The following is a 57671-nucleotide window of genomic DNA, read 5'->3' as shown; positions in this document are numbered from 1 at the left end:
GGTCGGCGGTGAACGGCGCGGGGATGACCGCGACCCGCTCCAGCAGCGCCCGGTCGTCGGGCGCGAGCAGTTCCCGGCTCCAGTCGACCATCGCCCACAGGCTCGCGTGGCGTTCCGGCAGACCCCGCAGCGCGTCGTCGAGCAGCGCGAACCGGTCGGTCAGCCCGGCGAGCACGTCGTCGATCGGCATGTGCCGCAGCCGCGCGGCGGCCAGTTCGAGGGCCAACGGCAGATTGTCGAGCCGGTTGCACAGCGCGAGAACCCGCGCGGTGTCCCAGGTCGGCACCGCGCCACCGGCCCGTGCCCGGGATTCGACCAACCCGAGCGCGTCGGCGTCCGGCAGGGCGGTCAGTCGGTGGACCCGCTCGCCGGCCAGGCCCAGCGGGGCGCGACTGGTCGCGAGCACCGCCACCTCCGGGGAGACCACCGCGAGCAGATCGGCGACGACGGCGGCGACCGCGTCGAGGACGTGCTCGCAGTTGTCGAGCACGACCAGGCCGTCGAGGTCCGGCGCCACGGCCCGCATCCGCTCCTCGGGGCTGAGCACCCGGCGTTCGAGGCCCAGACTGCCGCCGGTGGACGAGGTGTCCGCGCCGCCGAGCGCCGCGAGCACGGTGGGCAGCACCTCGTCGGGCGAGCGCAGACCGGCCAGCTCGACCACCCGCACCCCCTGCCCGGCCGCCGCCGCGCGCCGGGTCACCTCGGCGGCGAGGCGGGTCTTGCCCGCGCCGCCGGTCGCCACGATCGTCACCAGGGCCGACTCGTCGAGCGCCGCGTCCAGGGCCTCCACGTCCCGCTCGCGGCCCAGCAGGGCGGTCATCGGCCGGCGCCACGCGGCGGGCAGGACGACGCGTGCCGGCGGACGGGGTGACGCCACGACTGCCGGCTGGTTGAGTTCGCCGCGCAGGAGGGCCAGGTGGACCTGTGTGATCACCGGGGACGGGTCGGTCCCGTAGCGGTCCGCCAGCTCGTCGCGGAGACGCTCGACCACCTCCAGCGCCTCCGCCTCCCGCCCCTGCGCGGCGAGCACCCGCACGAGCAGGGCGGCCGACGGCTCGTCCGGGGGCGTCCGCGCGGCCAGCCGGCGCAGGTCGGCCTCGTCGTACGGGCCCGCGCCGGCGAGCGCGGCCTCGGCGCGCAGCGCGGCGACGGTGGCGAACAGGCGCGCGTCGTCCGCGCTGGCGATCTCCGGCACCTCGGGAAACAGGGCGCGGGCCCGGTCGGCCGCGTCGCGGGCCGCGCGCGCGTCACCGGCCCGCAGCGCGACCCGACCGCCCTCGACCAGCGCCCGTGCCTCGACCGCGTCGACCGTCACCTCCTCGGCCGGCAGGCGGTAACCCCCCGGCACGGCCACCACGGGCAGCCCGAGACGACGTACGCGGGACACGAGCGCCTGCACGGCGCCGGTCGCGTCGTCCGGCGGGGCGCCATCCCAGACCGCGTCCACGAGCAGGCTGGTGGAGACCGCCCGCCCGCGCGCCTCGACGAGCGCGCGGAGCACCGCGGCCAACCGCTCGCCCCGGACCGGCCGGCCGTCGACGGCGAGGGGACCGAGGATGGTGATCTGCACGGGACCAGCATCCCTCACGCGCACCACAGAGCTGTGCAGGGTGCCCGACGGCGCGGGGTGCGGCCGGGACGCCGCGGTGCGTACAGTTTCGGGTCGGACTTGGGGTGGGCCGGCGAAATCCGGCACAGGAAACGGGACGAGACAACGACGCATGACGGTGGACAACATTCCCGACAACGCTCAGGGCGGCATCGACCGGAACCGGCTGGAGACCTGCCTGAGCGTCTTCGAGGCGTTGGAGGCCCTTCCTCCCGACCACCCCGACGTGGTGCGGGTGCAGCGGGCCACCGCGCGGCTCTACAAGGTGATCAAGCAGCGGCGACGTGAGGAGCGGCGCGACGCCATCCTGGCGGCCGACCGGGCGGTGACGGAGGCCACGGCCACCGGCGCCCCGGGTCGGATCGACGACGAGACCCAGGGCATCCCCCTCGCCTCCCCCACCAGCGGCACGACGGCGGGGCTCCTGCACAACCCGCGCGGCTGCTACATCTGCAAGCAGCGCTACCGCGAGGTGGACGCCTTCTACCACCAGCTCTGCCCGTCCTGCGCCGCGCTGAACCGGGAGCGCCGGGACGCCCGTACCGACCTGACCGGCCGGCGCGCCCTGCTCACCGGCGGGCGCGCGAAGATCGGCATGTACATCGCGCTGCGGCTGCTGCGCGACGGCGCGCACACGACGGTGACGACCCGGTTCCCGCACGACGCGGTCCGCCGGTTCGCCGCGATGCCCGACAGCGCGGACTGGCTGCACCGCCTGCGGATCGTCGGCATCGACCTGCGCGACCCGGCGCAGGTGATCGCCCTCGCCGACTCGGTCAGCAGCCAGGGCCCTCTCGACATCCTGATCAACAACGCGGCGCAGACGGTCCGCCGCTCGCCCGGGGCGTACGCCCAGCTCGTCGCCGCGGAGGCCGCGGCCCTGCCGGACGGTCCCCTGCCGGAGCTGATCACGTTCACCAAGCCGGCCGGCGCGGGTGACGCGCTCACCGCCGGCTCGGAGTCGCCGGCCCTCACCCCGCACGCGCTCACCGCACTGGCGTTGACCAGTCGTTCCGCCTCGCCGGAGCGGATCGCGGCGTCCACCGCCATCGACGCCGGCGGTCTCGTGCCGGACCTCGATCCGGTCAACAGCTGGGTGCAGCGGGTGCAGGAGGTCGACCCGGTCGAGCTGCTGGAAGTGCAGTTGTGCAACGTGACCGCGCCGTTCGTGCTGGTCAGCCGACTACGTCCGGCGATGGCCGCCGCGCCGGCCCGCCGGAAGTACGTGGTGAACGTCTCGGCGATGGAGGGTCAGTTCGGTCGCGGCTACAAAGGGCCGGGGCACCCGCACACCAACATGGCCAAGGCCGCGCTGAACATGCTGACCCGCACCAGCGCCCAGGAGATGCTGACCGACGGCATCCTGATGACCAGCGTCGACACGGGTTGGATCACCGACGAGCGGCCGCACCCGACGAAGATGCGCCTGGCCGACGAGGGGTTCCACGCCCCGCTGGACCTGGTCGACGGCGCGGCCCGGGTGTACGACCCGATCGTCCGCGGCGAGCAGGGCGACGACCTGTACGGCTGTTTCCTGAAGGACTACGCGCCGTGCGCCTGGTGAACGACGAGGAGAAACCCATGCCATCCGACCACGATTCCTGGCCGACCCTGGACGAGCTGCTCCGCGAGGAGGCGGAGCTGGAACGTACCGGCCTGTCCGAGACGGACGCGTACGAGCTGGGCATGCGCGCCGTGGCCGCCGCGAGCGAGCGGGCGCTGCCGGTCGCGGTGGGCGTGTGGCGGGCCGGGCGTCAGCTGTTCCACTGTGGCCTGCCCGGCTCCACCCAGGACAACGACGCCTGGCTGCGCCGCAAGGGCCGGGTGGTGATGCGGTTCGAGCACTCGTCGCTCTACGTGGCCCGGCTCTGCCAGGACAAGAACGTGACGCTGACCGAACGTTACGGGCTGCCGGCCTCCAAGTACGCCGCCGCCGGGGGCGCGGTGCCGCTGCGGGTGCGCGGCACCGGCGTGGTGGGCTGGATGGGCGTCTCGGGGCTTCCGCAGTTGGACGACCACCGCTTCGTCGTCGACATCCTGCGGTCGGCCGCGCAGTAGTTGGCGAACCCGCCGCCCGTCCGGCGTCGGACGGGCGGCGGGGTCTCTCCGTCAGCCCGCCCGACGGTTGGCGCGCACGGCGCCCAGGATCACGCCGAGTTTGGCCAGCGACAGCGGGTGCTCGCGCATCGAGACGACCTCGTTGAACCGGCGTGCGATCGCCACGTCCGTCACGGTCGCCGTGAGGATCTGCCGGCTCGCCCAGCTGGAGATCCGGTAGCCGCGTGGGTAGGGGCCGTCGACGTGCGGCAGCGCCAGGTCGGCGGAGGTCGACGTCGACCACGCGGCGTCGACCACGACCTTCTGCAGGCCGAGGAAGTGGCGGGCCGGCACGCTCAGGTCCGGGCCGGGGCGTAGGTACGCCGACAGGCAGGCCGCGTGCAGGGCCGCGGCCGTCATCCCCTGCCCGTACACCGGGTTGAACGACGCGACGGCGTCGCCCACGCTGACGAGCCGGGCCGGGAAGCGCCGCAGCGCGTGGAAGTCCCGACGCCGGCTGTCGGCGTGGTGGTAGGTCTGCACGTCACCGAGCATCTCCTGGTCGGCGACCTCGCCGAACTCGGGCGGGAACTGCTCGCGCAGCCGTCGGACGAAGTCCTGCGCGGTGCGTCCCGGCCGGTCGTCGCCGTAGCCGGCCATCATGGCCATCCACCGGCCGTCCTCGATGGCGAAGAAGGCGGCGCCGGCGACGTCCGTCATGGTCCGTGGGGTGTGCAGGGCCATGACGACGCGCGTCTGAGGGGTCTGCTCCGGGCGTCGGAACAGCGCGGTGGCGTAGTTGAGGTGCACCGGCATCCGGCGGGTGGCGGGCCGCTCCCAGCCGGCCTGTTCCAGCCAGTCGGAGAGCCGGCTGGACCGGCCCATGGCGTCCACCACCAGGTCGCCGCCCTCGACGCCGGCCACCCCGTCGACCTCGCAGCGCACACCGGTGACCGCGTCGCCCTCGATCACGAGCCCGGTGGCGCGGGCGGTGACGGTCTTGACGTTGGGGAGTCGGAGCACCTGCTGGCGGATCAGCCCCTCCAGCAGCGGCCGACTGCCGGCGAGGCTGTCGTCGTCGTCGGGTACGACCACCTTGCGTCGACCGTCGAGGTAGCTGCGTCGGGTGGCGGGTGGCGCCTCGACCGCGCCGTGGGCCAGCGCCTGCTGGCGGAACCCGGGGAACAACTGCTCCAGTTGCAGAAGACCGCCGGGCAGCAGCGCGTGCAGTTGGGTGCCCTGGGGCACGCCGGGCCGTGCGCCGCTGACCTGCGGGTCGTCCCGGTCGATGAGGATCACGCTCTCGGCGTGGTCGGACAGGACCCGGGCGGCCAGCAGGCCGGCAACGCTGCCGCCGACCACCACCGCCTTACCCAGGACCGGAGTTGGCTGTTCGGGAGGTCGCACGGCGTTCAACGCGGCGAAGACCCGAACCGGGGAGAGGGACATGGTGCTCTCCAAAGGAGTACGAGGCAGGGCACCCTCCCCCGAGTCTGCCGCACGGACAGACCGGCGGCGCCGGCCGTTCGACAGGATGCCTGACGATCGTTGCACAGGCAGTGTCGGTAGTCCGTACGGCCCACACGGGTGTCGGAAACCGGCCACACCGCTGGACGAGGTGAGCGTACGGCTGATTGGGCTTGGCGCGCGCGAGTCGGATCTGTCAGCATCACCGGCATGCCCGTCGCCCGTCGTACCCTGCTCGGGGTTGGCCTGGCCGCTGCGACCTCCGCTCTCACCGGCTGTGGCGACAGCGGCGGTGAGTCGGCGGGTGGGGCCGACCCGGGCGGCACGGTGACGGCCACCGACGCGGCGGGGAACAGGGTGGGATTCGGCGCGGCCGGGAAGCCCACGGCCCCTTCGTCGGGCACGCCGAGCGCCTCCCCCACGGCCGGCGCGGGCGTGCCGGGCAACCAGGCCCGGTACGCCGCGGACGTGACCGCGTTGCTGCGGCGACACCTGCCCGCCTCGGCGCAGACCGTCACGCACCACGGCTTTCCCGGTGCGGTCGCTCTCGTGCTGGTCAACGGGAAGACGACCGTGCACACGGCTGTCGGGGAGGCCCTGCGCTACGCGGCCGGCCCGAAACTGCTCCCGGCGAAGAGCCGGGTCGCGATGCGCCCGGACTCCATCTTCGACCTCGCCTCGGTCACCAAGGTCTACACCGCCATCCTGCTGCTGCAGCAGGTCGACAGGGGCCGTGTCGACCTGGGCGCACCGGTACGCGACTACCTGCCGGGGTTCACCGGCACGGGCAAGGACCGCGTCACCGTCGAGATGCTGCTCACCCACACCAGCGGCCTCCCGGTCGGCGCCAAGGTCACCGGTCTGCCGGACAACGCGGCCCGGTGGAACGCGGTCCTCGCCACACCGCTGGTATCGGGCGCCGTGCCCGGGGACACGTTCCGCTACTCCAGCGTCGGCCTCATGGTCGCCGGCAAGATCGTCGAGAAGATCACCGGCAAACGCCTCGACCAGGCGCTCAAGGCGAACCTCACCGGCCCGCTCGGCCTGCGCGACACCGGCTTCGCCCCCACGACCTGGCTGTCGGCCAGCGAGAGGGCGGCCCGGATGGTCGCCACCGACGCCCGCTCGTCCCGCGGCCTGCTCCGCGGCACCGTGCACGACGACGTCGCCAACCACCTCGGGGGCGTCGCCGGTCACGCGGGGGTGTTCGCCAGCGCCAGCGATCTCGCGGCGGTCGGCCAGCTGCTCCTCGACGGTGGCACCTACCAGGGCCGCCGGGTCCTCGCCGCCGACACCGTGCGCCGGATGCTGACCAACCACAACGCGGGCAAGCCGGCAGTCGACCCGGAGCGTCCGCACCGCACGGCCGCCCACGGTCTCGGCGTCGTGCTCAACCAGCAGTGGTTCATGGGCCGGCTCGCGTCGGGTCGCACCTTCGGCCACACCGGGTTCGCCGGTCCCTCACTGCTGGTCGACCCGGGCCGCAAGCTGGTCCTCGCCCTGCTCACGAACCGGGCCCACCCGAACTGGTCCTGGGCGAATCCCGATCCGGTCCGCGCGGCCGTCGGCGACCTCCTCGCCTCGTCGGTCACCTGACCGACGCCATCGGCGGTCAACCCGCCACGGCGGCCGGCTCCCGGTCCCGACGACGCCCCGCGTAGCTGACGATTCCCAGGCCCAGCCCGATGACCGCCAGGACCAGGCCCACCCGGGCCGGCGCGAGGTAGCCGAGCCCGGCGGCGATGCCGACGCTGCCCAGCGCCGCGCCCAGGCTGTTCGCGATGTTCATGGCGGACTGGTTGAGCGCCGCGCCCATCAACTGGGCGCCGGGGGCGACCGTGATGAGGCGTGCCTGCAGGACCGGACCGAGGTAGAGACTCGTCGCGCCGACCAGGAACGCGCCGACGAAGAGGCCCACGGGGTGCGACGCGACGAGACTGAACACGCCGATGCTGACGATCATCGCCACGAAGCCGATCATCTGGCTGCGACGCAGGTCCCGGTCGGCGAGCCAGCCGCCCAGGGCGTTGCCGACGGTCATGCCGAGGCCCACCGCGACCAGCACCCAGGGCACGGTCGCGGCGGAGAGTCCGGCGACGTCGGTGGTGACCGGCGCGATGTACGAGTCGACCGCGAAGAACCCGGCGAAGCCGATCGCGCCGGTGGCCGCGACCAGCCAGACCTGCGAGGTGCGCAGGGCCCGCAGCTCGGCGGCCGGCGAGCCGTCCGCCGCCGCGGCGACCTCCGGCACGACCGCCAGCACGGCCAGCAGCGTGAGCAGGAAGACACCGGCGATGACCAGGTACGCCGTACGCCAGCCGGCCGCCTGACCGAGCCGGGTGATCAGCGGTACGCCCACCACGTTGCTCACGGTCAGGCCACCGAGCACGGTGGCGAAGCCCCGCGCCTCGTTGCCGGGACCCATCAGGGTCGCGGCGAGCAGGCCGGCCGCGCCGAAGTACGCGCCGTGCGGCAGCGCGGCGACGAACCGCGCGACCAGCACCAGCTCGAAGTTCGGGGCGGTCGCCGAGGCGATCGTGCCCGCGACGAAGAGGACGAGGAGCCCGAGCACGAGCCGGCGGCGGGGCAGGCGCGCGCTGAGCGCGGCGATCAGTGGGGCGCCCACGACGACGCCCAGCGCGTACGCGGTGATCATCCAACCGGCCCGCGCGACGGCGTCCGACGAGGATCGAGCGTAATCCTGGGCGAGCAGGTCGCGTGCCATCTCGGGGAGCAGGCCCATCGCCACGAACTCCGTCAGGCCGACCGCCACGCCGCCCAGTGCCAGGGCGGCAAGCGCCGCGAGGCGTTGACCTCTGCTCAGTGCGTTCACCGAGCGAATTTAGCAACAGCGTTGCGTAATAGAGTGGCGAGATGACGCGGACCACAGCGGACGTGACGTTCCTGCGCGGCTACAACCAGGCGCAGGTGTTGGCCGTGGGGCGTACGGCACGGACGTTCGAACGGTCGACCGTCGTCGCCGCCACCGGCCTGACCCCGCAGGCCGTCTCCAAGGTCATCGCGCGCCTGGGCGCCGACGGCCTGATCCGCCCCGCCGGTGTCCGCCGCCCGGGCGTCGGCAAACCCGCGCTCGTCTACGAGCTGGTCCCGGACAGCCGGTACGCGATCGGCGCGCACGTCGCCCGGCGCACGCTGCGACTGGTCCTGGTCGACCTGGCCGGCGCCGTGCGCCACTCGACGGTCCGACCGCTGCCCGCGGACTTCACCCCGGAACAGCTCCTCGACGCCCTGTGCGTCGGCATCGGGGCGATCACCGCGGACCCCGCGCTACGGGACCGGCTGACCGGCGTGGGCCTCGGCATGATCGGCCCCCTGGACCACGCCAACGGGCTGGTCCGGGACGCGCACGGCCTACGGCACTGGCACGACGTACCGCTGCGCGAACTGGCCGAGGCGCGCCTCCGCCTGCCGGTGCACCTGGACAAGGACGTGACCGCCGGTGTCACCGCCGAGGCGTGGCGGTACGGCGCGACGTTCGGCGACGCGGCCCTCATCATGGTCGAATCCGGCATCGGGGGCGGTTTCTGGCTGGGCGGCGCGGCCCATCGGGGGGCGCATACCAACGCCGGCGAGTTCGGCCACACGGTCGTCGACCTGGACGGGCCCGTCTGCGTCTGTGGACGCCACGGCTGCCTGGAGGTCGTCCACCTCCGTGCCGTCGAGACGGGGGACGTCCCGCGTGCCGCCCGGGTCCTGGCGATCGGCGTCGTCAACCTGCTCCAGACCCTCGACCTCGCCCGCGTGGTCCTCGCCGGCGCGGATCTGCTGCGCCACGCCGAGGTCTACCGCGCCGCCGTGGAGCAGGCCGTCCGTACCGACGTGCGGCGTACGGACTGGCTCGCCCCGACCGTGACCCTCTCCAGCCTCGGCGCGGACGTGATCGCCGCCGGGGCCGCGATCCAGGTCCTCGGCCAGCAGTACGGCGTCCCGGCGCTGGCCCCGGTCAGCTAGACGAGTAGTGCCTAACCTCGCTGGGGCGGTGGGCGCGGCCGGTGGCCGGGGTGACCCTCAGTCACCCGCGTGGGGGCGGATGCGGCGAGCCGCCGAGCCAACCTGTACACCTTTCGTGACCACCGAGGTATCGGAGGGTGATGCCGCGTCGGGATGCTGACGGCATGCGCAGAAGACGAGCCCCATGGGTCCTGTTGTCATTGCCGCTGCTCAGCCTTCTTACCGCCTGCAGTCCACCCGACGAGCCTGTTGTCGCGCTAGCCGTCCACGACGGTCGGCCGGTAGGTGTCCTGGTGACCTGCGGCGGGATGTCAGCCCGGGTCCGTGTCTACGAGGACCCCCCGGACGACGGGACCGAGCGTCCGCTGGTCTTGTGGGCCGCCAGCGGTCGACCCACAAGCGGGACCGTGGAGGTTGTCCTGCTCGGTCAGCCGCCGGATGGCTGGGAGGTCGAGGAGGCTACCGACTTCTTCGCCGAAGGACTTGGCACAGTGGTGGACGTCGAGCCGCTCACCGAACTCAGGCCCGAGGTCACCTACAGCGTCGGGGGGTCTGGTGGGCGTGATGCCATCTCGGTAGATTTCACCCTCGCGGATCTCCCGCGAATCGGGCCGGACCAGGTGCTGGCGCCGCGCGGCCGGGATTCGACGAAGATCGTTTCGCGGAAGACCTTCCTGCGCAAGGCCCGCGCCAGTTGCTGACGACATGGGCGTCGCCGTGCAGTCGTTACCGACCCCTGCGTGTCGTTCGTGACCTCGTACCCGCTGAGCGACCCCGGGACCGAGCGGTCGCCTACCGCGGGACGGCGTCCGTGTAGACGCAGCCGTTGCCCGGGTCCTCGCTGGCGCTGATCACCGCGTCGAGGCGATCCCGGACCTGGACGAGTTGGTCGATCTGGTGGGTGATGCGGTCCCGTTCGGCGTTCAGCAGGGCACGGGACTGCGGGGTGTTGACCTGAGCGTCGACGCAGGGCAGCAGATCCAGGATCGTCCGGCTGGACAGACCCGCGCCGTACAGCGTCTGGATGAGCTGGACGCGGTCGATCGCTCCCTCGCCGTAGTGGCGCTGGCCGCCGCCGCTGCGCTCGGGGATCAGCAGCGACTGTTCCTCGTAGTAGCGCAGGGCGCGCACCGACACTCCCGTGTTGGTGGCGAGTTCTCCGATCCGCACGGCCCCTCCCCCCTCACGTGGTGACGCCGACAACACTTACCTCTGACGTCAGCGTCAGATTCTAGCGTCGTCCACGCGACGGCTGCCAGTGCGACGGCTCCCGTCGACGTACGCCGGCGGACCGGGAGGGTTGGCGCACCCCTCCCGGTCCGGACCACGGCGACGTCCGTCGCAGTCGGTCAGCGGGTGTACGGGCCGTTGACGACGTCCATGATCGGATGCTGGGTCGTCCTGTCCTGCGCCCGGCCGCCGGTCGAGCCGACCGGGTCGGCCCGCCCCTCGCTGACATCGAAGTCGTAGGCGCTCTCCGCGTGCAGGACCTGGTCGATGCCGGCGACCTCGTCCGATCGCGGCACCCGGAAGCCGACCGTCACATCAATGATCTTGACGAGCAGCCAGGTCAGCGCCACCGAATACGCGGCGACGGCGAAGGCGCCGACCGCCTGCTTCCCCAGTTGCCCGGCACCCGCGCCGGCGACGAGGCCGTCGGCGGTGTCGAACACTCCGATGAGCAGCGTGCCGACGAAACCACCGACCGCGTGAACCGCCACGACGTCCAGTGAGTCGTCGTAGCCGAAGCGGTCCTTGAGGCCGACGGCCCCGGCGCAGACGACACCGGCGATGACACCGATGGCGATCGCACCCCAGGTGTTCACGACCGCGCACGCGGGGGTGATCGCCACCAGGCCGGCGACCGCGCCCGACGCGGCGCCCAGGGAGGTGAAGCCACCCTTGCGTACGCGCTCCCAGACGAGCCATCCGATCATGCCGGCACCGGCCGCCACCTGGGTGTTCATGAAGGCGACACTGGCGGTGCCATTGGCGGCGAGGGCCGATCCGGCGTTGAACCCGAACCACCCGAACCACAGCAGGCCGGAGCCGAGCATCACGAGCGGCAAGCTGTGCGCCCGCATCGACTCACGCCTGAAGCCGACCCGGTTGCCGAGGACGAGGAGCGCGCCGAGGGCGGCCATGCCGGCGTTGATGTGGACCGCCGTGCCTCCGGCGAAGTCCTTCACGCCGAGCTTGAAGATCCAACCGTCGGCCTGCCACACCCAGTGGGCCACCGGGAAATACACCACGGTCACCCAGAGCGCGACGAACAGCATCCACGCGCCGAACTTGGCACGGTCGGCGATCGCCCCGCTGATCAGGGCCGGCGTGATGACGGCGAACATCATCTGAAAGACCGCGAACGCGAGCACCGGAATGCTGCCCGTCAACGTGGTGTCCGAGATGCCGCCCAGGCCCACGTTGCTCAGGTCGCCGACGAGTCCGCGTCCACCGACGTCGTCGCCGAAGGCGAGCGAGTATCCGTAGGTCACCCAGAGCACGCTGACGATGCCCAGGCTGATGAAACTCATCAGCAGCATGTTGAGAACGCTCTTCACGCGAACCATGCCGCCGTAGAAGAACGCCAGGCCGGGGGTCATCAGCATGACCAACGCGGCGCTGATCAGAACGAATGCGGTATCCCCCGCGTCGAAGCCGTCTGGCATCGAGATGCACTCCATGTCGTGGTAGCTGCCGCAGCAGTGCGGCGTGGTGAATGTCGGTCCGACCGCCTCAGACGAGGTCGGCGGCCTTCAGGGCGCTGCAGCAGGTGTCGACGATGAGGCGGGTGACGGTGTACGGGTCGACATTGGCGTTGGGCCGGCGGTCCTCGATGTAGCCCTTCTTGTCGATCTCCACCTGCCACGGGATGCGGACGGAAGCACCGCGATCCGAGACGCCGTAGCTGTACTCGTTCCAGGGCGCCGTCTCGTGCGCGCCGGTCAGACGGGCCTCGACGCCGGCGCCGTAGCTGCGGATGTGCTCGGCGGGCTTGTCGCCCCGGCCGAGGGCCTCGCAGGCCTCGATGATCGCCGAATAGTTCTCGCGCATGGCGCGCGTCGAGAAGTTGGTGTGCGCGCCGGCGCCGTTCCAGTCGCCCCGCGCGGGCTTCGGCTCCAGGGTCGCGGAGATGCCGAAGTCCTCGGCCGTGCGGTGCAGGAGCCAGCGGGCGATCCACAGCTGGTCGGCGACCTCCAGTGGGGACAGCGGACCGACCTGGAACTCCCACTGGCCGGGCATGACCTCGGCGTTGATGCCGGAGAGGGACAGTCCCGCGGCGAGGCAGTTGTCCAGGTGCTTCTCGACCACGGCGCGGCCGTAGATCTCGTCCGCGCCGACGCCGCAGTAGTAGCCACCCTGCGGAGCCGGGTAGCCGCCGTCCGGGAAGCCCAGCGGGCGGGAGCCCTTGAAGAACGTGTACTCCTGCTCGATGCCGAACAGCGACTCCTGGCCGGCGAACTGCTCGGCCACCGGGCGCAGCAGCGCCCGCGTGTTGGACTCGTGCGGGGTGCCGTCGGTGTTGAACACCTCGCAGAGCACCAGCAGGTGCGCCCCGCCGCGGATGGGGTCGGCGTAGGTGGCGACCGGTTCGAGGACCCGGTCGGAGCTGCTGCCCTCGGCCTGGTTGGTGCTGGAGCCGTCGAAGCCCCACGTGCCCGGCGTGACGCCGTCCTCGATGATCTTCGTCTTCGACCGGAGCTTCGCGGTCGGCGCGGTGCCGTCGATCCAGATGTATTCAGCCTTGTACGCCATGGGTCTCTTCTCCTGTGATCGGGCCGGATGGCCCACGAAATCGTGATCGGTGGAACAGACGGTTCAGACCGCCGCGAGCGGCGCGTCGGTTCGCACGAGGGTGGCTGACGCCGGGCCCTCGCCCACCGTCGACGTGAGCAGTGCGACAACGTTGTCATGCGCTCCGCGTTCGGCATCGGAGAGCGCCGTGCCTCCCCAACGGTCCCGCAGAGTTGGATCGGCCCCCCGGTCCAGGAGGTACTGGACCACGTCGAGGTTTCCGTCGGAGGCGGCCAGGTGCAGCGCCGTCCGCCGGTCGTAGTCGGCGGAGTTCGGATCCTTCCCCGCGGCCAGCGCGAGCCGGACGTACTCCAGATCGCCGTGACTGGCGGCCCACAGCAACCGCGTGGTCGACGCCACCTCGTCCTCGTTCCTGCCACGTCGCGGATCGCGTTTGCCGGAGTCCTCCCCGGCGGCCAACGAGTCGTAGACGTGGAAGTTGAACCGGTTGATGAGTTCCTTGCAGAACGCGACTCCCCGGACGGAGTTGCCGAGCGCGTCGAGGCGGGGCGACCAGACGCAGACGCCCATCACGCCGGGAACCACGATCATGAGTCCGCCGGAGACACCGCTCTTCGCCGGCAGACCGATCGTGAAGGCGAACTCCCCCGAATAGTCGTACATCCCGCACGACGACATCAGCGACAGGCACTTGCGTGCGGTGTCAGCCGAGAAGATCCGCTCCCGGGTGAGCGGGTTGACGCCGCCGTTGGCGAGTGAGGCGGCAACGACCGACAGCGACCGCGCGTCGACCTCGATGGAACAGCACTGGAAGTAGAACTCCAATGTCTCGGTGAGGTCGGTGCCGTCCGGAAAGGCCTGATGCTCGCGCATGAAGTACCCGAGCGCGAAGTTCCGATCCGCCGTACGCCGTTCCGAGAGATAGACGGCATTGTTGAAGCCGACCGTCCCGCCGCCGGCCAAGCTGCGCCACGTTTCGGCGACGTGGTCGAAACGGTCGGCCATCTCCCATCTCGGGCGCAGCAGCGAGCAGCACATGATCGCCCCAGAATTGATCATCGGGTTGTGCGGAAGGCCCTCGTTGTTCAATGTCAGCTCGTTGAACCCGCGACCGCTGGGTTCCCGCCCCACGTGCCGATGGACCTGTTCGGCGCCGTGCTGCTCCAGCGCCAGACAATAGTTGATCGGCTTGCAGACCGACTGGACGCAGAACGGGGTCTCCGCGTCCCCCACGGCGAAACGCTGGCCGTCGGTCGTGCACAACGCGATCCCGAAATTCTCCGGATCGACGCGGCCGAGCTGCGGGATGTAATCGGCTACCCGCCCCCCGTCCACACCCCTGAGGCCCTCGTAGATCGAGAAGATCTCCGTCTGTAAGGCGGCGAAGTCCGGAATGACGAGGTCTCCGCGAAGGGACCTCTCGATGACACCGCCACCCGTCCTGCACCACGCGATGAAACGGGATATGTCGATGCGGGCCGGACCGTCGCCGCTGGTGGCAGACCGCACCTCGACCAGGCGCGGGTCCGTCTCCGAGATGCCTGCGGCGCGCAGCCGGCCGACGAGTTCCGCCACCGCGACCGTTCCGTCGGTGTCGACCGTGAAGGATCCGAACAACTTCCCGTACTCCGCCGCTGCAAAATCGTCGAAGCCGGACGGCTCGATACGGCGGGACCACGCCTGATCGGGGCGACGTGGCACGGCTCTGGTTTTCCTGGTCGCGGGCATAGCGGGTTTCAACTACTCCGTAATCAATGGTGACAACGTGGTGGCGACGCCATCTCCGGGAGTCGCGCTCCGGTGACGGTTGACCCACCGACCTTTCGAAGACTAGGAGGGACCGGTGTACGACCGCTTGATTTCCTCTTACCTGCGACTGCCGCCCCCAGCCGCTCCATCGGGGGTGCCGGGACACGTGAGTGAATAGGGGCAGCACTACCGCTACGGTGATTTCTCACACACCTTTAGAACAGGTTGTGTGAATCCGTTGGGCGCACGCCTCCGATGTCATGGTCGCGCGCACGCGGTCACCCAGCCGTCCGTACGCGCCCGGCTAGCCGCCGGTCCCCCCGTCGTCGACGAACGCGACCACGGCTGCCCAGGCCGGCCCGGCACCTGTCGCGACGCCTCGTGCGGCCGAGGGGCGCCGGGGCGGACGACCCCGTGGGAGGCTGGCGACACCGCCGACACCCGCGCGGCGGCGGGGATGGACTGCCGACGGACCCGCCGATTACGTCTTTTCGAAAATCGATATCCAATCGACAGGAGAGACCGTCGCGCAGAGCTGGCAGGACAATCCCGGAGCGATATTTAAGGCATATTTAATCGGCGCGGCCGGATAGGCGCAGGGGGTCGACTCGTACTCTTTCTTCTCGGAAGAAAGGTGCACCCTCGTTGACACATCTGCGATCCACCCCTCGACACCGTCGCGCCCTGACCGCCCTGCTGGTGGTGGGCCTGGCATTCACCGGCGGATGCAAGGAGTCCCCTGGCACGCCCGGCGCTTCCGGCCCGTCCAGCGACACCGGCATCGGCTCGTCCGGACCCGCGACACCGACGACCGCCCCGGCGACCACCCCGAGCGCCCCGGGCACCTCGACCAGCCCGTCCGCCCCGGCCAAGCCGGGCACCTCGTCCACGACCGCCGCCGCGCCCACCACGTCGGGTGGTTGGATCACCGTCGACGCCGCCGCGCAGGCCGCCGCGACGAGGGCGTTCTTCGCGCGCAAGCCGAAGCCGGTGACCGGCAACCCGGTGAAGGTCGCGGAGTTCAACGTCGGCTGCACGGTCAGCCACCACAACAGTGACGACCCGATCGTCCTGCCCAAGCTGGCCGGCGCCTCGCACAACCACACCTTCTGGGGCAACAGGTCGACCGACGCCACCTCGACGGCGGAGTCGCTGCGGGCGTCGAAGGCGACCACCTGCAACTCGCCGGACGACCAGTCGGCCTACTGGGTGCCGACCATGTACCAGAACGGCAAGGTCGTCGACCCGACCGAGGTGACCGTCTACTACGGTTCCCGCCTGAAGGACCCGAGCAAGACCCAGCCCTTCCCGTTCGGCCTGCGGATGATCACCGGCAATGCCAAGAACCAGGTGGACACCCCGGACAAGCAGGGCAACCACTTCTGGTGCGCCGGCATCGGTGGCGAGATCGGCCGCAGCGCCGACAAGACCTTCCCCGTCTGCGCCAAGACCGCGCACGTCGTCCGGCAGATCACCTTCCCGGACTGCTGGGACGGCAAGCACCTGGACAGCCCCGACCACAAGGCGCACATGGCCAACGGCGACCACACCGGAGCCTGCCCGAAGAGTCACCCGGTGCCCGTCCCGTCGGTGTCCTTCGTGATCTCGTACCCGTTGAGCGCGAACACGAACGGCATCACCCTCGCGTCCGGCACCTCGTTCTCGATGCACGCGGACTTCTTCAACGCCTGGAAGGACGAGGCGCTGGCCGCAAGGGTCCGCAACTGCCTCGACCAGAAGGTGAAGTGCAACTCCGCCGGCAACTTCTAGAGCGGTCGTCGATCTGAGTTGGCCCGCGGATCGTCGTGGGCCGGTGATCGACACAGCGAGGTCTCCGGTGGACGGCTCAGCCACCGCAGGGAATCGAAGACCGGAGACCTCGCGTAGTCGGAGGTCTGGCATCAGACGAGACGCTGGACCCGCACCTTCGGGTGCACGTTCCTCAAATGGCCTTGCTTGTGTTGGCGGACCTGTTCGTCCCAGATCTCTTGGTCATAGTCCGGATCTGGCGGTACCCACTTGTGGGAGCCGTCGCTGTAGTGGGACTTCTCGTCGCCGGACCGCAGAATGCTCACCGAAGCCAACCAAGGAAGCGTCTGTGCAGCGTCCCCGCCGGCACCCAGGTCAGGTCTTCGGAGGCCCGCACCAGGTGGGCACCCAGGTAGAAAGCCAGGGAGAGCGGAGCGTCGTCGAACTCCGCACGTAGCTCGCGCTGCCGCGTGCGGCAGGGCCAGGGCGCGCCGCAGCCGCCGCAACTCCAGATCGGCAGCACCGGATCGTGCGTCGTTATGCGCGGTCTCCGAGCAGCGCCGCCGTCATCGACCGCGCCCGGCGACTGGTCGCCCAGTCCACCTGCCAGCACGGGTACGGCGTGAGCCGCGACCACCACGCCCGGCAGCCGGCGCACATCCCCTCCAGCCCTCGGACGTGCACCGCGATGATCGCCTTCCGCTGCCCGTTGCTCACCGCTCACCTTCCTGCGGCCAGTGGCCACGACTGATTGGGATCCGGTGCCGGGAACGGCAGGGCAGCTCGGCTCCGCAGCGGCAGACGCGTCGCCAGCTCAGCCATGACCACACCGGCCGATGCCTGCGGGCGAGAGTCAGTGCGGTGGCCGAGAGGTATTCGTCATACGAGACTCGCCGCACGGAGCTCTCCCTCGTTCGAGCACGAGGACGGGCCTGCCCTCGAAGCTGAGAGAGACGCGGCGACCAGGCGATACCCGCACCGCCCACCGCATCCCGTGAGCGAGAAGGTACGGTGGGTCGCAGAGCGGAATGGGTAAGGTTCCTACCCCTGGATCACGAGAGCAGCCCGACTTTGGTCGCAAGGTCACGGGCGTCGTCCCGAGTGGAACGCGGACCGTCGAGCAGGTCCAAGGTGATCTGCCGGGCGTACCCGTTGAAGCGGATCGTCTCCGGGGCCGACTCGTACGCCTGCCGGAGGCTCAGCACGGCCGTTTCCTTGTCGTCCTTGCCGTAGTGCGCCCGCGCGACCTCGATGAGATGACGTGCCCGGCGCGGCCTAGACGGAATCGCCGCTGAATCATGACGGCGCGCCTGGCGCACCGCTTCACCGGACTTCTGCAACTCCACCGCCACCGTCACCGCGTGGGCACCCATGATGACCTGTGAGAACGACGTCTGCGGCTGATAGAAGCCCTGCGGCAGGCGCTGCGCCACCCGATCCGCGCGATCCCAGTACCGCCACGCCCGGCCTTCCTCACCAGCACGGGCGGCGGTGTAGGCAGCCTCGAAATTCAGTGCCCCCCACAGCGCCAACAGGTTCGTGGTCCCGTCGGCCGCGCGCGGCTCCAGCGCTGCCAGGAGGTCCAGGGTCACCGCCATCGCGGTGTCCCAGTCACCGGCATCCCGGTGCACCTGGCACAAGAACCATCCCGCGCAGGCCACCGCCTCCGGGTCGCCGGACTCCTGCGCCGCCACCATCGCGCGGTCCGCAACCCGCCACAACAACTCGGCAGCGGGCTGATAGGCAAGGAACATCTGCGTCAGCCCGAACGTCTCCGCCAACAGGGCCTGAGCCCGCCGACGCTCGGCACCCTCGTACGCCAACGCGGCGCGCTGCGCGTCGCGCAGCAGCCCCGGCAACAACCCGCCCAGCACAGTGCGGTGATCCGACGCCTGATGGCGCGCCCGCCATGCCATCGCGAGCCGCTCTCGCAGGCTCGTCAACGACCCCAGGGATGCCTCGTCGGAAATTGCGAAGCGGTTCACCGCGTCCCGGACTGACGCCAGCGCCGGATGTTCCGGTCCGTTGACCACAGCAGAGCGCGTGCTCAGCTCCCCGGCCAAGGCAGACACCTCGACCTTGAGAGCACGCGCGATGCGATCCAGCATGTGAATACGCGGCGGCAGGATGCGATCGGTCTCCACTGCCTTGACCCACTCGGCGCTGCGCCCGACCAATCCCCCGAGCACCGCACGGGTCTTCCCGGCCCTCTCCCGGTAGACCTTCAACCGCTGCCCGAAAGTCAACTCCGGCAAGGAATCCATCCCGGACCTCCTCGTGGCGCGGACGTACCGTCGACGCCCAGGCCGCCGTGCCCACCCAACGCTACCGGCTTACCCACCGCCTCATAACCCTCACACGCCGCGCACCGCCTCCCGCGCCGACATCAGGACCCTGGCCCCTCGCGTGTGGGGCCCTCGGAGCATGCGCTGCGGCATCCATGCATGTCTGCGATCTCGGCGGACGATTCACCGCCGGGCCAGCCTGATGCACCGAAAGTTCGGCCCGGTTGCTATCACCGTTGCTGTCGGCGGTGGTGTGCGCGCCCTGACAGTAAGCCGCCGTGCGCATACTTTGCGTTCGATGCCAGCGCAAGACGGCTCCGTTCACTGGTCCTCACCTTGCGCTTAGGCGTTGGCCCGCCCGCCCCAGCGGAACCTGGCCGTCCGGGACGTGCCGGACAGTGAGGCGCTCCGGCCGCTGGCGCACCGACCTCGCATTTGTTACCCCAGGTGGGGTGGCCGCACGACGCAATCTCGCTCTCGACAACCCCGCCGTAACTCGGGCACTTCTCGACCGCAGCGTCCCGCTCCTGGACAGTGACCGGATCTCCACGCAGTCGCGGCAGGAACTAACCTCTATCGCCTACCGCCTGCGGGCGGACGGACTCACCGGCACAGGGACGGGCAGATGACCGACGACCACGACGCCGCCGCAGCGATGAGCTTCATCTTCGAAGCCGGCGTCCTCAAACGCGCCGCCCGCACCGGCTGGTGGTTCGCTGGCGTCAAGCAACCCGAGTCCATCGCCGAACACTCCTTCCGGACCGCGCTCATCGGAATGTTGCTCGCCGCCATGGAGGGTGCCGACCCAGCCCGCGTGTCGATGCTCTGCACCCTGCACGACACCCAGGAAACCCGGATCACCGACATCCCCCACATCGCCAGGCGCTACCTCACCGCCGTACCCAACACCGCCGTAACCGCCGATCAGGTCGCCGCCTGCCCACCGGCCGTCGCCGACGTCATCACCGCCGCAGTCGCCGAATACGAAGCCGGCGAGACACGTGAAGCCGTCGTCGCCCGTGACGCAGACAAGTTGGAATGCCTCGTCCAGGCCGTCGAGTACCGCCATCAGGGCATCGACAACGTTCAGCGCTGGATCGACAGCTCACGAGCGGCGCTCAAGACCGCCAGCGCCCTCCGCCTCGCCGACGCCGCCCTCACCGGACAACCACTCGCCTGGCTCACACCCCCGCCACAGTCGGCGGACCAGCCGACACCGGCCCGTCCGCACCTGCCTCTGGCTGGCGACCTCTAATCCGGGATCTTCCGACGCCGCATCAACCACGCAGACGCCGCCGCGACGGTCCGGGCCGATATGACGGCGGTGGCCGGTCACCCCGAGGGGTGACCGGCCACCGTCACGTCGATCGGCTAGAGCTTCGCCGCGCCCGCCTCGGTGGCGTCCTGCACCGCCGAGGTACGACGGACCTCAGCCCGCTCGTCGCCCGCGTCCTCCCGGTCGGCGGCGGACATTCGGGCCGCCCGGTTGGCGGTCGGCGCGGCCTGGTCGCCCGTCACGCCGCCCCGGATGCGGTTGTTCGCCGCCACCTGCGCGGCCGGGTCGTTGCCCGTCACCGTCAATTGGCCGTTGATGATGTTGTCGTCGACGGTGACACCACCGGTGGTGTTGGTGACGCTGACGTCCGCGCCCCAGTAGCCGCCCGAGGCGCAACTGTCCAGGGTGCCGTTCGGGCCGAGCTGGACGCCGCCGAGGTTGCCGGCGAAGGTTGCCCTGCCCCGGACGGCGCTGCCGCACACGACACTGCCGGTGGCGCTGTTGAGCACCGAGAGGGTGCCGTCGACGAACGAGTCGTGCACGTCGGTGTAGTACGTGCCGGTGCTGCTGACGTTGCGCGTCACCTGGGTGCCCTGGTCGAGGCGTACCTCACCGGCGCCGACGGTGACGTTTCCGCCGATCGTCGACGCCTCGGCGAACAGGAAGCTGTCGATGGTCGCCGAGCCCTTCGGCCGGACGGTCAACGCGCCGGTCCGGGCGTCGGACAGGAAGACGCCGTAGCCCCCGGCGGCCAGCACGACCTGGCCGTCGACGGTCGTCTCGGTGGCGTCGAGGTAGCCGTCGGCGGCGATCCGTACCTCACCGCTGACCCGGCCGCCGGTGACCACCAGGTTGGCGCCGGCGGCGACGGTGACGTTGCCGGTGATCGTGGTGCCGGTCAGCGCGCAGGACTCACCGGCCGGGACGAGCAGGTCGTTGGGCACGGTCACCGCGCCGCCGGTGCCGATGCAGTGGGTGACCAGGTCGGCGTGGGCGGTGGGCGCCACGGCCAGCACCGAGGCGGCGATGACGGCGCTCACGGTGGCCAGCTTGGCGACGGTACGTCCGGGCATCGTGGTTCTCCCTCTGAATGAGATGCGGGGGCTCATGCGCCGACGTCCGATCGGGCCGCGGCCCGGACGATGGCGCCCTGCTGGCGCTTGCTGAGCGTTCCGGCGGTCACCAGCGCGGTGGTGACCGCCTCGACGTGCCGGACGAAGTCGGCGTGGCCGGGGTAGTCGGCGTGTTCGTCGATGAGATCGTTGATGGTGCAGCCGTCACCGGTGTCGATGTTCGCCACGCCGGTGTCGACACCGTCGATGACCACCGTTTCCCGCGTGTCGGAGGCGGGGCAGGCGTCGGTGCCGTCGGCCACGACGGTGAACGTCACCGACTGCTCGGCGGCGGTGTTACCGGCGGTGTCCGTCGCCCGGTAGCGCAGGGTGTGCGCCCCGACGGTACGGACGACGACCGGCGCGGTGTACGCGGTCCACGCGCCGCTGTCGAGGGCGTACTCGGTTCGCGCCACGCCCGAGTCGGCGTCGGTGGCCGTGACGGTCACGGTCGCGCCGCCGACGTACGCGCCATCGTCGTTCCGGTCGCCGGCCACCGTGGCCGTCACGGTGGGTGCGGTGGTGTCCTCGGCCGGCGGCGCGACGACGGTGAAGTGGGCCATCTGCTCGGCCGAGGTGTTACCGGCCACGTCGGTGGCCCGGTAGTGCAGCATGTGCATCCCGGTGGCGGTCACCACGACCGGGCTCGTGTACGCCGTGAAGGCGGCCCCGTCGAGGGCGTACTCGATGGTGGCGACCCCCGACCCGGCGTCGGTGGCGGTCAGCGTGGCGGTGGCCGTACCGACGTAGTTGCCGTCGCCGTCGCGGTCGCCGGTCAGCGCGGCCGTGACCGTCGGCGCGGTGGTGTCCTCCTCGGTCGGCTCGACGACCCGGAACGACACCGAGCCGACCGCGCTGGTGTTGCCATCCCGGTCGGTGGCGCGGAACTGGACCGAGTGGTCGCCGACCGCGTTTACCTGCACCGGCGCGGTGTACGGCTGAAAGCTGGTGTCGTCGACCTGGTATTCGACCGTGTCCACACCGGAACCGGCGTCGGTGGCCGTGACGGTGACCGTCGCCGCGCCCACGTAGTTGCCGTCGCCGTCGCGGTCACCGGACACGGCGGCGGTGACGGTCGGTGGCGTGGTATCGCCGCCTCCCCCGCCGTCGGTGACCACCAACTCGCCGACCATCTGGCTGTGGCCGGGAATCGAGCAGAAGTAGCGGTAGCGGCCCGGCGTCAGCGTGACGGTCGCCTCGTGCCGGCCGTTGTTGGCGTCGAACGGACTCGCCAGGATGTTGAGGGTGACGTCGTGGTTGTAGCCCTCGGTGGACGTGTCGAAGGTCAACGTGTGCGGCATTCCGGTGGTGTTGCCGGTGGCCGCGCTGTTCTCCCAGACGATTGTCGTCGCGCCGGCCACCGCGGTGGTGGGGACGGACTTGTAGCGGGTGGTGTTGTCGTCGGCGGTCCAGGTGAGCACCTGGTCCGCGGCGGCGCGCGGGGCGGCGGAGGCCGGTGGCGCGGCCAACGGCGCGACCGTGAGCAGGACCGCCGCCAGCGCGGCCGTGAGTCGTCGGATCATCGTCTCTCCTAGAGCTCGCGCACGCGGATGTTGCGGAACTCGGTCAGGTCGTTGTCACCGTGGTTCTGCAGGCCGATGAAGCCGCGCAGGAACTGCCGCAGGTCGGTCGGCGGGTCGCCGGCCCGGGAGGACTGCTTGCCCGGCGTGTTGTCGAACTCGTTGATCACCACGCCGTTGCGGATCATCGTGTAGTGCTGCCCGACCACCCGGATCTCGTAGTCGTTCCACACGTTCTTCGGGGTGATGCCGGCCTGGGCGAGCGGCACCGGGTCGAAGTTGTAGACCGAGCCGGTCTTCTGCGGCTCGCCGCTCTCGCCGTCGTAGATCTGGATCTCGTGTCCGCAGTAGATCGCCATCCAGGCGGTCGAGGTCCGGGCCGACCCGATGGTGCCGCAGCTGCCTTCTGGCCGCTGCTCCAGCGGCACCCGCAGGTCCGGGAAGCGGATGAAGACACCGGTGTTGGCCCGGTTGGTGCCCGGCGCGATGTCCTTGAACTGCACCTTCAGCGAGAAGTCGCCCAGCTCCCTGGTGTGCCAGAGCATGCCGAGGCCGCCGCTGGAGCGCAGCGCCCCGTCGGGCTGGATGCTGAACGAGCCCGTCGGGGCCTGCTCCCAACCGCGTAGCGACTCGGCGGTGCCGTCGTAGAGCGGCTCGTACCCGGTGCGACCGTCCCGGCCGATGTCGGAGGCGGCGGCCAGCCGGGTGAGCGTGCCCGCCTCACGGGTGTTGAGCAGGCCGTCGTCCTGCAACGCGCGGGTCACCGCGCTGACGTGCCGGACGAAGGCGTTGTGGTCGGGCCAGGTGCTCTCGTCGTCGACGAGGTCGTTGATCGTGCAGCCCTGCCCGACCGTCCGGCTGGGCACGCCGGTGTCGGTGTCGCCGAGCCAGACCGTGGCCCGGGCGTCGGGCACCGCGCAGCCGACCGTGACGGTGGTCCGCACGGTCGCCGTCTCGCCGTCGGCGTACGTGACGGTGAGCTTCGCGGTGTAGGTGCCCACCTTGGCGTACGTGTGTCGGGGGTCCGCCTCGGTCGAGGTGCCGCCGTCGCCGAACTCCCACCGGTGGCTCACGCCGCCGGACTTCGAGCCGGTGAAGGCGATCGTCAGCGGCTTGTTCTGCACGGCCACCGAGGTCGCTGCGGGCGCCGGGGTGGGCGCGCCACCGGTGTAGGTGACCCGGATCAGCTTCTGGTTGGGGCTCAGGCTGAAGAAGCCGCCTCCGTAGTCGAGCAGGTAGAGCGCGCCGTCCGGGCCGAACTTGGCGTCCATCCAGCTCTGCAACCGGTTGTCGCCGTTGCCGCTGGGGATGATGGCCCGCAGCGACTCGGCGTACACCGGCGGGGCGGCCTGCGGCACGCCGGCCTCGTCGACGGTGACCGCGACCCGGTTGACCGGGTTCGACTGGTCGCCGATCAACCACTTGCCGTCCCAGTGTTCCGGCCAGGCGACGCCGCTGTCGGTGTCGACGAGGCTGCGGTGGTAGGTGGGGCCGGACATGATGGCCTGCCCGCCGCCGCGCAGGTACGGCTGCGTGTAGGTGGCGTCGGCCGCGACGTAGGTCGGAAGGCCGCTGCCGTCGGTCCGCTTCGGGAAGACCGGGCCGCCGCCGTCCGGCGAGTACCAGATCATGTTGTCCCGGGCCGCCGGGATGTCCTCCAGTCCGGTGTTGCGCGGCGAGGTGTTCTTCAGGTTGTCGCAGTCGTACCAGCCGGTCAGCACGCTGGCGTCGGTGTTGCTGCGGTCCCGGTACGGCTGCCGGTTACCCATGCAGTACGGCCAGCCCTGGTTACCGGCCGAGGTGATGATGGTGGCCGTCTCGTACTTCGCCGGACCGAGGGTGGGGCTGGGCGACGAGGCGTCCGGGCCGACCCAGCCGGCGGTCAGCCACTGGTGCACCGGGTCGATCTGGAGGCGGGCGATGTTGCGCACGCCCATGACGTAGATCTCCGGGCGGGTCTTCTCCGTGCCCGGGGGGAAGAGGTTGCCCTGCGGGATGGTGTACGTGCCGTCCGCCTCCGGGTGGATCCGGATGATCTTTCCGGCGAGGTCGTTGGTGTTACCCGACGTGCGGCGGGCGTCCTGGAACGAGGTCCCCTGGTACTCCTCGGTCCAGTTGTTGCCGGAGTAGCCCTGCGACCCCTCGGAGGAGTTGTTGTCGCCGGAGCCGACGTAGAGGTTGCCCTTGGCGTCGAACGCCATGCCGCCACCCGCGTGGCAGCAGCTGTGGATCTGCACCGGGAACTGCAACAGGTCCTTGCGGGTGCCCTGGTCGATCGTCTGGGTCGTCCGGTCGTAGGTGAAGCGGGAGATGGTGCGCTGCCCGACCCGTTTGACCCGGTCGATCGACTCGTGTGGCATCCAGTAGACGTAGAGCCAGCCGTTCTCGGCGAACGTCGGGTCGGGCACGATGCCGAGCAGGCCCTCCTCGTTCTTGACCAACTCCGAGCCGCTGCCCCGGTTGCCCATCACCTCCAGGGTGGTGAGCAGCTTGACCTGCTTGCTGCGCGGGTCGTAGGAGTGGATGGTGCCGCAGCCCAGGCCAACCTTCGGGTCGTTCCAGTCCGCGATCGGGCCGCTCGGGCAGGCCGCCTTGCCGACGTAGAAGACGGTGCCGTCCGGGGCGATGGTGAGCCCGTGCGGCTCGCCGATCTGGTCGAGCTGCCCGGTCTGGTTCGCGGCGGTCAGCCGTTCGACCTTGTAGTTCGCGGCGATCGTCGCCTGGCAGTCACCGCGTACGCGGCCGGTGGTCCAGTTCAGCGCCCCGGTCAGGTGCGCCCGGAACGCCTCCTCGCCGTAGCTGCCCTCGGTGTGGCCCATGCCGGTGTAGAACGACCGCCCGCCGTCGTAGTCCCGGCACCAGGACACCGGGTGGAACGGACCGTTCGCGCCCGGACCCGGGTCGTAGTGCCGCTCCTCGACCTGGGCGAGGGTGTGCACCGCCCCGATCGGGTTCGTCTCCCAGTTGTCCCAGCGGTCCGACCGGGTGAGGGTCAGCGGCAGCGACGCGGTGGCCGGGTGTTTGCGGTCCAGGATGTCGACCACCGCCCGGTTCACCGGGGTCGGCGGCGGCGCGGTGGCCGTGCCGGTGAACAGCCGCAGGTCGGCGAGCTGGATCAGCGGCTCACCGCTGTTGGCGGTGATGTTCAGCCGGTAGCGGCTGAACTCCTGCGGCGAAGCGATGTCGAACCGCCGGGTCTGGAACCGTTCGGCGAACGCCTGGTTGGTGCGCTGGTCCAGATCGGTCCAGCTCTGGCCGTCCGTTGAGCCCTGCAGGGTCCAGTCCTTCGGATCCCGCCCGACGAAGTCGTTGGCCGACGTCAGCGCGTACCCGGTGATCCTCTTCGGTGCGGCCAGCTCGTAGGTCACCCAGGCCGTGGGCGTGCGGACCAGCCACTTCGTGTTGGCGTCGCCGTCGGTCAGCTTCTCCTTGGTCTCGGTGGGCGGGTTCTCGCCGCTGGCGGTCACCCGGGCCACCGGCTCGGCCACCGGGATCGCGCCGGCCGGGCGGGCGCCGATCAGGCCGGTGAACCAGGTCGAGTCGACCTGCGCGCGGGCGGCGTCGGCGATGCCGACGAAGCCGCCGCCGGCCTTCAGGTAGGCCTGAAGCGCCGACTCCTGGTCGCGGTTGAGCGCGGCGCCCGTCGCGGAGAGGAACACCACGCTCCGGTACGCGGACAGCTTGGTCGGAGTGAACACACCCGGGTCCGTGGTGGCCATGACATCGATGTCATGACTGGCCGCAAGTTGTCGGATGGTGTCCACCGCGCGCGCCACCGGGTCCTGCTGTTCGGCCACCGGCCCGTGGAACACGAGCACGGCCGTGTCGCTCTGCTGCGTCGGCGCTGGCGCCGCGCTCGCCGCTCGCGGCGCGGCTACCGCCGCCGATGCCGTGGTCGTGGCCGGGATCAGCGTGGCGAAGGCCGCTATCGCGGCGAGGGTACGTCGTAGGTCTCTTGTCATCCCCGTCCCCACCTTTCGGTCAGCTTCCGTGCGTGTGGGTGTGGCCCTGGAACCGGTGGATCGCCTCCTCGGCGCCGGGGGGCATGCTGCCGTCGGCGTTGCGCACCAGGAAGATCCCGGCCATGCCGCCGTCGGAGTGGTTCTGCACGTGGCAGTGGTACATCCACGCGCCGGGCCCGACGCCCTCCCCGGCCAGCACCTGGAACCCGAACGAGCTGCCCGGGTTGAGGTCCTTGTTGTCGACGACCAGGCTCGGGTCGGCCGGCCCTTCGAGCATCCCGGTGCGGTTGTCCGCCCAGCGGTGGGCATGCAGGTGGAAGGTGTGGAACAGGTTGCCGTGCCCGATGGCGAGCCACTCCACCCGCTGGCCCAGGTTCGCCTCGAACATGGGCGTGTTCGGGGCCATCCGGTTGTTGATCGTCATGTCGTGGAACACGACCGTGAACTGCTTCTCCGGCAGGATGTCGCCCCGACGCCGGACGATCAGCGCGCCGTACAGTCCCTTCGCGACGCCGGCCGTGCCGTGGTCGGTGCCCATGGCGTGGTCGTGGTAGTGCCAGTAGCCGGCGCTGCCGGGCATGTACCGGCGACCCGACGCGGCGACCATCTCGTGCGAGCGCCACACGTACGTCCGTGTCTCGCCGGGGTCGTTGAAGGAGTCGTTGAACGGACTACCGTCCGAGTCGGTGCTGTAGTCCACGCCGTGCGGGTGGATGGACAGCCGCTGGTCGGTGGTGTTGACCAGGGTGATCTCCAGGGTGTCACCCTCGTAGATCTCCAGCACCGGTCCGGGCACGGTGGCCTGGCCGGGTGCGAGGCCGTAGCCGTACAGCCCGCCGGGCAACTGCTCGGCGTAGATGGTGACCTTCCTGGTCACTCCGGCGGCGGCCTGCGCGGGGCTGCCTCCGAAGGCGCTCCCGAGCGTGGGGGCGGACGCGCCCAACGCTCCGGCGGCGAGCGCCCCGGTGGCGATCAGTGATCGGCGGGACAGGTGGCGATGGGAGCCAACGGCCTGATCGTCCATGGGTCTCCGTTCCCGACCGGGCGAAGACGCGACGAGCGCAGGGTGCATCGACCGCCGAGCACAAGGCGGCAGCACGACTGGGGTGAGGATCGTCGCGGACTTCGCTCGGAAGACTCAGAACTTTCGATGGATGAACCCAACTTATGTAATCCATCGACGAAAGTACAGGTCTGATTGCAGGAAGATTACCGCGACATCACAATGGCCATCGATCGGCCGGCGCTGGTGGTGTCAGAGACCGTGCCGGTCGTCGGCCGGCAGGCTGGGGGTTTCCGGTGGCGCCGGCGGCTGCTCGGGCTGACCGACCCGCGCGTGCGTCGGGTCCAGGACGCGGGAGAGGAACGCCCGGGTCCGTTCGTGCTTCGGCGCGCCCAGCACCTCCTGCGGCGGCCCCTGCTCGACGACGACGCCACCGTCCATGAACACGACCCGGTCGGCGACGTCCCGGGCGAACGCCATCTCGTGGGTGACCACCATCATCGTCATGCCCTCCTCGGCGAGCCCACGCATGACGGTGAGCACGTCACCGACCAACTCCGGGTCGAGCGCCGAGGTCGGCTCGTCGAAGAGCATCAGCTTCGGGTCCATCGAGAGCGACCGGGCGATCGCGACCCGCTGCTGCTGCCCGCCGGAGAGCTGCGCGGGGAACGCGTCGGCCTTGTCGGTGAGGCCGACCCGCTCCAGGTTGGCCCGCGCGATCCGCTCGGCCTCGGCGCGCGAGCGGCGCAGCACCTTGCGCTGCGCGACGGTGAGGTTGCGGAGCACGGTCAGGTGCGGGAACAGGTTGAACGACTGGAACACCATGCCGATGCCCCGGCGGACCGCGTCGATCTCGACGTCCGGGTCGGTCATCTCCACGCCGTTCACCCAGATCGTGCCGGCGGTGGGTTCCTCCAACAGGTCGACACAGCGCAGCAGGGTCGACTTGCCGGACCCGGACGGCCCGATCACGCAGACGACCTCGCCCTGGCCGACCTCGAAGTCGATGCCCTTGAGCACCTCGATCGGCCCGAACGACTTGTGCAGGTCACGGATCTGTACGGCGGGACGGGACGGGCTGGTCGTCATGCGGGTCACCGGGCCTTGGCGTAGCGGAGTTCGAGGCGGCGTACCACCTGGGACAGCGGCAGGGTGATGACCAGGTAGGCGAGGCCGGCCACCAGCAGCGGGGTGGCGTTCACCCGGTCGTTGAGCATGTCCCGGCCGAACTTGGTGACCTCGATGGTCTGTGCCGTCACGCCCAGCACGTACGCCAGCGACGAGTCCTTGGTGAGCAGGATGAGCTCGTTCGTCAGCGGCGGGATGACGATCCGGAACGCCTGCGGGATGACGATCGTGCGCATGGCGGTGAAATGCGACATGCCGAGGGTACGGGCCGCCTCCATCTGCCCCTTCGGCACCGCCTGGATGCCGGCGCGGATGGTCTCGGCCATGTACGCCGCGGCGGTCAACCCGAGACCGATCGCGATCGAGCCGAACACGCCGCCGGGGATCTGCCGCTCCGGGAAGGCGATGGGGATGCCGTACCCGACGAGGAAGAGCACCAGCAGCGCCGGCAGCCCCCGGAACAGCTCGATGTACGCGGTCGCCAGCCAGCGGTACGGCGCCACCCGGGACAGCCGCATGAGCGCGAGCACGGTCCCGAACACGAGGCCGAAGGCGAACGCGCCCAACGTGTAGAGGATCGTGTTGCGCAGCGCCACGGTGATGATCGTCGGGAACATCGACTCGATGATGTCGACGCGGAAGAACGCGTCGGCCAGTCGGCCCCAGTCCGCGGCGAGGAGCACCGCGGCGATGATCGCGACGAAGACCAGGTACTGGATACCGAGGGACAGTCGTTCCCGCTGGCGGCGGCGCAGCTTCACGTTGGCTCGTTGCCTTCCCGGATTGTGCCGACGGGGCAGGGCACGCGGTCCGCGCGCCCTACCCCTTTGGAGCGTCGATCAGGCGTTCGGCCGCTTGCCGATCCACTTGGAGTAGATCGTGTCGTACGAGCCGTCCTGCTTGGCCTTGGCCAGCGTCTCGTTGATCTTCTTGAGCAGTTCCGGGTTCGCGTCCTTCTTCACCGAGAACCCGTACTGCTCGCCCGTGTCGAACTCGGCGGTCACCGCGAACCCACCCGGGTTCTTGCGCAGGTACTCGGTCCACACCGGCAGGTCGTTGACGGCGGCCTCGACCTGACCGTTCGCGACGGCCTGCTGCAGGGCGGCGAGATCCTCGAACTCGACGAGCTGCAGGCCCTTCTCCTTCTCGAACTTGCGGGCGTAGTCACGGCCGGTGGTGGCCGCCTGCACGCCGAGCTTCTTGCCCCGCAGGTCGTCGAGCGACTTGTACGGCTTCCCGGTCTTGACCAGCATCGCCTGCGTCGCGTCGAAGTACGGGTCGGAGAAGTTCATCACCTTCTGCCGCTCGGCGGTGATGGTCATGCCGGCGGCGGCCGCGTCGCACTTGCCGGTGTTCAGGTCCTGGCCGGACTTGATGCCCTCGAAGGGCGTGTCGATGATCGTCTGCTCGACGCCCAACTCCTTGGCCACGAGGTCCATCACGTCGACGTCGAACCCGGTGACCTTGCCGCTGGCGTCCTTGGACTGGAACGGCGGGTACGGCAGGTGGGTGCAGACGGTCAGCTTGCCGGCCTCGACCAGCTTGACCCCGCTGGCCTGGACCTCGCTGTCGTCCTTCTTGGCACACCCCGCGGTCACCGCCAGAGCGGCGATCGCCACGACGAGGCCGGCCTGGCGGACTGCGCTACGGACCCTCACGAATGTGTCCCTCCGGTTCGGCTTCCCGTTGCGCCGGGCAGCCAGGTTGGTACGAAGACGGTGTGACAGGGGACGGTACCTGATTCGACGAACGGTAACTCAGGTCACGCGTTGTAGCCGCAGCGCTGCGGCGACCATCACAGGCCGTGAACGGGACAGTGGGCCCCGAAGGGGACGGCGAACGGGACCAGGCCCACCCGTGCGCCCTGGCGGGCCGCGCGTTCGCGCCGCCGATCCGCCGCGACGACCGGCATTTGAGTATCCGCACCACCCCGAAGGAGTAGGCCAGCGCCCCGAGCGCCGCTGCGCCGCCGCAGAAGCTGATAGACGATCAGTGGTACCGCCGTCACCGCAGGGCAGATCAACCCGGATGGGAGGGCAGGACCTGAGGATGGACACCTACCCCACGACACCTCAGATGGCCTTCGCGCAGTTCGTCCGCCAAGCCGTCGACGACGCCCGCGAGGAACACGGCTGGACCGTCGGCGACATCGCCCACCACACCGGGGTGAGCCGCTCGACGCTGTTCCGCTGGCTCGCCGGAGACTGGCAGCGCTACCCCGAGCTGGCGAAGGTGCGTAGCCTCTGCGCCACCCTCGACCTCTCCATCGCCGCCGCGATCCGGCCGCTCGCGATGCCGGACGCGGCCGAGACGCCCCGGGCGCTGGCGCAGGTCGAGACGGACATGGGCACCATCCGCCGTCGTTTGCTGGACGACACCGTCTCGGCCGCGGACAAACGCCAGATCCGCGACCTGCTCCGCCGCCTCGCCGGCCGGGACCTTCCGGTCGAGGCGGCGTCGTCGACCGGCGCCGGGATCACCCGCCGGCCCCGTCGCGGGTGGGAACATCGCGCCGGTGAGCCGAGCGCGCGGACCCCCTAGGGCCCGCCGACGTCAGGTGGCCGCGCGTCCCTGCCGGCGAGAGCCGCCGTCCGGGCGACGGGACCCGATCCGGGGTGCCCGCACCACCGGCGAGCTGCCGACGCCGGGGCGATAGTCACGTGCCGCGGCGGCCACCATGTCGTCGGAGTCGTTCTTAAGCGCCTGCCGCACGTGCGACGGGATGAGCTCGGACGTGGCCATGGCCAGGCGTACCTGCACGGCACGGTCGTCGACCAGACCTGCCAGATCCGCCTCGCTCAGCTCCAAGGCGCGGACCAGGGCCGCCCGTACGTCCACCGCCGGGTCCCTGGCCAGGGCGCTGCGCTGCGCGGCGGTGGTCCGCGGGTTGCGGGCCAGCCCCTTGCGGACGCGGACGGTGCGGTCGGCCAACAGGGCGACGACGACCTCGGGGTCGTGGGTGTGGGTGGCGAGCCGCTCGCGTACCTCGGGTGAGGCGTCCTCGACCAGCTCGGCGGCGAGGTGGGGCTCCAACTCGCGGGTCTCGGCGAGCAGGCCCCGAAGCTCCTTGTCGGGCGCGGCGACCATCACCCGGCGGACCGACTCGTCGCAGGCCGGGTTGCTGGCGACGGCCCACCGGACCCACCGGTCGGCGTCCTTGACGAGACGCAGGAGGTTGCCGACCGACGTGGCGGGATTGCGTGCCACCGCCTCCCGGACCTGACGATCGTGGTCGCGGGTCAACGTCCGCAGAGCCTGCGCGGGCGCGTCCGGCCGCGCCGCGACCGCCTTGCGCACCGTGACCGATGCATCCGACGCCAGGTCGATGAGGGTCATCTGTGGTGTTGCGGGGTCCTGTGCGAGGGCGAGTCGAGCGTCCGCCCCGCCGTCGGTCGGACGGTCGGCCGTGGTTCCCGACCCGCTGTGCCGGTCGGCCCCGCCGACGTGCTGCTGCTTGCCCATGGGCGCAATCATGGCACGGGTCGACCGGGGCGCCGCGCGGCAAGCCTGGACGCCGTCCCTGCTCCGGGGGCCGCCGACCTCAGTGCTGACGCGGGGCCACCAGCCCGGACTCGTACGCGACGACGACGAGCTGGGCGCGGTCGCGGGCGTGCAGCTTGGCCATGGCCCGGTTGATGTGGGTCTTGGCGGTCAGCGGGCTGATCACCATTCGTGCCGCGACCTCGTCGTTCGACAGACCCTGGGCGACCAGGACGACGGCCTCGCGTTCCCGGCTGGTCAGCTCCCGCAGCCCGGTCGGGACCCGCAGGTGCTGTGGTTCGGCGACGTACCGGTCGATGAGGCGGCGGGTGATCGACGGCGCGAGCAGCGCGTCCCCTCGGGCGGCGACGCGTACGGCGTGCAGGAAGTCCTCCGGCTCGATGTCCTTGACGAGGAAACCGGCGGCGCCGGCGCGCAGCGCGTGGAAGACGTGTTCGTCGAGTCCGTAGTTGGTCAGGATGACGACGTGCACGCCGGCCAGCGCCGGGTCCGCGGCGATCAGCCGGGTCGCCTCGATTCCGTCCAGCACCGGCATCTGGATGTCGATGAGCGCGATGTCGGGCAGGTGACGTCGGGCGAGGGCCAACCCCTGGAGACCGTCGGCCGCCTCGGCCACCACCTCGATGTCGTCCTCGATGTCCAGGAGCGCGCGGAAGCCGCTGCGCAGCAGCGCCTGGTCGTCGACCAGCAGGACGCGGATCACGCGGACGGCCCGACGGGAAGTTCGGCGCGGACGGTGAAGCCGCCCCCGTCGCGGGGCGCCGCGTGCAGGCGACCGCCCAGGGCGGTGACCCGTTCGCGCATCCCGAGCAGCCCGACGCCGGGCGCCGGGGCGGCGGCCGGCGTGGCGGCGCCGTCGTCGTCGACCCGGATCGCGAGGGCGTCCGGACGGTAGTCGACGTGGACCGACGCGGTGGCCGCGGCGGCGTGCCGTGCGACGTTGGTGAGGGACTCCTGGACGATGCGGTAGGCGGTCCGATCCACGGCCACCGGCACGGCCTGTCGCGGCCCCCGCACCGTCAACGTCGCGTCCAGCCCGGCCAGCCGAGCCCGCTGCACCAGCTCCGGCAGGTGGTCGATGCCCCGCGGCGGGTTCCTGCTGTCGTCCCGCAGCGCCTCCAGGGTCGCGCGCAGCTCGCGGCTGGCCTCCCGGCCGGCCTCGCGGATCGCCAGCAACGCCTCCGGCACGGCCTCGCCACGCCGACGGGCCAGGTGGACGGCCACCTCCGCCTGCACCTTGATGATCGAGATCTGGTGGGTCAGCGAGTCGTGCAGCTCCCGCGCGATGTGCAGCCGCTCCTCGTCGGCCCGGCGTCGCGCGGTCTCCTCCCGGGTGCGCTCGGCCTCGTCGGCCCGCCGCTCGGCCTGCCGCAACGCCTCCCCCGCCGCGCCGGCGGCGATCAGCCACGCCACCTCCAGGGCGTCCCGGGCCCGCGCGAGCGCGTCGCCCAACGGCAGACCCTGCGGTGGGGCGAGCGCGGTGAGCGGCAACGCGACGAGCATCAGCACGGCGGCGACGACCGTGACGACGCGGTGGCCCGCCCGCACACCGGTGTACACCGCGAACAGGAAGGCGACCGCCGGCACGTCGAAACCGACCGCCTGGTAGCCCACCGCGCACAGCCCGGTGACGGCCAGGACGGTGACCGGAGCGCGGCGACGCGCCGCCAACGCCAGACCACCGGCGGCCAGCAGCGCGTAGCCCAGCAGGTCGAGGTCCATCGTGGAAGGGCCCGTGGACCGCCCGGCGACCAGCAGCACCACCGCCACGCCGACGGCGATGACCCAGTCCCGGACAACGGCACGCCCTGTGCTCATGCGCGCACCCTAGCCCGGGGCGCGCACCGGGCGACTCCTGCGCGCGAACGACCGTCGACTACCGCGTCCGTGGTAGTCGCGCGGCGGGTGCGTCGTACGCGGCAGCCGCCTGCGCCCGCCGCGGCAGGACGAAGAGCCTCCGGTTGCCGGACGACCGGCGGCCGGCGCGGCGACACGATCGAACGGCACACCACGACGTACGAGAAGGAGAAGCACATGTCGGTGTTCACCGCTGCCACGTCCGCCCTGCTGGAGGGGATCGCCGCCCCGGACCAGCCGTTGGCGGCCAGCGTCACCACCATGAGCACCGGTCGACTCGGGGCGAGCGTCGGCGGCCTGCTGGGCCTGGCGGGGGTGATCGTCGGCGCGCTGGCCCTGGCCCGCCCGACCAGTCGCGTCGGCACCGGCAGCGGGATGATCGGCGCGACCGTGGCCCTGGCGTCCGGACTGCTCGCCGTGGGCCTCGGCGCGCTGGTGGTGGCGACCTCCGACAGCGGAATCGGGACCGGCAACGGTCGGGGCGGGGCGTACGTGGCCCTGGTGGTGGGGTCGGCCGCCCTGGGCCTCGGTGGTCTCGCGTTGCGGCGCGTACGAGGTTGAGGGACCGCCCGTCCTGCTCCGCGCGGGAGCGGGACGGGCGGGCCACTCGCCGTCAGGCGCCCCGCGCGCCCCTGCGCAAGCCCACGATCACGACCGCGCCCACCACCAGGTGCATCAGGACGAGGGCGACCCGGGTGCCGGCCGAGGCGTCGACCAGGGAGGCCGGCACGAGCGACAGCACGAGGACGACGAGAGCGATCCCCGTCCAGATCGTGATGGCGCTCGCCCGGAAGCGCTCGAGCACCGCGAGCAGGCCCCAGCCGAGCAGCGCCGCGATCGCGGAGTTCAGGACGACGGCGAGCACCGTGACGTCCCGCGGGCCGGCGCCCTGGTCGACGGTGAGCTGCGCGCCGGCGAGGGTCGCGATCGACCACACGGCCACGGCGGCGAGCACGGCGACCGCGACGGCGATGGCCCGGTCTCGCACGCGCGAGGCGCTGGCACCGGCACGGGGAACAGAGGCTTCCGCAGACATCAGGGGTGACTCCTCAGTGGAGGGGACGTGCTGTCGAGATCGAACCGTATCAGAAGGTTCCGTTCTTTACTATCTCGTTCTTAACTTGTTCGCGGGACGACGATGCTCCGCTACGAGATAGTTCGAATCACGAACCAGTTGCTAGGCTGCCGCCATGACCACCGGAACCTCCGGGCCCGATGCCGCGACACCAGACCTGATGTTCCTGATGTCCTGGGCCACCCACGCGCTGGCTCAGGAACACGCCGCCGCCCTCTCCGGCCTGAGCATCTCGACGCGTGCCTACTGCGTGCTCGATCGCGGTCTCACCGGCGAGTTCACCCAGAGCCAGCTCGGCGAGATGTGCGGCATCGACAAGACGACGATGGTCGTCACCCTCGACGAGCTGGAACGTGCCGGCCTGGTCGGGCGTCGCACCTCGACGACCGACCGACGCGCCCGCATCGTCACCGTCACGCCCGACGGCGAGCGGCTGGTCGCCGAGGCGCGGCAGATCGTCGCGGGACTACAGCACGACATCCTCGCCACGGTCCCGTCGCGCGACCGCGCGATCTTCCTGGACGTGCTCGGCCGGCTGGTGCAGGGCCGACTGTCGACATTCGTGCAGACCGACCGCCCCGCCCGCAGGCGATCCTCCCGGGCAGCCTGACCTCGAGCGGGGAGCATGCTCAGGTGAGTTCGGACCAGCTCCTCGTCACGCTCGACCGCGCCAGTGCGGTGCCGTTGCAGCAGCAACTCTGCGACCAGATCAGCTCATCCGTACGCGCCGGCCGGCTGCGCCCCGGCGACGCGGTGCCGCCCAGCCGCGAACTGGCGCACCAGCTCGGGGTCTCCCGGACGGTGGTGACCCGCGCCTACGAGCTGCTGCGGGCCAACGGGGTGCTCACGTCGCGGCGTGGTTCCGGCACCCGGGTCAGCGCCGCACCGGCCGACGCGCCACCGCGGGTCCCCCGCGCCGCCCGCGCGCACCTGCGACCCGAGCCCCCGCTGCCCACCGACGCCGGCAGTCCCCTCTGGAAGCCCTGGGAACCGGCGCCGATGCACCGGCCGGACGGCACGTACGACTTCCGGCACGGCACCCCGGCGCTGGCCAGCTTCCCGGTGACCCGGTGGCGGCAGTCGCTCGCCGACGCGGTCAGCCGGGCGGACGCGGTGGCGTTGGGCTACGGCCCGGCCGAGGGTTCCCCGTCGTTGCGTACCCAGATCACCGCGCTGCTGCGACGCAGCCGGGCGCTGGACGCCCGCCGCGAGGACACGGTCGTGACCAGCGGCGCGACTCAGGCCATGGACATCCTGGTCCGGCTGCTCGTCGGCGCGGACGACGTGGTGGTCATCGAGGATCCGAGCCACACCGTGCTGCGGCAGATCTTCGGCTACTCGCGGGCCGCCGTGGTGCCGGTCCCGGTCGACGAGGAGGGCCTGCGGGTCGATGAGATCGACTGCCGGGTCCGCGCGCACGGCCTCGACCCGGCCCGGGTACGCCTCGTCTACGTCACCCCGTCGCACCAGTTCCCGACCGGGTTCATCATGTCCGACCGGCGACGGCGGGCGTTGCTGCGCTGGGCCCGCGACCACGCGGCGACGGTGCTGGAAGACGACTACCACAACGAGTTCACCTTCGCCGAGGAGCGGCTCGCGTCGTTGGCCGCCGACCCGCAGGACGCGGACGTGGTCTACGTCGGCAGCTTCAGCAAGACCCTCTTCCCGTCGCTGCGCATCGGATACGCGGTGTTGCCGCCGCACCTCGTCCGGTCGTTCCTGGGCATCAAGTGGATCACCGACCGGCTGACCCCGACGGTGACCCAGGAGGCGTTGGCCGAGTTCATCTCCTCCGGCGCGTACGCCCGGCACATCGGCCGGATGGACCGCCTCTACCGCCAGCGTCGCGCCCGGCTGCTGGAAGCGCTGTACGAACACTTCGGCGCGGGAGTACGGATCTCCGGCACGGCGGCCGGGCTGCACGTGCTCGTGACCCTGGGCGGCGCGCACGACGTCGATGAGGCCGAGATCGTGCGCGCCGCCGCCGCCCGGGGCGTACGGGTCTATCCCGCCTCGGGCTACTTCGTCACCCGGCCGCCGACCGAGCCGACCTTCCTGATCGGGTACGCGGCGTTGCCCACCGCTCGGATCACCGAGGGAGTGGCGCTGCTGGCCGCCGCGGTGCGGGACGCGACGGCTCGGTGAAGCGGGGCCGGTGAAAGCGCGCGCTCTGGGCGTACGGGACGGTGCAGTCGAACACCGCCTTGGCCGTGCGCCCGTCGGCCGAGAGCGACGGCGAGTAGCCGGTGTGCTGGCTCGGATCGAGCGGAAAGCCCTCCCGGTCGGGCAGCACGACCAGGTCCTGATCGGCCTGGAACCGGGTGACCATCGCCCACCACAGGTCCTGGTCGGACTCGATGTCCACGTCCTCGCCCACGCACAGCACCAGCTTGGCCATCCGGAACTGCTCCAGCACCGCCTCGGCGGCGGCGCGCACCGCGACGTCGTCCTGTGGCCCGCGCTTGGCCGACCACTGGAGCACCACCATGAGCTGACCGCCACCGGCGGTGTGGCAGTGCGCCGCGAGCGCCGGTGTCCCCCGCCGCCGCAGCACGTCCAGCACGGCGGCCTCCATCCCGAAGCCGAGCAGGATCGACTGCTCGTGCCCGGGCCCGGAGACCGCCTGCAGGATCGGGCTCTCCCGAGCGGTGATCGCCGTGGCCCGGATCAGCGGCAGCGAGGGGTGCGCGCGACCCTGGTAGCCGAGGAACTCCGGCGTGGCCACCGTGCCGTGCGCGCTCTCCGGCGCGTGGTCGGCCAGCAGCTCACCCTCGATGACGTACTCGGCGTGGGCGATGAACTCGGCGTCCACCGTGGCGCAGGGCAGCAGCTCCACCGGCTGGCCGGCGAGCGCGCCGGCCACCGCCAGCTCATCGAGGTCGGGCGGGACCAGCGAGGTCGGGCAGCAGGAGGAGAGCAGCACCGCCGGACTGAGGCCGAGGTGGATCGCCACCGGCAGTGGGCGGCCCCGGCGCAGGGCGGCCTGGTACGCGAGTTCCAGGTCGCGCCCCGGCACCATCCAGATGGTCAGCGTGTCGGGCCCCTGCACGCACATGCGGTGCACGGACAGGTTGCGGACCCCGGTGTCCGGGTCGGTGGCGAGCACCGCGCCGAGGGTCAGGTAGGGCCCGGCGTCCTCGTCGGTGAGGACCGGCACCGGCAGCGCGGTCAGGTCCAACGGCAGCGACTCGCGAAGCCAGCGGGACGCGTCGGCGGCGAACTCCGCCGGGCGGGGGGTGGCCACCGCGTCGAGCAGCCGGTGCGGCAGCTCGGCGGGCGTGCAGCCGAGCAGGCCGGCGGCTCGTCGACGGGTGCCGTAGAGGCCCATCAGCACCGCCCGGGTGGGTCCGTCATCGGGGCGTACCCGGTCGAAGAGGACGGCCGGGCCGGCGCCGGTGGGAGGGGCGGCGGGCGCGCCCGCCCAGCGGGCGTAGTGGGCGGACACGCCGTAGCGGGCGGGCAGCTCGGTGGCGACCCGCACCAGCTCGCCGGGGAGCGGGTCGAGGCTGGCCAGGGCGTGCCGCAGGTCGACGGGCAGACGGTGGCTCATCTGGTGTCCGTCGCCGCGGCGGCGGCGCGGCGGGCCGCCAGCATGTCGAGCTGCATCAGGGTCAGCTCCTCGATGAGGGCGCGGTACGTGCCGACGGCCACCTCGGGCGGCATGCCGTGCCCGACCGCCAGGGCGTGTACGCGGTCGAGGACCTGCCGCACCCGCTCGGGTGAGCGGACGGTCCCCTCGTCCGTCTTGTGCACGGTCAGCTCCCGCACCACCCGGGTGCGCTCGGCCAGCAGGGCGATGATCTGCCGGTCGAGCCCGTCGATGGCGACCCGAAGCTCGGCGATCCGGGCCGGCCCGTCGGCGTCGCCGGCCGGCGTCGACCCGGCCGGCGAGGCGACGCTCTGCTGGTCGCTCACGGCTGCGGAACCTCGTCGACGACGAAGACGACGGTGGGCTCGGCGTCGCTGCCCTGCGACCGGTGCTCCTCGTCGTCGGGAATGACGAACCCCATGCCGGGGCGACACGGCACCGACCGGTCCCGGAAGTGGATGGTGAACTCGCCCTGGAGCACGTAGCCGGTGTGCCCGCGCAGGCACCAGTGGTGCTCGTCGAAGCCGGGTGGCAGCTCCAGCAGGCGCAGCCGCTGACCGCCCACGTACGTCATCTTGACCCGGCCCTCGGCGCCCGGCTTGTCCCACCTCTCCCACTCGGTGGCCGGGAAGTCGATGCCGACCGGAGTGGCGACCTGCTCAGTGGACATTCTCGATATCTCCTCTGCTCTGGACGGTTTCGGCGCGACGGGGCCGCGGGACGCGTTCGTTGCGGTCCCGGCGCGGCAGGACCGGGCCACCGTCGACCCGCTGGTGCCGCTTGAGCAGCTGCACCATGTCGAGCATCCGGTGCACCATCCGCTCGAGCGCGTCGACGCCTTCGGCGTCGGTCAGCCCGGGGCTGCCGGTGGTGTTGCGCAACAGGACGGGGAATCCGCTGCCCACCAGGATCATCCTGTTGAGCAGCAGGTTGTTGACGATCTGGTTGTGCACGGAGGAGTCGCTGTACCGACGTCCGGTGACGATGATGCCGCCGACCTTGTCGGCCAGCGGCCGGTTGAACCGCAGGTAGCCGACGCCCGCGCGCTCGATGAAGACCTGCATGAGGTGGGCGAGGCCGAAGCCGTGCACCGGGGCCGCGTAGATGAGTCCGTCGGCGGCGGCCATCTGCTCCACCAGGGCGGGGACGTCGTCGTCCAGCCGGCAGGGCAGCGTTCGGCTGTTGCAGTCGCCGCACGGGCTGCACGGCGAGATGCGGTGCTCGCGGAGCACGATCGTGCGCAGGGTCGCGCCGCGTTCGGCGATCAGCCGGCCCGCGTGCGCGATGGCGTGGTCGGTGTTGCCGCCGGCCCGTTCCGACCCGTTGATGGCGAGGATGGTGGCTGCTTCGCTGTGCATTGGCGCCCCCGGTGCTCGGCGCGGGGGCGGACGCCACGACGGCGTCCGCCCCCGCGAGGTCAGTCCGTCAGCTTTCCGGCGAAGTAGTCGATGTAGGCCTGCATGTCGAAGTGGCCGTGCCCCGATAGGGAGAAGACGATCGCCTGCGACTCGCCCGTCTCCCGGCAGCGCAGCGCCTCGTCCACCGCCACCCGGACGGCGTGGGTGGACTCCGGCGCCGGCACGATCCCCTCGCTGCGGGCGAAGAGCACGCCCGCCTCGAAGCAGGCGGTCTGCGGCACGGCACGCGCCTCGATGAGGTCGAGGTCCCGCAGCGCGCTGATGATCGGCGCCATGCCGTGGTAGCGCAGTCCACCGGCGTGGATGGCCGGTGGGCGGAACTCGTGGCCCAGGGTGTGCATCTTGGTCAGCGGGGTGAGGCCGGCGGTGTCCCCGAAGTCGTAGTCGTAGGTGCCCTGGGTCAGCGACGGGCAGGAGGAGGGCTCGACCGCGACGAACCGCACGGCCGGGCCGCCGCCCAGTTGGCGGCGCAGGAACGGCAGGGCCAGCCCGGCGAAGTTCGAGCCACCGCCGGCCGCGCCGATCACGACGTCCGGGTAGTCGTCGGCCAGGGCGAGTTGGAGTTGCGCCTCCTGGCCGATGATGGTCTGGTGCATCAACACGAGGTTGAGCACCGAGCCGAGGGCGTACTTGGCGGCGCCACCGCTGGCCATCGCCGCCTCAACCGCCTCGGAGATGGCCAGGCCGAGGCTGCCGGTGGAGTTCGGGTCGGCGGCGAGCGCGGCCCGGCCCGCCGCGGTACGGTCGCTCGGGCTCGCCGTCACCGACGCGCCGAACGTCTCCATCAGCCCCCGCCGGTACGGCTTCTGGTCGTAGCTGACCCGCACCATGAAGACCTCACAGTCGAGGCCGAAGTACGTGCAGGCCATCGAGAGCGAGCTGCCCCACTGGCCGGCGCCGGTCTCCGTGGTCAGCCGCCGCACGCCGTCGAGCTTGCTGTAGTACGCCTGCGGTACGGCGGTGTTCGGCTTGTGGCTGCCGGACGGGCTGACCCCCTCGTACTTGAAGTAGATCCGGGCCGGCGTGTCGAGGGCCTTTTCCAGACGGTGGGCGCGGACGAGCGGGCTGGGCCGCCACTGGCGGTAGATGTCCAGCACCGGCCCGGGGATGTCCACGTCCCGCTCGGTGCTGAACTCCTGCTCGATCATGCCGGTGGCGAAGAGTGGTTCGAGGTCCGCCGGGGTGAGAGGTTCCCGGGTGCCGGGGTGCAACATCGGGGGCAGCCCCTTGGGCAGGTCGGGAACCACGTTGTACCAGGTCGTCGGGATGTCGCTCTCGGGCAGCACGAACTTCGACGTCGTCATGGCGCCTTCCGATGAGGGGTGGGTGGGTGTCAGGGACTGGCGGTGGCCGGTTCGGCGGGCGCCGGCACGGGCCGGACGGCCGGTCGGATTCGCAGCGCCGCGAACGCGACCACACCGACCACCGGGGTCAGCAGGAGGATCAGGAGGACGGGCTGGTGCCCCTGGGTCTGCCAGACGAAGCCGAGACCCATCGGCACGACCAACCGGGCCGAGCTGAGCACGAAGGCGTTCAGGGCCATGAAGCTGCTGACCCGACGCTCCTGCACGTGGTCGGCGATGTAGGTGGGCACCACCACCGAGGCGATGATCTCCCCGAGGGTCCAGACCACCGTGGAGAGCAGCACGGCGGGCAGCGAGAAGGCGAACACCAGGACGGCCATGCCGGCCGACCAGAGCAGGCCGGCCACGATCAGCAGGACCCGGGTCGAGTACGCCTTGATCCGCTTTTCGATCAGCAGGCTGGCGCTGACCACGACGACGCTGTTGATGGTGTAGACCGCGCCGACCACCGCCACCGACGAGTGCAGCACGGTGGTGACCGCGAGAGGCAGCGTGTATTCCAGGCCGATCAGCGGCGCGACGTAACAGAAGGAGACCAGCACCAGCAGCGCCACGTCGACATCCCGGCGCAGCCCGGCCCAGCGGGTCGTGACGACCGGCGCGGTCGTCGGGGCACGGCGGGTCTCGGCGGGTACGAACAGCCAGATGGTGGCCGCCGCGAGCAGACCGAGCAGGATGTTCCCGGCGAACATCAGCTCGTACGACAGGGCCGCCGCGAACCCGCCGAGCAGCGGGCCGACCCCCATGCCGAGGTTGTTGGCGAGATAGCTGACGGTGTACGCGAACGGCCGCTCGCCCGGCTCGGTCAGGTCGGCGATCAGCGTGTTGGCCGCCGGGGAGAACATGCCCATGCCGACCAGCGCGACGAAGAGCAGCACCGCGTACGTCCAGGTGGGACCGTCGACCACGGCCAGGCCCAGGTAACCGGCCGCGTTGAGCACCAGGCTCGCCACCAGCGCGGCGCGGCGGCCGGCGCGGGCGCAGACCGGCCCGCTGAGCAGGCTGCCGGCGAGCAGACCGGTACTGCCCGCGGAGATCAGCACGCCCGCCTCGCCGGTGCTGAGCTGCCGGCTCTGCACCAGGTAGACCGCGAGCAGGGGAAAGACGAACATGCCGGCCCGGTTGATGAAGGACGCGTAGACCAGCATCCGCAGCGGGCGGGGCAGGGCCCGGAACCGGCTCAGCCACATGACGACTCCCCCACCGGTTCGGTGCGCACCTCGAAGGAGTCGCGGATGACCTTGAAGCGGGCGCGGACGGCGTCGAAGTCCCGCCCCTCGCAGACGTACCAGCCGAGCACGTCGTTCGAGGCGGTCGGCGCGGCGAGCACGTCACCGACGCGCTTCCACACGTCCGCGTCGCGTACCGCGTCGAGCGCCCGCAACTGCGCCGCCGAGGTGATCGCGGTGATCCGCCCGTACCGGTCGGAGCACAGGTACTCGGTGCCGATCTCCGGCCCGAGCGTGGTCGTCGGCACGTGCTCCGGGTCCAGTTCGAGGCGGCACCACTCCCCGGCCAGGTTGATCCCCCGCCCGGCCTCGATGGCGGGGACGATCGAGCCGCCACCGGCCCGGGCCGCCGCCTCGCCGAAGACCACCTCGCCGTCGTCGCGGAGGAAGAACTCGACGTGCGCCACGCCGGTCCGCATCCCGAAGCCACGCAGCACGGTGGCGCTGGCGGCCAGGATGCGCCGCTCGGCGTCGGTCAGGTCGTGTTTGCGGGAGACCGTGCCGCCGGGCTCGTCGCGGAACTCCAGGACGGAGTACGTGTAGCGGGAGAGCTGCTCGAAGACCACCTCGCCGTCGCGCAGCAGCGAGTCGACGTGGTATTCCGCACCCCGGACGTACTCCTCCACCCGGTAGTCGTGCCGGTCGTCGGCGATCAACGGCCACACCCGGGCCAGGTCCTCGACGGAGTCCACCCGGTGCGTGTCGCCGCAGGCCCAGCCGGCGTACGGCTTGACGACCACCGGCCAACCGACCTCGGCGGCGAACTCGGCGACCGCCCCGACCGTCTCGGGGCGGCAGGAGCGGGCCACCGGCACACCGAGCTCGGTGGCGCGGCGGTGCATGACGTTCTTGTCGCGGAAGGTCAGCGCCCTGTCCGGGTCGAGCCCGTCGATGCCGTGGTCCCGTCGGCAGTGCGCGGCGGTCAGCACGTCGCCCTCGAAGAGCGGGAAGACGCGCCGCACCGGGTGCTCGGCGACGATCGTCGCGACGATCGAACGGACGGCCTCGCGGTCGTCGAGGTCGGCGTGGTAGCAGGGCAGACCGGCGGTGTCGGCGGACGGCTGCCCGGTCGGCAGCAGCGCGACGGTCGCCACGCCCCGCTCGGCGGCGGCGGCGACCACGGCGCGGAACTGGGCGGCGTACCGCCCGGCCGCCGGGCGGTAGATCACCAGGATCGCGGGGTTCACGGACGGCTCCGACCGTTGCTGCCCGCCGGGCTCAGCGGTCCCGCGGTACCCAGGACGGCGCTCGTCGCGTCGCGGTCGAGCACCGCCTCCTGCCGTGGGCCGGCGGACATCCCGGCGAGGACGCCGCCGAGGCGGGCCAACGCGTCAACCACCTCCGCCCGTCCGCCGGGGTGGGCCGACTCGACGGTGAGCAGCAACGCGTGCGGGCCCAGGTCGGTGCGGACCAGGTGGCCCTGCCGCCAGTTCCAGCGCCGCGAGTGGGCCCGCCCGTCGGCGTCGGCGTAGACGACCTCACCCGGCTCGGGACGCTCGGGCGCGTCGGGAACGCCCAGCGGCAGGTACGTCTCGGTGCCGTCGGCCGGCCGCACCACGAGGTCGGTGAGGCCGTCGACCGCGCACGACGCCACCGGCAGCGCCGCGCCGAGCGAGACGGCGTTGCAGAGGTCGACCAGGGCGTTGATCCGGGGCAGCCGGTCGCCCTTGGCCACCCGGCGGGTGATCGATTCGGCGGCACAGGGGAACCGGTTCGGGTTCACCCCCACCGCCCGGTACGCCTCGCGCCAGGCCGCGATGCCCGGCAGGTCGGCCACGCCGGCCTTGTCCAGGCCGGCGCCGTGCAGCGCGTCCTCCGCGGCGGTGAGCAACGCCGACACGGCGGGAGGCGCCGGTACGACCTCGACCAGCGCCACGGCGAGCACGCCGAGCACGTAGTCCGGCACCGCGGTCAGCACCCGGTCGTCGATGCGGACGGTGAGAGTGGCCGCACCGTCGCTGAGCTGGGTCATCGTGATCCTCGTGAGAGTCGGGTCCGATTGTCCGCCCGACCGTACGCAGCGGGACGACCACCGCTTGTGGCCAATCCGGGGTGATCCGGTGAGGCCAATCCGGGTGGCCGTTGCGCGGTCGTCGACGCCTGGCGCAGGAAGTTGTCGAACAGCCGCAGGCCGGCCTCGGTGAGCACGCTCTCCGGGTGGAACTGCACCCCCTGCACCGCGAGCGTGTGGTGTCGTACCCCCATCACGTAGCCGTCGTCGGACGACCGCGCGGTCACCCGCAGGGCCGGGGGCACCGGGTCCGCGACGATCAGCGAGTGGTAGCGGGTGACGGTGAGCGGCGCGGGCGTGCCCTCGAAGACGCCCTGGCCGTCGTGGGTGACCACGCTGGTCTTGCCGTGCATCAGGTGCCGGGCGACCGCGATCGTCCCGCCGTAGGCGAGGCCGATCGCCTGGTGGCCGAGGCAGACCCCGAGCAGCGGGACCCGACCGGCGAAGGCGTGCACCAGCTCCACGTGCCCGGACTCGGCGGGGTGGCCCGGCCCGGGGCCCAGCACTACCGCGTCGGGCCGCAGGGCCACGAGCTGGTCGTTGGTCGCCGCCCGGGAGCGGACCACCACGGTCTGTGCGCCGAGCGTCCGCAGGTACTGGTCGATGATGTGGGTGAAGCTGTCGTACGCGTCGACGAGCAGGACCTTCACGACAGCAGCTCCCTACCGGTCAGGGCCCAGTAGGTGGCGTTCATCTTGGCCAGCGTCTCGCGCCACTCGTCGCCCGGGGTGGAGTCGGCCACGACCCCGGCCGAGGCCTGGGTCCGGTAGTGCCGGCCGTCGTGCACGGCGGTCCGGATGCAGAGGGCGAGCACCGCGTAGCCACGGACGTCGACCAGCCCGACCGCGCCGGCGTAGACGCCCCGGGGCTCGTCCTCCAGACCGTCGATGATCTCCATGGCCCGCAGCTTCGGGGCGCCGGTCATGGTGCCGGCCGGGAAGGTCGCGCAGATCGCCGCCCACACGTCGGCGTCGTCGGCGAGCTGGCCCGAGACGGTCGAGACCAGGTGGTGCACGTACGCGAACGGCTCGACGTCGAACATGCTGTCGACGCTGAGCGTCCCCGGCACGCAGACCCGGCCGATGTCGTTGCGGCACAGGTCGACGAGCATGACGTGCTCGGCCCGTTCCTTCTCGCTCGTCGCCAGCTCGACCACCCGCCGTCGGTCGGCTTCGGGGTCGGCGGCGCGGCGGGCCGTTCCGGCGATCGGACGCATCGAGAGGCGGCCGTCCTCGATGCGCAGAAACAGCTCCGGGCTGGCCCCGATGACGGTCCGTCCGGCCCACGGGGTGAGGTACATGTACGGCGACGGGTTGCGGTGACGCAGTCGCCGGTAGACCTCCAACGGTGTCAGCGTCGTCTCCACGTCGATCCGGTGGCCGATCTGGATCTGGTAGCTGTCCCCGACCTCGATGTGCCGCAGGCACTGCTTCACCCGGGCGGCGAACGTCTCCTCGTCGACGGTGTCCCGGACCAGACGCGGTGGCGGGGCGGCCGGCACGTGCGGGTGCGGGGCGGTCGGTCGCACGGGCAGCTCGGGCAGACGGGCGGCGTCGTCCGGGGGCAGGTGCGGCCCGCTGGCGTCGAGCCGCCGGACCGTGCCGGCGCGTAGATCCCACCAGACGGTGTGCCGGAACAGCGCGAGCGTGCAGCGGGGAACGTCGTCGACCACCCGCTCGGTACCGAGTTCGTCCATGTCCCGCGCGGCCTCGTACGCCAGGGTGGTGAGGAATCCGAAGGCGAAGGTGTCGGTGGGGACGGTCGTGCGCACGGCGAACGCGCGCTGTGCCGCCCGGACGGCGGCCCACACCTCGGTCGGTCCGGCGACGGGCCAGACTCGCGCCGTGGTGGCCCGCCGGCCCGGTTCGCCCAGGACGGCGGTGAACACGGCGGCCAGGGCGTCACCCAGCGGACCGTCGGCGGCCAGCTCGAGGCGGTCGGCGATGAGTCGCACCTCGGCGAGGAGACCCCAACCGACGGCTGCGGCATATCGGTCCCGAACAGGACCGTCCAGGCTTTCGAACAGATACAGGTCGTCGTGGGAAAGACTGTCGGCGAGTGCGGTGTAGAGCGACAACGGATCGATCGACGGCAGTGTGACAGATGTCACTTCCACCGGAATTGAGTCCATAAATGCGGTACGTGTATCGGTCGACGAATGTGCTCGGATCGACCACGCGGCGGGTTCGGTTGACAATAGGGACACTTGCGGAACCCCCTCTGAACAGCCCGATTCCGCACCACCGTTGGCGCTGGTCCCGCCGACGACGCGGCAGGTCGGACCCTTCCCCCAGGCGAAAGGACTTCGCACGACCACCCCGGCGCCGGCGGCGGGGCGTCCACATTGGACACGCTCGGAACATACGCCCTGATTCGCCGGCCACCGGGCGGTTGTGCACCCGACCAACACTTTCCACAGGCACGGATCACGCTGTCCATACCACTTCGACGATCTCGGAGCGGACCACTTGTCCCTTAATCTAAGCCTGTCAATAGACGGGCAATCGCGTGGAACGCTGGCAGTGCAGCTCCGTAACGCATTCCGTACGCAGATCGAGGAGGGCGCGCTGCGCCCCGGCACCCGGGTGCCGTCGAGCCGGCAGCTCGCCGCCGACCTCGGCGTGTCCCGCAGTGTGGTCGTCGAGGCGTACGGACAACTCTGCGCCGAGGGGTACCTCGTCTCCCAGCACGGCTCGGGCACCTCGGTGGCGGCGGCGGCCCGCGCCGACGTCGCCTCGGCGCTCACCCCGGACGACCACCCGCCCGCCCCGGCGGTCTGCGACCTGCGCACCGGCAGCCCGCACGACTCGACGTTCCCCCGCCAGGACTGGATCCGGGCGGTCAGCGCGGTGGTCACCTCGGCCGGCCGTCGCGAGCTGGGCTACGCCCCGCCGTCCGGGCTGCCGGTCGTACGGCACACCCTCGCCGGCTACCTGGGCCGGGTGCGTGGGGTACGGACCCGGCCGGAGCGCCTCATGGTCACGTCCGGCTTCGCGCAGGGGCTCGCGCTGCTCTGCCGCGTGCTGCGCGACCGTGGCCACGACACGCTCGGGGTGGAGGATCCGGGGCACCCGGGCGAGTGGGAGTTCGTCGCCGAGGCCGGCCTGCGTCCGGTGGGCATCCCGGTGGACTCCGACGGCATCCGGGTGGACGCGCTGGACGCGAGCGGCGTCCGTGCCGTGCTGATCACCCCGGCCAGCCAGTTCCCGACCGGGGTCACGCTCACCGCACGACGCCGGGCACAGCTCGTGGCCTGGGCGAAGAAAGTCGACGGCTACGTCATCGAGGACGACTTCGACGCCGCCCTCGTCGCCCCGGCGCACCGGCTGCCGGCGGTGCAGAGCCTCGCGCCCGACCGGGTGGTCTACGCCGGCAGCGCCAGCAAGGTCCTCACGCCGGCGCTGCGCCTCGGCTGGCTGGCCATCCCCGCCGACCTGACCGCGGCGGTCGAGCGGATCCGGGCCAGCTGGGACATCGGCTGCTCCGGCCTGGAACAGCTCGCCTTCGCCCGGTTGATCGACACCGGCGCCTTCGACCGACACCTGCGCCGACTCGGCGCGGACGTGCAGAAGCGCCGTCAGGCGGTCCGCGACTTCGTCGCCGGGCACCTGCCCGACGTCACCCTGCTCGGCGCGAACGGCGGACTCCAGGCGTACCTGCTGCTGCCGGCCAGGTACGCGGAGGAGGCCGTGGTCCACGCGGCCCGGCGTCGCTCGGTGCTGGTCCGCGGTGGCCGCTTCTACGCCCTACGGCCGGACGACCGCCCGCCGGCGCTGGTGCTCGGCTACGCCGGGGTACGCGGCCCGGAGTTGGGACGCGGCCTGACCGCTCTGGGCGCGGCGTACCGGGAGACGACCGGTCGCGGTTGATCAGTCGGCCGGCCGGCCCGGTTCGGCTCGCGCACCATGAACACGTCGATCGGATCCTCGGTTTCGAGCGTGAATCCGTGCCGCTCGTACAGCCGCCGGGCCGCGCTGCCGCGCAGCACGTTCAACCGGACGCGGACGCCGTCGCGGTCGCACCGCTCGAGCAGCGAGCGCAGCACGGCGGCGCCGATGCCGACGCCCTGCGTGGGCGGCGTCAGGTAGAAGTGCTCCAGCCAATGGGCGTCCTCGCCCGGCCGCAGGGACACGCACCCGGCGAACGCGCCGTCTACCTCGATCAGCCAGGTGTGTGCCGGCGAGAACCCGTCCCGCAGTCGTTGCCGGACCCGCTGCGCGTCGTACCGCCCGAGCCGTTCCAGATCCGGCCGCAGCACCACGGACCGCAACTCGGCCACCGCCTCGACGTCCGCCGTCAGCGCCGGCCGCAGCGCCCAGTCCCGCACGACCGCAAGGCTACGCGGGCGCGTTCCGGCTCTCGCGTCGAGCCGTCGGCGTACGCGGTCAGGTGGCCCGGACCGCCTCGATGATCGTCTCGGCGATCTCGCTCGCGGCCTGCGGGGCCGCCGCCATCGCGTGCGAACCGCCCGCCACCTCGCGTTGGCCGCGCGGGGCGGCCCGCTCGGCCATGAACCGGTGTACGGCGACCGGGATGTTCTTGTCGGCGTCGCCGAACACGAACCAGCTCGGCAGGGACCGCCAGGCGGGTTCGCCGGTGAGCCCGTCGCCCAGGGCCTGCTCGGTGATGGGCCGCTGGGTGCGGGCCATCAGCGCGGCGAGGTCGTCCGACGCGTCGGCGCAGAACTGGGCGTGGTACGCGTCCTGGCCGATCGCCACCTCGTTGCCGCCGGTCGACACCGGGTACTGCACCAGCGTGTCGGCGAGCGTGCTGCCGGGGAACTTTCCCGACAGCGACAACGCCGACTCGCCGGTGTCCGGCGCGAACGCGTTGACGTACACGAGAGCCCGCACCGACGTGTCGCCCGCCGCGGCCTGCGTGATCACCATGCCGCCGTACGAGTGGCCGACGAGCACGACGGGCCCGCCGATCCCCCGTGCCACGTCCCGCACGTACGCGGCGTCGCCCGCGACGCTGCGCAGCGGGTTGGCGGCGGCCACGACGTTGTACGCGGCACCCAGCCGCTCGATCACGCCGTTCCAGCTGGCCGACTCGGCGAACGCGCCGTGCACCAGGACGACGGTGGGCTCCGCATCGGGCATGACAGGCGCTCCCTCGCTCGTGACACTGCTTTCCACCGGCCGTGTCGGTGCGCCTGAGTACCCGCCAGGCGATGGTGAAACCTCCGTTGCGACCGACCGCGTCACCCGCCGTCGCGGGTGGTGGTCGGTGCTGCGCGGTGGCCCGGGAACTACCGGAAGACCTTGACACTCGTCGATGTTAGCGCCAACACTGAGGCCGTTACCTGGGCGCAACACTCCCGTCACACGTTCCTGCACACGGGCGTTCGCGCCCTCGACGTGCCGCAGGTCGGCCGCCGAGGGCCGCGTCGACCAGCGCGGTACCCACAGCTCACGGAGGACAGATGCCGCTGCCACTCGACCGGAGGACCGCCGGTCCGGGCGTCCCCCGCCGCCGCTCGATGCTGGCCGCGCTGCTGGTGGTGCTCGCCGTGTCGGTCGGGCTGCCCGTGGCGGGGCCCGCGCAGGCCGCGCCCGCCGTGAACTACACCAACCCGCTGGTCAACCAGCGGGCCGACCCGCACATCTTCCGGCACACCGACGGCTACTACTACCTGACCGCGACCGTGCCGCAGTACGACCGGATCGTCCTGCGCCGCGCGACCACCCTGCAGGGTCTGGCGACGGCGGCGGAGACCACGATCTGGAGCCGGCACACCAGCGGAGAGATGGGCGCCCACATCTGGGCCCCGGAGATCCACTTCATCAACGACCGCTGGTACGTCTACTTCGCCGCCGGCCGGACCGACGACGTGTGGCGCATCCGGATGTACGTGCTGGAGACCGCCAACGCGAACCCGCTCACCGGAGGGTGGACCGAACGCGGCCGGATCACGACGCCCTGGGACACCTTCAGCCTGGACGCCTCGACCTTCGTGGCCAACGGGGTGCGCTACCTGACCTGGGCGCAGCAGGAGCCGGGCATCTCCACCAACTCGAACGTCTACCTCGCCCGGATGGGCGCCAACCCGTGGCAGATCACGGGCACCGTGACCCGGCTCGTCGTACCGACGTACGCCTGGGAGACCCGCGGCTACCGGGTCGCCGAGGGACCGGCCGTGATCCAGCGCAACGGACGTCTCTTCCTGACCTACTCGGCCAGCGCCACCGACGCCAACTACTGCCTCGGGATGCTCAGCGCCTCGACCACCGCGAACCTGCTCGACGCGGCCGCCTGGAGCAAGAGCCCCAACCCGGTCTTCGCCACCAGCGCGGCCACCGGCCAGTACGGCCCCGGCCACAACTCGTTCACCGTCTCCGAGGACGGGCAGAGCGACATCCTGGTCTACCACGACCGGAACTACCGCGACATCAGCGGCGACCCCCTCAACGACCCGAACCGGCGGACCCGCCTGCAGAAGCTGTACTGGAACGCCGACGGCACCCCCAACTTCGGCATCCCCGTGCCCGACGGGGCCACCCCGGTCCGGCTGCGGTCGCACGACCTGACGACCAGCTACGTCCGGCACTACGACTACCGGGCACGGGTCGAGCCGAACGTGACCAACCTGGCCGACTCCCAGTTCCGCATCGTCAACGGCCTGGCCGGCGGCGGGAGCGTGTCGTTGGAGTCGACCAACTACCCGGGCTACTACCTGCGCCACTACGGATTCGCCCTGTCCATCGCAGCGAACGACGGGTCGTCGATCTTCGCCAGCGACGCGAGTTTCCAACGCCGGCCCGGCCTGGCCGACAGCGCCGGCATCTCCCTGGAGTCACAGAACTACCCGGGCCGCTTCGTGCGGCACCGCGACGGTCTGCTCTACCTGGAGGCGGTCGGTACGAGCGCCGAGCGAAGCTCCGCCACCTTCCACCTGGAATAGCCCCGGCGGGCGGGCCGCACCGCGCCCGCACGCGCCCTCGACACCGTCGGCCGGTCCGCGCGACCCGTCGACGCCGATTGGAGCACCCGATGAACCGGCGTCCCACCATCGCCATCCTGGCCGGGCTCTGCCTCGCGGTCAGCGCGGCACCCGTTCCCGCCGCCGCCCGAGGATCGGCGACCGCCCAGGCCGACGCGTACGTCAGGCTCGCCGGCCCGCCCGGCACGCCGCCCGGCGCCTGCCCGACGGGGGCCAGCTACGGCTCACCACTGCCGGCCAGTTCGGTGACGGCGCCGCGCATCCAGGGCGGGTTCTCGTTTCTCGAAGGGCCCGTCTGGGTCGCCGACGGCGGCTACCTGCTCTTCTCCGACATGGCCGCCGGCACCGGGCCGTACAACGTGCAGCCGTCCACGATCCGTAGGTTCACGCCGCCGTCGACGTTCGACACGTTCATCTCGAACGCCGGCAGCAACGGCATCGCGCTCAGCGCCGACGGCCAGCAGCTCGTGGCGGCCACCCACGACCAGCGCAACGTGTCCGCGTACCGGCTGAGTGACCGGGCCCGCAGCACCGTCGCGGCGAACTACCAGGGTCGGGCGTTCAACTCGCCCAACGACGTCGCGGTCCGCTCGGACGGCGTCACCTACTTCACCGACCCCAACTTCCAGCGCGGCAACCGCCCGGACCAGATGAACGGGCGTACCAGCGTCTTCCGCGTCGTCAACGGGCAGGTGTCGCTGGTGGACGACCAACTGCGTCAGCCCAACGGCATCTCGCTCTCACCGGACGGAAGCACGCTGTACGTGGGCGCCTACTCCGAGAACAAGATCTACAAGTACGCCGTCCAGCCCGATGGCAGCACCGGCGCGCGGAGCGTCTTCGTGAACTACATCGGCGGCCCGGACGGCGGCACGATCGACTGCGCCGGCAACGTGTACTGGACCTCCGGCGGAGACTCCCTCGTCCACGTCTACTCCCCCGCGGGCGTCCAGTTGGGCACGATCCGGCCCGGCTTCACCGGCACGACCAACGTCGCCTTCGGTGGCTCCGACCGGCAGACCCTGTTCATCACCTCGGGTCCACGGAACGACTCCGGCCTGTACAGCGTCCGGCTCAACGTTCCGGGCTACCCGTACTGACGAGAAGGACCGGCACGACCTGGGCGGGCCGTGGGAGGAATCCCCCGTTGTGCTCCTCGCGGAGCGGATTCCTCCCCGCTTCCCCCCAGGTTCGGCCCGGACGGCCCTGATCGGGCCCGTCGCGCAACAGGCGTTGAGCACAACGGGTTCACGCTCAACGGGTGTTGCTCCGAACAGGAGCGAGCTTACGCTCACGTTCCGTGTGCCTGTCAACGTCTGTTTCGCGGCGGGGCACATCTGCGACACTGTCGTTCAGGTCGCCGGAGGGTGAAGAGCATGGTGGACGTTCGGCGGACGGAGCGGGAGTTGCCGCCCCTCGACACGTTGGCAGCACGGCTGGAGTATCTGTTCGACAAGATCCGTCCCACGCCTGACGAGCTCGGCGACTCCGACGAGCCCGGGCGCAGGTACACCAATCGGGAGATCGCCGACAAGATCAACGAAGCGGCGGCCGAGACGGGCGTGACGATCAGCGCCGCCTACATCGGCGAGCTGCGTCGTGGCGTGGCGAGCGATCCCCGTACCTCGCACGTACGCGCCCTGGCCGCCGCCTTCGGTGTCAACTCGGGCTACTTCGTGGACGACGCGGCGGCACGACGAATCCAGGACCAGATCACGTTGCTCAGCGAGCTGCGGCGGATGGACGTCAAACGGGTGGCGCTGCGGCAGGTGCTCGCCGACAACGGCCTCTCCGCGACCGACACGCGGCTCGTCGAACAGATGGTGGCCCGGCTACGGGCCGTGGCAGAGGGCACCGGCACGACCGCGTCCGACGATCGTCGGTAGCGGGTGGCCGTGCAGATCCTGCGGTGGGAGCACACCGACGAGTGGGGGAACACCGACGTGAGGTTGCATCGCCTACGCCGACGCTGCGAACGCATCGTCGCCGAGCTGGAGATGCCGGACCCCTTCGACGTCCGGAGGCTGTGCGACGTCCTCGGTGAGCGGCGCGGCCGGCCCATTCACCTGGTACCGATCGCGCTGCCGGCACAGACGGTGTGCGGGATGTGCGTGCCGACGAACGACTTCGACGCGATCTTCTACGAGCAGGACACCTCGCCACTGCACCAACTGCTGATCATCGGCCACGAGCTGGGTCACCTGCTCGCCGGGCACCAGGCGACCGAGGTGCTGGACGCGGACGCGTCCCGGCTGCTGCTGCCCGACCTCGACCCGCAACTCGTGCGGCGCAGTCTCGGCCGCAGCAACTATGCCGCGGCCGAGGAGCGCGAAGCCGAGATGATCGGCTCGCTGCTGCTGCGGCGGGTCCGCAGCGGGCGCGGTGACGCGGACGAGGCACCTGTCGACGGGCCGGACGCCGAGTTGTACGGCCGGCTGCGGCACTCCCTCGAACACCCCCACTGGTAGCGCGGGAATGGACACCGTCCTCTACACCGTGTGCGCGGCCTCCGGTTGGGTCGCGTTCGTGTACATGGTGCGGTTGCAGCGCCGGCATCCGAGCCGGGCCCGCCGCGCGATCTGCGCGGGCCTCGGTGCGTTCGCCGCCGGGATCACGGTCGCCATCCCGCCCGTCGCGAGCGCGATCGACGAGGTGTCGGGCCTGCCCAACCTCGCCAAGGTGATGGCGCACGCCGGCGCCCTGACCATCTCGGCCAACGCCGAGATCATGCTGCTGCACTTCGCGCTGCCCCCGGCGACGGCCGCCGTCCGGGCCCGCCGCTGGGTCTGGGTCACCGCGTGCGCGTTCCTCGTCATGTTCGGCCTGTTCGCCGTCACCCTCACCTACGACGAGCCGGTGCGCCTGACCGTCGAGTACGCGACCGACCCGGTCGTCACCGCCTACCTGCTGATCTTCCTGCTGCTCGGCTTCTTCGCCTACTGCTTCGACATCACCCGGCTGTGCTGGGGTTTCGCGAAGATCTGCGGACGCCCCTGGCTGCGCCGCGGCCTGCGCATCACGGCCGTGGGCGCCGCCGTCGCGCTGCTCTACAGCACCAACAAGATCGTCTACCTCGTCGCCTACTGGGCCGGCTACCGGCCGACCGGCGAGCGGCAGATCGCGGCGGTGCTGGTGACCATCGGCGCGTTGCTCATCACGATCGGCCTCACCATGCCGGCATGGGGACCCACCCTCAAGATCGGCCAACGGTGGGAGGATTTCCACTCCTACCGGCGACTCGAACCGCTCTGGCGGGACCTCGTCGCGGCCCTTCCCGAGCTGGAACTCGACCCCACCCTGCGCCGCCGGTTCGCGGCCCTGCGCGACACCGACTACGCGCTCACCCGTCGGGTCGCCGAGATCCGCGACGGCCGCCTGGCGCTGCGCCCGTACACCGAGGTGGGGGTGACGGCGCTGGCCGAGCGGTTCGCCGCCGGGGCCGGCCTCGGCGCCACCGAGCGGCAGGCGGCGATCGAGGCCGCGCACCTGGCCTGCGCGCTGCGGCGGCATCGGGCCGGGCTGGTGGCCGCGGCCCCGCAGCCCGCCGACGAGCTGCACCGCCCGGACGGTGGCTATGCCGGCGAGGTGGCGTGGCTGACGCTCGTCACCGACGCCTACGCCCGATCACCCGTGGTGGCCCGGACGCTCGCCGCGGCCACCCCGCGACCGACTGCAGGAGACGCGCGCCGATGAGGGGCCGGTACGACAACCTGAGGCGGATCCGCACGCTGGACCCGCAGCGCGACTACCTGGACATCTACCAGACGATGCTGCGCCACGAGTTCCCCTGGGACCTGAAGCTGGGCCTCAACCTGGCGTTCAACAGGTCCTTCTCGGTCCCGGCCATCGCCGCCGTGCACACCACCACCGGCGAGCTGACCGACCGCACCCAGAAGCGCATCGACGACACCGGCCTGCTGATGTACGAGATGGTCCTCAACGGCTTCGACCAGCCCCGGGGCCGTGACGCGCTGCGGCGGGTCAACCAGATCCATCGCCCGTACGACATCGGCAACGACGACTTCCGCTACGTCCTGGGCTGCCTCGTCGTGATTCCGATCCGGTGGCTGCGCGCCTACGGCTGGCGGCAGCCCTGCTGCCACGAGCGGCAGGCCACCTACCTGTTCTACCGGGAGCTCGGCCGGCGGATGGGCATCACCGACATCCCCGGGTCGTTCGAGGAGTTCGAGACCTGGTTCGACGCCCACGACGCCGCCCACCTGCTGCCCAACGAGGACGCGGCGGCCATCGAGCGGGCCACCCGCATGCTGATGCTCGCCCGCCTCCCCCGCCCGCTCGCGCCACTGGGGAACGCGCTGGTCAGCGCCATGTACGACGAACCGCTGCGGCGCGCGACACGGGTCGACACACCGCCGTGGCCGGTCCGGGTCGGCCTGCGCCTCGCGTTGCGGACGCGCGCGCGGTGGCAGCGGTGGTTCGGGGCGCCCCGGGCCACGCCGCTGTTCGCCGACGGCATCAGGGCTCGGACCTACCCCCAGGGTTACGAGATCAGCCAGCTCGGCCCGCACTGATCAGCGGCTGGTTGGCGCCGGGGCCGCCAGGGTCGGGAACCGCTTGACGTGGCGGCCACCGTAACGGATGGTCAGATATCGGCAACCTTCTATGATTCGAGGAGGACCGATGAAGGCAATCGCCACCACCGCCGCAGCCCTGCTGCTCCTGGTCACGGGCGGCGCATCCGCCGCACGAGACGCATCCGACGCACCACCGGCACCCGCCGCGCCCTGCGCCGGGCAGGTGCACCCCAACCCGTCGTTCGAGCGCGGCGCCAACGGCTGGACGGCCGGCCCGCGCATGGTCGTGCTCGGCGACGAGACCCGGCCGGCACACACCGGTCGCGCGTACGCCACCTTCGCCGGCCTGGACGTGACGCGTAGCGACCTGCTGCGCACGACCGTCACCGTGCCGGCCAACTGCGACCTGACGGTTCGTTTCTGGGTCCGCACCATCACCACGGAAACCACCCGCGGTGACTACCTGAACGTCGGGCTGGCGGTCACCGGCATTCCGCCGAAGACGAGGTTCTCGCTGGCCTTCGACGGCGGGGCGCAGTGGCGGGAGTACGTCATGTCGAGCGGGACGGCGGCGGTCGAGCGCACCGCGACGGCGAGTTTCCTGAGCAGCGAGACGGCCGGCAACGGCGTCACGGCCTTCGACGTCGACGACGTGACGTTCACTTTGAGCTGACGACACCGGGCGGGCGGTCGACTCGACCGCCCGCCTCCGCGGCGCTCGCCCTCGCGCCGTCGTCGCGGCACGGTCGAGGCTTACCGTCACGCCTCGAAGTCGCGGCCGCCGGGCGTCTCCCGCCCGCCCGACCGGGTGGTCACCTGCGGCGCGGACCGCCGGCTGCCGAGTGCGTCGAGGACCGCGACCAGGGCCAGCACCCCGGCCACCGCACACAGGCCGACCATCGGCGGCCACCGGATCAACAGCGGCGTGCCCAGCAGCAGGATCACCAGTCCGATCAGCCGTGATCGGGAGACCCGGGCGAACACCTCGTACTCCAACCGCAACCGCGCGACGAGGAAGAGCGCCGGCCCGCCCACCACGAACAGCAGCCACATCGGCCGGGGCGCGCCGAACGGGTCGTCGATCACCAGTTCGTAGCTGACCGAGGTGAGGAGCACACTGAGCACGATGAGCAGGTGCGTCCGCTCCGACGCCGTACCGAGGCGAGCGGGCTGACCCGCCCCACCCAGCGCCTCGGTCAGCAGCAGCCCGGCGCGGTGGAAGTAGATCCGCCAGATCAGCGCGCTGGTGACGAACGCGACCGTGAAGGCGGCCGCTCGACCCGCGGAGTAGTCCTGGCCGCTGAACACCACGCCGATCACCAGGATCGACTCGCCGAGCGCGATGAGGAACATCTGCTGGTAACGGTCGGCGAGATGCGTACCGGCGATCCGCCAGTGCGCCACCGCCGCGGAGCCCAGGCGCGGCAGCGGCCACCCCAGGAACCAGGCGAGGTAGTCGACGCCGACGGCGATGGCCCACAGCGGCAGGCGCAGTCGCTCCGGGCCGAGCGCGCCGACCAGCCA

The 57671-nt window shown here is 71.3% G+C and carries 50 protein-coding genes and 3 pseudogenes (2 of these 53 running past the window's edge); 20 read left to right on the top strand and 33 right to left on the bottom strand.

The annotated features are described in order from the left end of the window. Positions 1–1570, bottom strand: partial view of a BTAD domain-containing putative transcriptional regulator gene (locus tag AB0B55_RS16645; RefSeq protein ID WP_357172112.1) — the beginning only. It extends 1610 nt beyond the left edge of the window; the window shows 1570 of its 3180 coding nt (coding positions 1–1570); its start codon is at positions 1568–1570; the stop codon falls past the left edge of the window. A gap of 151 nt (positions 1571–1721) precedes the next feature. On the opposite strand from AB0B55_RS16645, the gene AB0B55_RS16640 reads away from it, so the two are divergent. Together AB0B55_RS16640 and AB0B55_RS16635 are read left to right on the top strand one after the other, a co-directional pair. Further along, entirely contained in the window at positions 1722–3173 is a 1452-nt protein-coding gene (locus AB0B55_RS16640; protein ID WP_357172111.1) for an SDR family NAD(P)-dependent oxidoreductase, read from the top strand. A gap of 17 nt (positions 3174–3190) precedes the next feature. Next, complete coding sequence (locus AB0B55_RS16635) at positions 3191–3667, top strand: heme-degrading domain-containing protein (protein ID WP_357172110.1); 477 nt, start codon at positions 3191–3193, stop codon at positions 3665–3667. 51 nt (positions 3668–3718) lie between these two features. Here the strand turns inward: AB0B55_RS16635 and AB0B55_RS16630 are convergent, their stop codons facing one another. Continuing rightward, on the bottom strand, positions 3719–5095 hold the full coding sequence (locus AB0B55_RS16630) for an FAD-dependent oxidoreductase (RefSeq protein WP_357172109.1): 1377 nt from the start codon (positions 5093–5095) through the stop codon (positions 3719–3721). A gap of 228 nt (positions 5096–5323) precedes the next feature. On the opposite strand from AB0B55_RS16630, the gene AB0B55_RS16625 reads away from it, so the two are divergent. Then, the gene (locus tag AB0B55_RS16625; RefSeq protein WP_357172108.1) at positions 5324–6709 is read left to right on the top strand and encodes a serine hydrolase domain-containing protein; all 1386 of its coding nucleotides are present in this window, start codon (positions 5324–5326) and stop codon (positions 6707–6709) included. A 16-nt stretch (positions 6710–6725) separates the two neighbouring features. Here the strand turns inward: AB0B55_RS16625 and AB0B55_RS16620 are convergent, their stop codons facing one another. Beyond that, a complete protein-coding gene (locus tag AB0B55_RS16620) occupies positions 6726–7946 on the bottom strand; it encodes an MFS transporter (RefSeq protein ID WP_357172107.1) in 1221 nt (406 codons plus the stop codon). A 41-nt stretch (positions 7947–7987) separates the two neighbouring features. Between AB0B55_RS16620 and AB0B55_RS16615 the strand changes: the two genes are divergently transcribed. Continuing rightward, entirely contained in the window at positions 7988–9085 is a 1098-nt protein-coding gene (locus AB0B55_RS16615; RefSeq protein ID WP_357172106.1) for an ROK family protein, read from the top strand. A 407-nt stretch (positions 9086–9492) separates the two neighbouring features. Further along, positions 9493–9786: a hypothetical protein gene (locus AB0B55_RS16610; protein ID WP_357172105.1), complete on the top strand. Its 294-nt coding sequence runs from the start codon at positions 9493–9495 to the stop codon at positions 9784–9786. A 91-nt stretch (positions 9787–9877) separates the two neighbouring features. Here AB0B55_RS16610 and AB0B55_RS16605 read toward each other — a convergent pair whose 3' ends face one another. The 4 genes from AB0B55_RS16605 to glsA all read right to left on the bottom strand — a co-directional run bounded on the left by AB0B55_RS16605 (position 9878) and on the right by glsA (position 14458). Beyond that, positions 9878–10255: a MerR family transcriptional regulator gene (locus AB0B55_RS16605; RefSeq protein ID WP_357121163.1), complete on the bottom strand. Its 378-nt coding sequence runs from the start codon at positions 10253–10255 to the stop codon at positions 9878–9880. Positions 10256–10434: 179 nt separating this feature from the next. Beyond that, complete coding sequence (locus AB0B55_RS16600) at positions 10435–11754, bottom strand: ammonium transporter (protein ID WP_357172104.1); 1320 nt, start codon at positions 11752–11754, stop codon at positions 10435–10437. Positions 11755–11821: 67 nt separating this feature from the next. Next, on the bottom strand, positions 11822–12841 hold the full coding sequence (glnII, locus tag AB0B55_RS16595; protein ID WP_357172103.1) for a glutamine synthetase: 1020 nt from the start codon (positions 12839–12841) through the stop codon (positions 11822–11824). A 63-nt stretch (positions 12842–12904) separates the two neighbouring features. Further along, on the bottom strand, positions 12905–14458 hold the full coding sequence (gene glsA, locus AB0B55_RS16590) for a glutaminase A (protein WP_357172102.1): 1554 nt from the start codon (positions 14456–14458) through the stop codon (positions 12905–12907). Positions 14459–15235: 777 nt separating this feature from the next. On the opposite strand from glsA, the gene AB0B55_RS16585 reads away from it, so the two are divergent. Continuing rightward, complete coding sequence (locus tag AB0B55_RS16585; RefSeq protein ID WP_357172101.1) at positions 15236–16360, top strand: DUF1996 domain-containing protein; 1125 nt, start codon at positions 15236–15238, stop codon at positions 16358–16360. Between the two features lie 516 nt (positions 16361–16876). Here AB0B55_RS16585 and AB0B55_RS16580 read toward each other — a convergent pair. Both AB0B55_RS16580 and AB0B55_RS16575 read right to left on the bottom strand, forming a co-directional pair. After that, the gene (locus tag AB0B55_RS16580; protein ID WP_357172100.1) at positions 16877–17056 is read right to left on the bottom strand and encodes a hypothetical protein; all 180 of its coding nucleotides are present in this window, start codon (positions 17054–17056) and stop codon (positions 16877–16879) included. A gap of 335 nt (positions 17057–17391) precedes the next feature. After that, on the bottom strand, positions 17392–18603 hold the full coding sequence (locus AB0B55_RS16575; protein WP_357172099.1) for a helix-turn-helix transcriptional regulator: 1212 nt from the start codon (positions 18601–18603) through the stop codon (positions 17392–17394). 473 nt (positions 18604–19076) lie between these two features. Between AB0B55_RS16575 and AB0B55_RS16570 the strand changes: the two are divergent. Both AB0B55_RS16570 and AB0B55_RS16565 read left to right on the top strand, forming a co-directional pair. After that, positions 19077–19253, top strand: a pseudogene (locus tag AB0B55_RS16570) (transcriptional regulator); the annotation flags it as partial. After that, positions 19250–19879, top strand: coding sequence for an HD domain-containing protein (locus AB0B55_RS16565; protein WP_357172098.1), 630 nt, complete (start codon positions 19250–19252; stop codon positions 19877–19879). The pseudogene AB0B55_RS16570 and the gene AB0B55_RS16565, both read left to right, overlap by 4 nt. A 116-nt stretch (positions 19880–19995) precedes the next feature. Here the strand turns inward: AB0B55_RS16565 and AB0B55_RS16560 are convergent, their stop codons facing one another. The 7 genes from AB0B55_RS16560 to AB0B55_RS16530 all read right to left on the bottom strand — a co-directional run bounded on the left by AB0B55_RS16560 (position 19996) and on the right by AB0B55_RS16530 (position 30283). Then, the gene (locus tag AB0B55_RS16560; RefSeq protein WP_357172097.1) at positions 19996–20973 is read right to left on the bottom strand and encodes a hypothetical protein; all 978 of its coding nucleotides are present in this window, start codon (positions 20971–20973) and stop codon (positions 19996–19998) included. A 32-nt stretch (positions 20974–21005) separates the two neighbouring features. Beyond that, on the bottom strand, positions 21006–22535 hold the full coding sequence (locus tag AB0B55_RS16555) for a plastocyanin/azurin family copper-binding protein (protein WP_357172096.1): 1530 nt from the start codon (positions 22533–22535) through the stop codon (positions 21006–21008). An 8-nt stretch (positions 22536–22543) separates the two neighbouring features. Then, positions 22544–26494, bottom strand: a complete 3951-nt coding sequence (locus AB0B55_RS16550; RefSeq protein ID WP_357172095.1) for a ThuA domain-containing protein — start codon at positions 26492–26494, stop codon at positions 22544–22546. Between the two features lie 19 nt (positions 26495–26513). After that, the gene (locus AB0B55_RS16545) at positions 26514–27518 is read right to left on the bottom strand and encodes a multicopper oxidase domain-containing protein (protein WP_357172094.1); all 1005 of its coding nucleotides are present in this window, start codon (positions 27516–27518) and stop codon (positions 26514–26516) included. Positions 27519–27749: 231 nt separating this feature from the next. Continuing rightward, positions 27750–28586, bottom strand: coding sequence for an amino acid ABC transporter ATP-binding protein (locus AB0B55_RS16540; protein ID WP_357172093.1), 837 nt, complete (start codon positions 28584–28586; stop codon positions 27750–27752). A gap of 5 nt (positions 28587–28591) precedes the next feature. Continuing rightward, positions 28592–29386 carry an amino acid ABC transporter permease gene (locus tag AB0B55_RS16535; protein ID WP_357121130.1) on the bottom strand — a complete coding sequence of 265 codons (795 nt, stop codon included), beginning with the start codon at positions 29384–29386 and terminating at the stop codon, positions 28592–28594. 78 nt (positions 29387–29464) lie between these two features. Further along, on the bottom strand, positions 29465–30283 hold the full coding sequence (locus tag AB0B55_RS16530; RefSeq protein ID WP_357172092.1) for a basic amino acid ABC transporter substrate-binding protein: 819 nt from the start codon (positions 30281–30283) through the stop codon (positions 29465–29467). 391 nt (positions 30284–30674) lie between these two features. Between AB0B55_RS16530 and AB0B55_RS16525 the strand changes: the two are divergent. Further along, positions 30675–31061: pseudogene (locus AB0B55_RS16525) on the top strand (helix-turn-helix transcriptional regulator); the annotation flags it as partial. Between the two features lie 117 nt (positions 31062–31178). On the opposite strand, the gene AB0B55_RS16520 reads toward AB0B55_RS16525, so the two are convergent. The 3 genes from AB0B55_RS16520 to AB0B55_RS16510 form a co-directional block, all read right to left on the bottom strand. Next, on the bottom strand, positions 31179–32087 hold the full coding sequence (locus AB0B55_RS16520; RefSeq protein ID WP_357121124.1) for a hypothetical protein: 909 nt from the start codon (positions 32085–32087) through the stop codon (positions 31179–31181). A gap of 79 nt (positions 32088–32166) precedes the next feature. Further along, entirely contained in the window at positions 32167–32829 is a 663-nt protein-coding gene (locus tag AB0B55_RS16515; RefSeq protein WP_357121121.1) for a response regulator transcription factor, read from the bottom strand. Continuing rightward, positions 32826–33944: a histidine kinase gene (locus AB0B55_RS16510; protein WP_357172091.1), complete on the bottom strand. Its 1119-nt coding sequence runs from the start codon at positions 33942–33944 to the stop codon at positions 32826–32828. Before AB0B55_RS16510 ends, AB0B55_RS16515 begins: the two co-directional genes overlap by 4 nt. Before the next feature lie 216 nt (positions 33945–34160). Here AB0B55_RS16510 and AB0B55_RS16505 point away from each other — a divergent pair, with 216 nt between their 5' ends. Next, the gene (locus AB0B55_RS16505; RefSeq protein WP_357121115.1) at positions 34161–34544 is read left to right on the top strand and encodes a DUF6223 family protein; all 384 of its coding nucleotides are present in this window, start codon (positions 34161–34163) and stop codon (positions 34542–34544) included. Between the two features lie 52 nt (positions 34545–34596). Here AB0B55_RS16505 and AB0B55_RS16500 read toward each other — a convergent pair whose 3' ends face one another. After that, positions 34597–34971 carry a DUF6069 family protein gene (locus tag AB0B55_RS16500; protein WP_357172090.1) on the bottom strand — a complete coding sequence of 125 codons (375 nt, stop codon included), beginning with the start codon at positions 34969–34971 and terminating at the stop codon, positions 34597–34599. Positions 34972–35173: 202 nt separating this feature from the next. Between AB0B55_RS16500 and AB0B55_RS16495 the strand changes: the two genes are divergently transcribed. Together AB0B55_RS16495 and AB0B55_RS16490 are read left to right on the top strand one after the other, a co-directional pair. Further along, positions 35174–35668, top strand: a complete 495-nt coding sequence (locus tag AB0B55_RS16495) for a MarR family transcriptional regulator (protein ID WP_357121109.1) — start codon at positions 35174–35176, stop codon at positions 35666–35668. 23 nt (positions 35669–35691) lie between these two features. Next, positions 35692–37203 carry a PLP-dependent aminotransferase family protein gene (locus tag AB0B55_RS16490; protein WP_357121106.1) on the top strand — a complete coding sequence of 504 codons (1512 nt, stop codon included), beginning with the start codon at positions 35692–35694 and terminating at the stop codon, positions 37201–37203. Here AB0B55_RS16490 and AB0B55_RS16485 read toward each other — a convergent pair. From AB0B55_RS16485 to AB0B55_RS16440, 10 genes and pseudogenes are all read right to left on the bottom strand, one after another. After that, positions 37148–38608 (bottom strand): UbiD family decarboxylase, encoded by a 1461-nt coding sequence (locus AB0B55_RS16485; RefSeq protein ID WP_357172089.1) that lies wholly within the window; start codon positions 38606–38608, stop codon positions 37148–37150. The genes AB0B55_RS16490 and AB0B55_RS16485 overlap by 56 nt on opposite strands. Beyond that, the gene (locus AB0B55_RS16480; protein WP_357172088.1) at positions 38605–38973 is read right to left on the bottom strand and encodes a chorismate mutase; all 369 of its coding nucleotides are present in this window, start codon (positions 38971–38973) and stop codon (positions 38605–38607) included. The genes AB0B55_RS16485 and AB0B55_RS16480 overlap by 4 nt, the downstream gene beginning before the upstream one ends. Beyond that, positions 38970–39317 carry a cupin domain-containing protein gene (locus AB0B55_RS16475; protein ID WP_357121097.1) on the bottom strand — a complete coding sequence of 116 codons (348 nt, stop codon included), beginning with the start codon at positions 39315–39317 and terminating at the stop codon, positions 38970–38972. The genes AB0B55_RS16480 and AB0B55_RS16475 overlap by 4 nt, the downstream gene beginning before the upstream one ends. Continuing rightward, positions 39307–40005, bottom strand: coding sequence for a flavodoxin family protein (locus AB0B55_RS16470; protein WP_357172087.1), 699 nt, complete (start codon positions 40003–40005; stop codon positions 39307–39309). The genes AB0B55_RS16475 and AB0B55_RS16470 overlap by 11 nt, the downstream gene beginning before the upstream one ends. Positions 40006–40064: 59 nt before the next feature. Continuing rightward, positions 40065–41369, bottom strand: coding sequence for a TrpB-like pyridoxal phosphate-dependent enzyme (locus tag AB0B55_RS16465; RefSeq protein ID WP_357121091.1), 1305 nt, complete (start codon positions 41367–41369; stop codon positions 40065–40067). Between the two features lie 29 nt (positions 41370–41398). After that, entirely contained in the window at positions 41399–42619 is a 1221-nt protein-coding gene (locus AB0B55_RS16460; protein ID WP_357172086.1) for an MFS transporter, read from the bottom strand. Beyond that, positions 42610–43845, bottom strand: a complete 1236-nt coding sequence (locus AB0B55_RS16455) for an ATP-grasp domain-containing protein (protein WP_357172085.1) — start codon at positions 43843–43845, stop codon at positions 42610–42612. Before AB0B55_RS16455 ends, AB0B55_RS16460 begins: the two co-directional genes overlap by 10 nt. Beyond that, on the bottom strand, positions 43842–44630 hold the full coding sequence (locus AB0B55_RS16450; RefSeq protein ID WP_357121081.1) for a phenylalanine--tRNA ligase beta subunit-related protein: 789 nt from the start codon (positions 44628–44630) through the stop codon (positions 43842–43844). Before AB0B55_RS16450 ends, AB0B55_RS16455 begins: the two co-directional genes overlap by 4 nt. Before the next feature lie 125 nt (positions 44631–44755). Next, positions 44756–45319: pseudogene (locus tag AB0B55_RS16445) on the bottom strand (aminodeoxychorismate/anthranilate synthase component II); the annotation flags it as partial. Next, positions 45316–46779 (bottom strand): anthranilate synthase component I family protein, encoded by a 1464-nt coding sequence (locus AB0B55_RS16440; RefSeq protein WP_357172084.1) that lies wholly within the window; start codon positions 46777–46779, stop codon positions 45316–45318. The pseudogene AB0B55_RS16445 and the gene AB0B55_RS16440, both read right to left, overlap by 4 nt. Positions 46780–47191: 412 nt before the next feature. Here AB0B55_RS16440 and AB0B55_RS16435 point away from each other — a divergent pair, with 412 nt between their 5' ends. After that, on the top strand, positions 47192–48538 hold the full coding sequence (locus AB0B55_RS16435) for a PLP-dependent aminotransferase family protein (RefSeq protein WP_357121075.1): 1347 nt from the start codon (positions 47192–47194) through the stop codon (positions 48536–48538). On the opposite strand, the gene AB0B55_RS16430 is transcribed toward AB0B55_RS16435, so the two are convergent. Beyond that, positions 48454–48996, bottom strand: coding sequence for a GNAT family N-acetyltransferase (locus tag AB0B55_RS16430; protein ID WP_357121072.1), 543 nt, complete (start codon positions 48994–48996; stop codon positions 48454–48456). The two genes, AB0B55_RS16435 and AB0B55_RS16430, sit on opposite strands and share 85 nt — an antisense overlap. Positions 48997–49054: 58 nt before the next feature. Further along, positions 49055–49771 (bottom strand): alpha/beta hydrolase, encoded by a 717-nt coding sequence (locus tag AB0B55_RS16425; protein WP_357121069.1) that lies wholly within the window; start codon positions 49769–49771, stop codon positions 49055–49057. A 323-nt stretch (positions 49772–50094) separates the two neighbouring features. On the opposite strand from AB0B55_RS16425, the gene AB0B55_RS16420 reads away from it, so the two are divergent. The 7 genes from AB0B55_RS16420 to AB0B55_RS16390 all read left to right on the top strand — a co-directional run bounded on the left by AB0B55_RS16420 (position 50095) and on the right by AB0B55_RS16390 (position 56820). Next, positions 50095–51573: a family 43 glycosylhydrolase gene (locus AB0B55_RS16420; RefSeq protein WP_357172083.1), complete on the top strand. Its 1479-nt coding sequence runs from the start codon at positions 50095–50097 to the stop codon at positions 51571–51573. Positions 51574–51662: 89 nt separating this feature from the next. Further along, complete coding sequence (locus tag AB0B55_RS16415) at positions 51663–52712, top strand: SMP-30/gluconolactonase/LRE family protein (protein WP_357121063.1); 1050 nt, start codon at positions 51663–51665, stop codon at positions 52710–52712. 276 nt (positions 52713–52988) lie between these two features. Next, positions 52989–53498, top strand: coding sequence for a hypothetical protein (locus AB0B55_RS16410; protein WP_357121060.1), 510 nt, complete (start codon positions 52989–52991; stop codon positions 53496–53498). Positions 53499–53507: 9 nt separating this feature from the next. Beyond that, positions 53508–54080: a hypothetical protein gene (locus tag AB0B55_RS16405; protein WP_357172259.1), complete on the top strand. Its 573-nt coding sequence runs from the start codon at positions 53508–53510 to the stop codon at positions 54078–54080. 7 nt (positions 54081–54087) lie between these two features. Then, positions 54088–55305 (top strand): MAB_1171c family putative transporter, encoded by a 1218-nt coding sequence (locus AB0B55_RS16400; RefSeq protein ID WP_357172082.1) that lies wholly within the window; start codon positions 54088–54090, stop codon positions 55303–55305. Further along, positions 55302–56144 (top strand): oxygenase MpaB family protein, encoded by an 843-nt coding sequence (locus tag AB0B55_RS16395; RefSeq protein ID WP_357172081.1) that lies wholly within the window; start codon positions 55302–55304, stop codon positions 56142–56144. The genes AB0B55_RS16400 and AB0B55_RS16395 overlap by 4 nt, the downstream gene beginning before the upstream one ends. A gap of 109 nt (positions 56145–56253) precedes the next feature. Beyond that, entirely contained in the window at positions 56254–56820 is a 567-nt protein-coding gene (locus AB0B55_RS16390; protein ID WP_357121051.1) for a hypothetical protein, read from the top strand. An 86-nt stretch (positions 56821–56906) separates the two neighbouring features. On the opposite strand, the gene AB0B55_RS16385 is transcribed toward AB0B55_RS16390, so the two are convergent. After that, positions 56907–57671, bottom strand: the 3' portion of a protein-coding gene (locus AB0B55_RS16385; RefSeq protein ID WP_357172080.1) for a low temperature requirement protein A. The gene runs 471 nt beyond the window's last position; 765 of the gene's 1236 nt are visible here — the last part of the coding sequence; its start codon lies off the right edge, out of view; it ends in the stop codon at positions 56907–56909.

It is taken from the genome of Micromonospora sp. NPDC049107 (genome assembly GCF_040648595.1).
Classification (GTDB): Bacteria; Actinomycetota; Actinomycetes; order Mycobacteriales; family Micromonosporaceae; genus Micromonospora.
The sequence above is the reverse complement of the archived record's forward strand: the minus strand, read 5'-3'. Positions and strand labels throughout refer to the sequence as shown.

Bases quoted from the DNA above. Each gene is read 5' to 3' on its own strand.
- AB0B55_RS16520 (WP_357121124.1), bottom strand. From the start codon at position 32,087: ATGGGCAAGCAGCAGCACGTCGGCGGGGCCGACCGGCACAGCGGGTCG.
- AB0B55_RS16555 (WP_357172096.1), bottom strand. From the start codon at position 22,535: ATGATCCGACGACTCACGGCCGCGCTGGCGGCGGTCCTGCTCACGGTC.
- AB0B55_RS16425 (WP_357121069.1), bottom strand. From the start codon at position 49,771: ATGCCCGATGCGGAGCCCACCGTCGTCCTGGTGCACGGCGCGTTCGCC.
- AB0B55_RS16545 (WP_357172094.1), bottom strand. From the start codon at position 27,518: ATGGACGATCAGGCCGTTGGCTCCCATCGCCACCTGTCCCGCCGATCA.
- AB0B55_RS16600 (WP_357172104.1), bottom strand. From the start codon at position 11,754: ATGCCAGACGGCTTCGACGCGGGGGATACCGCATTCGTTCTGATCAGC.
- AB0B55_RS16615 (WP_357172106.1), top strand. From the start codon at position 7,988: ATGACGCGGACCACAGCGGACGTGACGTTCCTGCGCGGCTACAACCAG.
- AB0B55_RS16410 (WP_357121060.1), top strand. From the start codon at position 52,989: ATGGTGGACGTTCGGCGGACGGAGCGGGAGTTGCCGCCCCTCGACACG.
- AB0B55_RS16470 (WP_357172087.1), bottom strand. From the start codon at position 40,005: ATGCACAGCGAAGCAGCCACCATCCTCGCCATCAACGGGTCGGAACGG.
- AB0B55_RS16540 (WP_357172093.1), bottom strand. From the start codon at position 28,586: ATGACGACCAGCCCGTCCCGTCCCGCCGTACAGATCCGTGACCTGCAC.
- AB0B55_RS16465 (WP_357121091.1), bottom strand. From the start codon at position 41,369: ATGACGACGTCGAAGTTCGTGCTGCCCGAGAGCGACATCCCGACGACC.
- AB0B55_RS16560 (WP_357172097.1), bottom strand. From the start codon at position 20,973: ATGCCCGGACGTACCGTCGCCAAGCTGGCCACCGTGAGCGCCGTCATC.
- AB0B55_RS16630 (WP_357172109.1), bottom strand. From the start codon at position 5,095: ATGTCCCTCTCCCCGGTTCGGGTCTTCGCCGCGTTGAACGCCGTGCGA.
- AB0B55_RS16550 (WP_357172095.1), bottom strand. From the start codon at position 26,494: ATGACAAGAGACCTACGACGTACCCTCGCCGCGATAGCGGCCTTCGCC.
- AB0B55_RS16395 (WP_357172081.1), top strand. From the start codon at position 55,302: ATGAGGGGCCGGTACGACAACCTGAGGCGGATCCGCACGCTGGACCCG.
- AB0B55_RS16510 (WP_357172091.1), bottom strand. From the start codon at position 33,944: ATGAGCACAGGGCGTGCCGTTGTCCGGGACTGGGTCATCGCCGTCGGC.
- AB0B55_RS16415 (WP_357121063.1), top strand. From the start codon at position 51,663: ATGAACCGGCGTCCCACCATCGCCATCCTGGCCGGGCTCTGCCTCGCG.
- AB0B55_RS16485 (WP_357172089.1), bottom strand. From the start codon at position 38,608: ATGAGCCACCGTCTGCCCGTCGACCTGCGGCACGCCCTGGCCAGCCTC.
- AB0B55_RS16390 (WP_357121051.1), top strand. From the start codon at position 56,254: ATGAAGGCAATCGCCACCACCGCCGCAGCCCTGCTGCTCCTGGTCACG.
- AB0B55_RS16420 (WP_357172083.1), top strand. From the start codon at position 50,095: ATGCCGCTGCCACTCGACCGGAGGACCGCCGGTCCGGGCGTCCCCCGC.
- AB0B55_RS16495 (WP_357121109.1), top strand. From the start codon at position 35,174: ATGACCACCGGAACCTCCGGGCCCGATGCCGCGACACCAGACCTGATG.
- AB0B55_RS16450 (WP_357121081.1), bottom strand. From the start codon at position 44,630: ATGACCCAGCTCAGCGACGGTGCGGCCACTCTCACCGTCCGCATCGAC.
- glnII (WP_357172103.1), bottom strand. From the start codon at position 12,841: ATGGCGTACAAGGCTGAATACATCTGGATCGACGGCACCGCGCCGACC.
- AB0B55_RS16565 (WP_357172098.1), top strand. From the start codon at position 19,250: ATGACCGACGACCACGACGCCGCCGCAGCGATGAGCTTCATCTTCGAA.
- AB0B55_RS16625 (WP_357172108.1), top strand. From the start codon at position 5,324: ATGCCCGTCGCCCGTCGTACCCTGCTCGGGGTTGGCCTGGCCGCTGCG.
- AB0B55_RS16575 (WP_357172099.1), bottom strand. From the start codon at position 18,603: ATGGATTCCTTGCCGGAGTTGACTTTCGGGCAGCGGTTGAAGGTCTAC.
- AB0B55_RS16475 (WP_357121097.1), bottom strand. From the start codon at position 39,317: ATGTCCACTGAGCAGGTCGCCACTCCGGTCGGCATCGACTTCCCGGCC.
- AB0B55_RS16460 (WP_357172086.1), bottom strand. From the start codon at position 42,619: ATGTGGCTGAGCCGGTTCCGGGCCCTGCCCCGCCCGCTGCGGATGCTG.
- AB0B55_RS16400 (WP_357172082.1), top strand. From the start codon at position 54,088: ATGGACACCGTCCTCTACACCGTGTGCGCGGCCTCCGGTTGGGTCGCG.
- AB0B55_RS16640 (WP_357172111.1), top strand. From the start codon at position 1,722: ATGACGGTGGACAACATTCCCGACAACGCTCAGGGCGGCATCGACCGG.
- AB0B55_RS16505 (WP_357121115.1), top strand. From the start codon at position 34,161: ATGTCGGTGTTCACCGCTGCCACGTCCGCCCTGCTGGAGGGGATCGCC.
- AB0B55_RS16635 (WP_357172110.1), top strand. From the start codon at position 3,191: ATGCCATCCGACCACGATTCCTGGCCGACCCTGGACGAGCTGCTCCGC.